The following is a 56,655-nucleotide window of genomic DNA, read 5'->3' as shown; positions in this document are numbered from 1 at the left end:
GCCAGGATGGGTCCAGAGGGATGGACTTTTTGCCGATCACGACCTCGAAACTGGCCGACATAGAATATCCCGTGCAATTGAAGGCGTGGAACAGAGGCCCTTAGCCATTCCTGCGAGGCGGCGGAATAGAGGGCGACACAAAGCATGCCGCAGCACCATCCTGGCGGCGAGCCTGGCGACCGGGAAGTCCCCGGGGGCTGAAAGGCGACACTAAGGCGACACCAAAATCATACAGCGCGCAGGCGGAGGGGATGGCGGGGAGTTCGCTGGGGAAGTGGTGAGATGTTCGGCTTACGGATCCGAAAGCTGAACAGATAGACAAGCTTCACACATAGCGCGCATGGCAATTAAAGTTGCACGCGGTCCGGGTGAGCGGGGGGATTCGGTTTTCAAAGAGCCGGTGGAGGCTAGCAGGCCCACGGCGTGTAGGAAAATGGTGAGATTGTTATCATCTCGCGCGATAGGCCGGTTATGAATTCTATCAAAATTTTAGGGATCGGTTCATCTCTGCGAAATATCCCGCCATTGCGGCCGCAGTACCCTCGGAAAGGTCAATGAATACCCGACGCTTGTCCATCTCGTCCTCGGAGCGCACCAGGATGCCCTGTTTGACCATTTCGGTGATCCATCTCAATGCTGTCGTAGGTGGCACCGCTGCAGCAATGCACAACGAAGTCACCGAAACGCGCACGTGCTCAACACGCGCGGCTGTGAGATCCAGCAGAATGTCCCAGGCAGGATCGGCGAAAAGTTCTTCACTGAAATAGCGGCCCCGCATTCTCCGCAAGTGCAAAATCTGCCTCACTTGCCGAGCTGAGGGCAACGGCGGTCGCCGCGACCTGACGAGCCCGGAAGTGAAATCCAGACTGTCGCCTTCGCGCGGCTCATTATCCGGAAAGCTGAAGGCAGACGCCTCCTCAGTCTCAAGATTTGGTACGCCCCCTTTTATCCGATTGGTCACCTGCTTCAATTCATCAATCAAGCTTTCCAATTGCCGAAGTCGCTCATTCTCCATTCCGATTCGTGCCCCCACCTGGCCCAAAAGCGATAAGCAAAATCCAGTATAGAGCCTGTTTGGACAATTAAAAAATGCACCAATGTCGAATTAACTATATACTGATCGGAGCCGCAGGTTCCGGGGCAGATATGCGCCTCGTCAACTGCGGCACATAATAGAAGGAGGGCATTTTCCCCCATTTCGGATGTATTTTCTGCTGACCCAAGGCAAGCTCTTGATGGTCCCTTGTTCGCATTAACGTTGCCATCAGATCGCGGACGAGCAAGGAGATAGCATCCTGCCTCAAGCGCTAGAACTCGCAAATGCGAAAATTGCCGTCACTACAGCCGAAGAATTGGATTTGCCACCGACCCCGCGCTGTTACCCTCGGGGCATTTCAGTGAAGTGGTGGAGTTCCTCGATTTGGGCTACAAGCATCCTCGTCAGGCTGCGATTTGTGATTTCGCTGAGCTGGAAGAATTGCCCCTTTTGGACCAGCATGTCGCGTGATACCAACAGTGTAAGCCAGCGCTCCGTCAATCCGATGGACAGGTTGATCTGGCCAGCCACTTCTTCCAGACAGCAAGAAACCCCTTTCCGTTTCGCAATGAATGCGCAAAGGAGAATGTCCCAACCGGGCTCTCCCAGAACCGTTGGATCGATCATCAATCCACGCGCTTGACGTTGCGATAAGATTCTCTCGGCCTGGATCCGCAGCAGGTCTCGGCTATTGTCGGCAAGACTAGCGGTCACATCCACTCTTTGAGAGCTCCAGACATTTTAGTTGTCGATGCCTTCGTCGGCGAACTCGCACTGCTCGCGAATAAGCTCGATTGCATGGGAGATGTGAATTCCTGCGACACCGAGGTCGAGACCATCGGCACATTGAAGGCAAATCTCAAGGGTTTCGATGAGCTTTTGCGTGTTAGCTTCAACGCCCCTCTCCTCCCGACCTACCGGTGTTTGTGGATTAAGCATAAAGGTGCTATTTTCCTTGTCCTCACAAGATGACGCTTAGCAAACTTCGCGACTCGCTCGCAATGCTTATGTGTATCCGCCAACCAGTGACGAAAAGTTACGCTGGCTGAAGTCCGGGGACACAAATTCAAAGTCATGAGGCCGACCCCGGCCCCCAAAAAGCCTTGGGCCCGAGCAATCCCGGAGCGACGGTGATACCTGCCACACGACCACCAACCGCGCCGGCCCTCAGCGTCTCTTCTTTCCTCTGCGATCCTTGCGTGAAACCACTTGCGCGGCGCTTGCTGGCGGGTGCCCCTCCACTATGCTGCGCATGGTCCCCTTCCCCGTGCCGACGAGAAATAGCAATGCGATAGGGGTGACGGCATCGAGATTCGCTGGCGCGGCCTGAACCAACCCCTCAAGGCACCACATAATCGAAACTCGGCCGCACCCTCGCGCTCACCTCCACCACGAATCGCCCGTCGCGGAATTCGCCTGTTTCGACATACTCGGCCGATGCCGCGCCGATGCGCCATTCGATCGGGGGGAGTTCGATCAGCCGCCAGCTTGCCGCGGGTTCCAGAGCCACATCTTTGATCCTGGGCCGCCAGTAGCGTTCGAACGCCGTCGTCGTCGCCCGGTCGAGCTGTTCGCCGGCAGAATGCAGGACACGCATCCCGGCATAGGCTCCCGAAGTATCGAACAATGCGCCGACCTGAACCACACCCGCTTCCTCGCTGCGCAAGGCGCGAGCGGGGTAGTTCCTCGACAATGCCGTCGCCATCGCGGCGGGCGGCCCATCGGGCGCGACATCCTGCCAATCGAGCGACGTTAGTTCTGCTTCCGCCGGGACCAGCGCCATGCGGTCGGTCGCAGGAAAGGCCTGCGGATCGCCGGTCGCCAGCACGGCTTCCGCCCGCGCCCGTACCGCCGCATCCTCGCTCGCCAGCCGGTTTTGCGCAATCCGCCGCCAGATATTCGCCGCTTCGGCGTTCGCGGCAGCATCGAGACCGTTCGCGATATAGGGCGAATACCAGTCGAGCAGCTTCGCCGCCGCGTCGTAGTCCGGCGGGCCGTAGCCCGTGTCGGTCACCAACCGCGCGACCGACAGGCGCAGCTCCGGGTCGCGGATCTGCAGGCCGTAAGACAGCGCATCGAGCGGGCTGTAATAGGGTGATGTGCGATCCTTCACCGCCTCCACGATCATCCGGTCGCGCGCCGGGTTCTGGCCGAGCGTCTTGAGCGCCCGATCCCAATTGCCCGGACGGAGGAATTCGGCGCGCGTCTCCGCCTCGCTCCAGCCGTCGGGCAGGCGGTCCTCGTAGCGGCCCGGATTGCACATGAAGCCTTGCTGGAAGGTGTCGTTGACCAACCAGTCGCGGAAGGCGATGGCGCGTTTGCGCTGCGGATCGGCGGTCTGCGCATTCTGCGCTGCCGCATGCAGTTCGCGCAGCCGCCAGCCATCGAGCAGATCGAACAGCGGGCCCGCCGCCGCGTCGTAGAGTTCGAACGCCAGCTCGCGGTTCTGCGGGCAGCGGTTCTTGCCCTGCGCGAAGCTGTAGGCGACCGGGGCGATATCCTCGTAGGCCAGCTCGCGCTCTTGCAGCAGCCAGAGCGTCTGCGCCTTCCTCAAGAGCACCTCTCGACATTCGCTGCGCAGGTCGGTTTCGAACTCGGCCGGTATGCTTATGGTGCAGGCCTGCGCCACCCCCTGCCCCGCCATGACCGTGGCGAGCGATGAAGCGACAAGGATGCGCAGCGACCGCATATGCACGAGGCTACGCCGATTGCGGGAAATTTCCAGCCTTTCGGCTCGCTAGCCGTCTTCCCCCTCGCCCCACACAAACCGCGCCACCCCCACCGCCAACACCGCTCCCACCAATTGCGCAGCTACGAAGCCCGCCACATTGCCCGGCGCGATTCCGGCGAAGGTGTCGGTCAGGCTGCGACCGATGGTGATGGCGGGGTTGGCGAAGCTGGTCGAGGAAGTGAACCAGTAGGCAGCGGTGATGTAGAGTCCGACGCTGGCCGGGACCCACGCCCGGTTCGCGCGGATCGTGCCGAGGATCGTCAGCACCAGCCCGAAAGTCGCGATCCCCTCGCCCAGCCATTGCCCCGCGCCGGTACGCGGCTTGACCGAGAATTGCCACACCGGAAGATCGAACATCAGATGCGCTGCCCACACGCCGACAATGCCCGCCGCGATCTGCACCAGCACAAACAGCACCGCCTCGCCCGCGCCGATCTCCCGCCGGATCAGGAAGGCGAGCGTCACCGCCGGATTGAAATGCGCGCCCGACACCGGGCCGAGCATGGCGATCAGCACCACCAGGATCGCGCCCGTAGCCACCGTATTGCCGAGCAGTGCGATGGCGACGTTCCCGCCCGCCAGGCTCTCTGCCATGATCCCCGAACCGACCACGCAGGCGAACAGGAAGAAGCTGCCGATCGCTTCGGCCGAAAGTCTGCGGATCATGCGTCGCCCCCCTGCTGCAATGCGCGTGAACAATCCGATTTACGGGCCGGACGCAAGAAAGTATTTCGAAGGCCATGGAGCGGGGGCTTCTTGCGGCGGCATTCGGCCTGATTCTGGCGATCCTGCCGCTCGGCCCGGCGGCGGCGGAGGTTCCGCGCCCAATCATGGCCCCGGTCGAACTTGCCGCCCGCGATTTGCCGCCCGATATCCGCCTGCCGTCGACCACCGAACTGGCGCGTATCGCGGAGCTCGAGGCGATGCTGCGGGTCGACCTGCCGTGCAACCGGTCGTGGGATCTCGATCGCGAGCCGGAGCGGCGCGAACTGCTTGCGCTGCACGCGGCGACCTGGGGGCCTGACCATCCGGCCACGGCGCGCGCGCTCACATCGCTCCGCTGCCACCTGACCTATTTCGGCAAGACGGCGGAGTCGGCTGGGGAGCGCGAGGCGATTGCCCGGCGCCTGCTGCGGATCGGGCGCGAACGCGACCAGCCGCTGGTACACCTGTCCGGCTGGTTGGGTTCGTCGCGCCCGTTCGGACGAGATCGCGCCAGCACCGAAGCGCAGCTCCCCGATGCGCGCATGGCCTACGACACGGCGACGCGATTCTTCCCGGCGAACGCGATCGAGATCGCTTTTGCGGCCAACGGTCTGGCGACAATGCTCGAGGCAGTCGAACGCCCCGCCGAGGCCGAACCGCTGCGACTGGAGGTCTACGACATCTTCCGCGCAACCCCGCCGCTCGATCGGCTGATGGTCCATCTCGCCGAACAGAACATCGCGCTCAACCTGCAAAAGCAGATGCGCGGCGACGATGCCCGCCCGTGGTTCGCCCGCGCGCTTGCAGGCTACGAGCGCGCCGCTGCCGAGGATCCGGACAACCGCCTTGCGCTGATCGCGTCCTATGCCCAGAATGCCTACTCGGATGACCTTGACGGAGGTGAACGGGTCTATCGTGCTCTGCTTGCCCGGCAGGAAGCGATTCCGGGCACCTCCGATACACAGATCGTGACGACACTCGTCGCCTTGGCGCGGATCAAAAAGCTGCAATTTTATCGGTCGCAGGATTTCGACACCAAGCGCGAATCCGGGGCGTTCTGGCAGCGCGTTATCCGTGCGACAGGCGTCGATCCTGACAACCCGTATTTCGTCGAAGCGTCCGAGCTGCTGGCGAGCGATCCCGAGACTGCGCCGCTCGCCATCTGGATCCTCCGCCGGGCGGTCGAGCGCAAGCCGCAGGATTGGGTCCTGCTGGAACAGCTCGGATCGACCCTGATGCTGAACGGCGAGATAGAGGAAGCACTGCCGATCCGGGAGCGCGCGATCGCGCTGGTGGAGGAACTGCGCGGACCGGGCGACCGGGAAACCCTGCGACTGTTGCTCAACATGGCGCGGCAGGTGTGGAACAAGGTCTCGATGGCCCGGGCCCGGCCCTACTACGCGCGAACCCTCGCAGGGTATAACGCCGAGCTCGCGGGTCTGCCAGAGAATGCCTCGCTCGTGTATCGCGAGGAACTGCGCAACTGGATCAGCGTGGTCGCCTCGGAGCAGATCAAGCTCTTCTGGTTCGACCGCGCGAATCTGGCGGACGGCGGTCCGCAAACCGCGCTCGCGCAGGCGTTCGCGGTCGCGCAACTAGCCCACCCCTCCTCCTCCGCTTCGGCAATCCGCGAGAATGCGGGTCGCGCAATCGCCGCGCGCGAGGGCAAGGCAGAGCTGTTCGACGCATGGCGGGACGCGCGCGACGCGCTGTTCGGCATAGACCTCGCGATCCGCGCCACCGCTGAGGATACAGTCGACGACGTAACACCGCGCTCCCGGCTGCGGACCGAGCGGCAGGAAGCAGCAGCCCGGCTGGACCGCGCCGCAGGAGCATTGCGGGCCGCCGCACCCCGCGTGTTCTCGGTGCTCCGGCCAGAGCCGGTCCCGATTGAAGCCATTGCCGGGCACGGCGGCAGGCGCGCGCTGCTGCGCGACAACGAGGCGCTGGTGTTGTTGTACCCCGGCATGCCGGCCAATGCCGGCGAAATGAGCCGCGGAGTGGTTTTCGCGGTTACGCGGGAGAAAGCCGCTTGGGCAGAAATCCCGCTCGACGGATTCGATCTGGTGAGCGCGGTGGAGGACCTGCGCTTCCTGCTGTCCCCCCCGCCGGGCGTCGCGCCTGCCGGACAGACCGCAAAAGAGGGGGACCGTAACCCGGCGACCTTCACCCGCTATGACCGGCAAGCCGCGCACGATCTCTACCGCGCGCTTTTCGGCAATCCCGACATTGCCGCCGTGCTCGAAGGCAAACCAAACTGGGTTCTGGTGCCGCAAGGGCCCCTGCTCAGCCTACCCTTCTCCGCGCTGGTCACCCGGCCGCCGACGGGCGGCGCGGCAGGAGATATCGACCCCGACGAACTGCGCCGGACCGGCTGGCTCGGCCTCGAACGGGCGATCTCGGTCCTTCCAAGCGTCGATACACTGGCGAACGGCAGGGCCGCCGGCGGAAGGCGCGGAGGGAGCATTGCTTCGTTTCTTGGTATCGGAGACCCGGCGTTTCGCGGTATTCCGGATGGTGCGGGCGACGGGGCGGCGGCTTCCGCTGCCGCTCCGGCCGAGGTGCGCAGCTTCTACCGCTCGGGTTCGGTCGATCTCGCGGCCATCGGGCAACTCGCCCGGCTGGAGAAGAGCGGGCGCGAGGTGATCGAGATCGCCGACATCCTCGGCTGGTACGATGCCGATGTGCTGCTCCAGATGGAAGCGACGCAATCGAACATCGACCGACGCAATCAGGCCGGTCGGCTGCCGGAGGGCGGGCTGGTGGTCTTTGCAACCCACGCGCTGGTGGCGGGGGATCTCGGCGGCACGCTCGCCGAGCCGGCAATCGTCCTGACGCCCGAGATTGCGCCGGGCACGGCCAGCCCGGCTACAAGCGCCCCCTCTGCGGACAGGGACGGACTTCTGACGGCATCCGAGGTCGCGCAGCTCGACTTCCGTTCGTCGTTGGTGATCCTGTCTGCCTGCAACACCGCGGCCGGCCTGAATGGCGGCGAAGGGTTCAGCGGACTTGCCCGTGCCTTCTTCAACGCCAGCGCGGGTTCGCTGGTCGCAACCCATTTTCCCTTGCTCGATCTCGCCGGATCCCGGCTCACCACCCGGATGGTCGAACTGCTCCCGGACGTGCGCGGCGATGTGCCGGGTGCGATGCGGCAGGCGATGCGGGAGTACGCTGCCGATACGGCAGGAGACGCGACCGGACAATCGAGCGCCCACCCCGCCGCCTGGGCCGCTTTCGTGGTCATGGACCCCCGCTGACGAACCACGCGCGGCTCGACCTGCAAGAGAGGATTTAGCCTATTGACCGGGGCAGACATTCTGGCCGACATATCACTCAATCAACAAAAAGAATCAGGGTCGCCGATTCGTCACAATGCGTGGCTCGCTGCTGCATGGGAAAGCGGCGGGTGCGGTCAACAGGGGGATTACCATGATCAAGAGGCATCTTCACCTAGGCGTGTGCACCACGAGCATCGCGCTCGCGCTGGCATCGTCGCCCGCGATCGCATCCGAATCCGAGGAAGGCGCGCCCGAAGCCATCGCGGCAGAGGCGCAAGGAACCTTCAACGGGTTCCGCATCGAGGCGAGCCGCGAGGCGATCGCCAATGCACGGCTGACCTTCGATTTCGCCCCTGTGCCGGTGTCGCATGACTTCAACGGCCGACTCAACCCGCCCGATCCCGAGCTTATCGTGCGCACCAACATCGGCGTGGCCGGCTCGGTCGATACGGCCAACACGCTGCCCTCGGTGGTGCAGATATTCCTGCGCAACAATGCGACCGGCGGGGTGTTCTTCAACTGCACCGGCACGATGATCAACCCGCGCACCGTGCTAACGGCGGCGCACTGCCTCAACGACAGCTCGTCCGAAGCCTATGGCACCGCGGAAACGGGCGATCTCTCGCTGCTCGTCGCGACCGGCTTCAACACCGCACCGCGGCTGTTCGGAACGATCAATGGCGGCCTGACCTATGCCGAGGGCGGCGCGGCACAAAGCAGCGACGTGATCATCCACCCATCGAGCAATCTCGACAACGGCGGCCTGGGCTTCCCCTATGCCGATGTCGCCTTCATCGCGCTCGACGAGCCGATCACCGATGTTCCCTACATGCCGTTGCTGCTCAGCCCGCTGGACCAGCTGACCCATGTCATTGTGACGGGCTACGGCACGCGCGGCACCGGCGATGGCGGCGGTGCCGGGATCGACTTCCTGCGCCGCGTGGGCGAGAACATGCTCGGCGCGGTCGCCTCGAATGCCGATTTCATCGACAATGTGTTCTTCGGCTTCGCCCCCACCGCGGATACCTTCGGGATCGAAACCCAGGCGATGTATTTCATCGATTTCGACGATCCGATCCGCACCCCGGCCGAGCAGGCGCAGTGCACTTTCACCGGCACCAACATCAGCTGCGCGTCGCTCGAGGCGGTCAAGGCGATCGATTGGTTCGCGGGCGATGCGCTGCCGCGCGAAGCCGGCACTGCGCCGGGCGACAGCGGCTCGCCGCTGATCGTCGACCAGCTCTATGGCATGCCGGTCGTCGCGGGCGTGCTGAGCGGCGGTTACGACTTCTTCAACCTCAACAACCGCTACGGCGATGTCAGCTTCTACAACCCGCTGTATCTGTTCCACGAATTCATTACCGAGAACACGCCGTACAAATATGTCTCGGCGCGCAGCAGCGGCCGGTGGTCCAATCCGAACACGTGGACGCAGGATCTCGACCCCGGCTTCTTCATCGACGACGGCAACGGCAACCTGATCAACGCGCTGCCGACCGGTCCCGAAGAAGGCGTATACGGCACCGGGCCGAAACTCGGTTCGATCCTTGGCAACGACATCACCGGTGAAACGAGCGATCCTTCGTTCCTGCTCCCGCCCGAGGGTACGCCGGACTTTGGCGGCAATCTGCCGGAGTCCTCGCGCCTTCTCGGCCCTGGATCGAACCGCTTCGTTCCCCAAAACACCGACGGCACGGTCGGCACTGCCTTTGCCAATCCTGCACAGTATTTCGACGTGCTGCTGCATCGGCCGGGCACGATCACGGTCGACATGGATGTCGAAATCGACAAGCTGACGCTCGACCACAGCGCCGCCAACTTCAAGCTGCCGGACGGGTGGGAGTTCACCACGATCATCGGGCTCGAGCACTATGCCGGAACCTCGACCATCGACGGGCAGTTCAACGCCCCGCTGATCGCGCATTTCGGCGGACTGATCCAGGGCACCGGCACGATCAAGTCCGATGCCTTCTTCAACGTCACCGGGCAACTCTCGCCCGATACCCTCGCCAAGTTCGGCACGCTGACGGTCGATGGCAATTATATCCAGACCTCGGGCGGGGCCTTGCTGATCAACGTCAGCAAAGTGCGCAACACCTTCAACAGCGACCGACTGGTGGTAACCGGAGGTGCGAGCCTGGCCGGCACATTGGCGCTCAAGCCGACCGGCGCGGTGCGGTACGGCGACAACTGGACCGTGCTTAGCGCTGGCAGCATCACCGGCAATTTCGAGAACGTGTCGCTGGTGACCAACTCGCCCTTGCTCTACGGCATCTCGCGCGTCCGGCCCGACAACACGATCCATGTCGAAATCGGCGCACGTCCGATCGCACCGATCCTCGGCCCGACCAGCGGGCTGACATCGCTCGGCGACCTGCTCGACAGGCTGCGCGGCAACAGGTTCTCGGCGTTCTCGAACCTCTTCGACATCGTCGACACTGCCGGCTTCGACGTGTTCGGGCAGACCCTCGCCAGCCTCACCCCGACCAGCGGGTTCGGCCAGGCGGCAACCGCCAACGGCTTCTCGCAGCGGATTACCGGCCAGCTCGCCCAACGCACGCTGACCCTGCGCGGTGCAAACGATGCGGTGGCGGGCTTCTCTGCCGCAGGCAATGCCGGCTTCGCGCAGGCGGGCGTTTTGCCGGGCGAAGCGGGCAAGCTGGGCTTCTTCGGTTCGGTCAGCGGGTCGTTCCTCCACATGGGGCAGACCGACGATCCGCTGAATTCGAATGTGCTGACCCAGGCAACGCTGACGCAGGCCGGTGAACTGACCCTGGGTACCGACTATGCGGTCAACGACCGGCTCAGCCTCGGCATTGCCGTGAGCAGGATCCGCAGCAGCGCCAATGCGCGGCTCGGGGAAGAGGGCTTGAGGGACGAGAGCTCTGCCGTGGCGGTCTACGGTGCGGCGAAGTTCGGCAAGGGCTTCGTCGATTTCCATGCCGGTCATGCCGAGCAGCGGTTCGGGCTCGAACGCGCCTCGACAGGCGATTTCGTGTCGGCCTTCGATAGCGCGCGCGGCGTGGCGCAAGGCTCGCAGGCCTTTGCCGCGATGCGGGTGGGTTACGCGCTCGAGCCCGCCAAGGGGCTGACGGTGGGACCGGTAGCAAGCGTCGATTATGTCCGTTCGGACCTCGGCGGCTATACCGAGTTCGGTGCGGGTTCGCTCGGCCTGAACGTGCGGGATCGCAGCCTGACCTCGCTTGGTGCTAAACTGGGCGGCATGGCGGCGGTCGACCTGCCCGTCGGCCGCAAAGGCAAGCTCACCGCGTTCGGTTCGGTCGCCTATGCGCGCGAACTGGCCGACCGCGAGGACGTGGTGACCGCGTCCTTCTTCGGCGCGCCGGACGACACCTTCACGATCAGCAACCGGCTCGATCCCGAATGGGTGTCGGTCAACGCCGGGGCGGAACTGGCGCTGTCGGACCGCCTCAGCGCAAGCGCAAGCGTGACCTCCGACATCGGGCGCGGCGTGCTGAGCAACGACCAGGCGAACCTGACTCTCAACTGGCGGTTCTGACCGCCAGCACGGGTTGTTGCGAATGAATGGCGCCTCCGGAGAAATCCGGGGGCGCCTTGTTTTTGGCGATGATTTACAAAGCCAAGACCCAACCAGGATCCACAAACCCAACGTCTGTCATCCCCGCGAAGGCGGGGATCCACGGCGGACCCTGCCCATGGATTCCCGCCTTCGCGGGAATGACAAGCGAGAGGGGGTAGAAGAGTACCTAATCAAACCAGCGGCGCGCATTGCCGGGAACGCGCAGGCCGAGCCATACCGCCGATGCCACCAGCGCCGCCGCCAGCCCGCAAGCCGCCGCGACCGCGCTCGATTCCTTGCCGCCCTGCATAAAGATGCCGAGCAGCGCCCAGCCGAAGGTCAGGGCATACCACGGGTTGCCCATGCTGCGCGCCACCGCGACCGCGACGATGGCCCCTCCGACCAGCACCAGCAACGCGCCGACCAGCGGGTACTCGTAACCCCCCGCCACGCCGTAATAGACCAGGCTGGCTGTGATATTGACGATGGTTGCTGCGGTCAGCCACCCCGCCAGCGCGCTGAACACGATGGTGACGAACAGCCGTTCCTGCTTCGTGAACTGGCGCGGGAAAAAGACCATGGTCCGCAGGATCGCGAGCAGCGAAACCAACGCGCCGGTGATGATCAGCGCCGAGATCGCGGTCAAAGTGCTGAACTGGGTATAGGCTGCCCAGACCCCTTGCAGGCCGAGCGCCGGGACTGCCCACCAGCCGATCCGGTCGAGCAGGGCATTGTTGCGCTGGTTCGGCAGGGCCTGCCAGACTGCGAAGATCACGCTTCCGGCAAACAGCGGCCCCCACACGGCGAAGGCCCAGCCGACCGGGGTGATCACGGTGCGCAGGCCATCCGACCGGTTGCCGATCGGTTCCCCATAGCCCAGCTCGGGCAGATAGGACGCCCCGACCTGGACGATCACGGCAAGGATAATGGCGATGCGCTGGGCTATGCTGCGCTGAACTGGATCGGTCATACCCGTAAAACCCGGGCCTGCGCCTGCCGTTCCCTATTCCTCGAGATTGCGAAGATCGGTGAAGGCCGCACGTGCACCGCAGCTGATGAAGTTCTGCGCCTCGTCCGGGGTATCGCCCATATTGCCCGAATAGCGCAGCGTTATCCGGCCGTTGCGGACGCGGAACAGCGGCACCTTGGTGCCGTCGTCGGCAACCCCGGCATACCAACCGGTCGCCCGGTCATACACCGCGCCATCAACCCCGAAGGTGCAGGTGTGGGCATTGCCGCCGAGTGCCTCGCCCTCGCCCGCCAACGTTCCGTCCTCCCGGCCGGTCAGCGTGATCGACTGGTAGGAGGCGGCGCGCAAGGTCGGCACGATCCGGCGATAAAGCTCGGTTGCCCTGAAGTCTGCCGGCAGGGGCAGCAGGTCTTCCTCGAAGGTCACGCTGGCATCGGGTGCCAGCACGAACCGCGTGCCGAGCGCGCCGTAGAGCTGTTCGAGCCGCGTCTCATAGGCCTGCTCGATGCAATCGCGATCGGTGCAGGCGTTGCGGCTACGCAGCCACGCGCGCTGGCTTTCGAGCGTGACCTTGCCGCTTTCGCGCAGCGAGGTGAAAGCTTCCGACAGCTCTCGGTCGAGCGCGCGCAATTGGCTCTCATACTCACCGCAGATCACGCGTTCGGCGGTGTTGCCCGCCTTGGCGCATTCGAACGACGGGCGGTCATCCTCCACCGTCAGCGCCGCGTCGCGCAGGCGGAGGAACTCCTCGCGCGTTAATCGCACGGTATTGTCGGGCCAGCCATCTTCCTCGAACCAGCCGCTCGCCAGCACCACATCGCCATCGATCACCCCCTCGCCAAGATGGCGCACCGCGCGCGGGCCGATCCGCGTGTCGGCAAAGCGCGCGCCGGCGAAGCTGTCGTAGCCCCAAACCGGAAAACTCGCGAGATCGGCGCGGGTGAGGTCGGCACCTCCGAAATCCGCCCCGCCGCTGCCGCCGCAGCTTTCGTCCATGGTGATCCCGCAGCGGAACCGGAAGCCTTCCATCACGGCATCGCGGAACACGGTGCCTTCGAGATTGCTCGTCCAGTTCGCGCCCTGCCACAAGGCCCCTGTCAGGGACGCCTCGCTAAGGTCCGCCCCGCTCAGATCCACGCCTTCGAACACGGTTGCATCGAGGCCGGACTGCGCCATTTGCGCGCCGGTCAGCTTCGCCGCGATGAACCGGGTCCCGGTGGCTTCACCGCCGCGCCAGTCGGTGCGCGACAGATCGCTCTCGATATAGCAGGCGACCTGCCCGGGGTTGGCGAGCGGGCGCATGTCTTCATCGCTGAAATCGCCGCCGATCACGGCCACCCGTCCCTCGCGCCGGTTAGCGATCACGGTGACCAGTTCGGCGGCGGAGGTAAAGCTGCGGGCGTCGATCACCGCATCGGGCGATGCGAGCCCGGGGCAGGCCTCCATCGCGTATTCGATCTTGCTGTCGCTCTCGGGTGCGGCAGGTGTCGATGCCGCAAGGACCAGAGCCAGAACCGTTGCTGCTGCCATATCACCGTGCCTCCCCGTCTCGCGCCATAGCGCAATAGCGCCCCTACCTGCCACGCCATGGGCACGCGATGAACGAAAACAGGTAAAATGCCAGGAGGCCTGTAAGCCGGGTTCTGTCCCGCAGCCGGTATCTTGCGACCAGCGCTGCGGGGGCAGCCATTCGTCTAGGCGGCGGATTGCTCCGCGCGCTCAGGCAGCCAACCCGGGTCTCTCGCGGCGAAACGCCACTGCCCTTGCACCGAAATGCTTGGGCGCGAGACCCCTATTTGGCCTTGCTCCGGGTGGGGTTTGCCATGCGGGCGCCGTTACCGAAGCCCCGGTGCGCTCTTACCGCACCCTTTCACCCTTGCCTGAGACCTTTAGGGTCCATCGGCGGTATACTCTCTGTGGCACTTTCCCTGAATGTCCGCCCGAAGGCGCACACCCGGCGGGCGTTACCCGCCACCCTTGTTTCGTGGAGCCCGGACTTTCCTCTCCTCCTTGCGAAGCAGCGGCTGCCCGGCCCCCTGGCGCAACGGATATAGGCGCACGCGCGGGGATTGGAAAGCCGGGTGCCTATCGCTCACGGCTCGACGATCTCGAACAGCGGATCGGGCTGGTCGAGCGCGCTGAACATCGTGAGCAAGGCGAGCGGATTGCCGTCCAGCTTCGCCGCGCCCGACTGAACCAGCGCCGGCAGATCCACCTGCTGCGCCAGCACGCGGTTGAAATCCGCCCGCGCGATGGTGAGCGTGACTGCCGCACCCTCCGCCGTCCCCGCGCGCGGGAACAGCACGCTCTTGCGCAGGTCGACCGTCACCGCTTCGCCGGTGTCGGTGAAGTGGAACTGCAGCACCGCTTCGCCCCCCTGCATCTTCGCCGGGTTGAACCTGGTGCCGAGCGAATTGAACAGGTCGAGCGTGGGGATGGCGGCGATGACTTCGCTTGTCGCGGTGGTCAGCGCGCTGCTGTCGGGCGGGCTGCGCAGGTCTTCCGTCGCGGAGAGATAGAGATTGCGCCAGGTGCCGCCTTCGGCCTGAAACCCCAACTGTTCGTAGGTCGAGGCAAGCCAAGCGCGGGCATCGGGATTGTCGGGCTCGGCGAAGACCAGATGTTGCAGCAGCGTCGCAGCCCAGCGATAGTCGCCTGCCTCGAACGCCGCCTGCCCTTGCGCCAACGCCTTTTCCGCCCCGCCCAGCGCTGCAATCCAGCGCTTGGCTTCCTCGTCCTTGGGCAGTGGGTCGTAATCCGCCGGGACCGCATTCCACCAGCCGAAATAGCGCTGGTACACCGCCTTCGAATTGTGTTCGAACGTCCCGTAGTAACCGCGCGTGCCGAAATCGCTGGCGGCGAAATCGGGCTCGCCGATCATCTCGGCGATCTCGTCCATCGTGTGGCCCCAGTTCGCCAACCGCAGCGTCTGGTCGTGGGTGTAGCGATAGGTATCGCGCTGATTGCGCAGCTTCTGCCGCACCTCGTCCGCCCCCCAGCTCGGCCAGTGATGCGAGGCGAGCATGACATCGCTCCGCTCGCCGAAGCGGGTCAGCATGGTGTCGATCTTGCGGCTCCATTGCAGGCTGTCGCGCACGAGCGCGCCGCGCGGGGTGAGCACGTTGTGGAAATTGCGGGTCACCACCTCGGCGGTGTGCAGCGCGCGGAACTGCGGCAGGTAGAAGACGAACTCCGACGGCGCTTCGGTCTGCCCGGTGTCGAGGAACTCGAAGGCGATGCCGTCGATCTCCAGCGTCTCGCCTTCGGTCGACAGCTCGCGCGTCGGCGGCAGCAGGCCGATCGGGCCAACCGAAAGCTTCGGTCCCAATCCCACCCCGATCACGCCTTTTGCTCCGGTCGGCACCTTGCTGCCGAACTGGTACTGCGCCCGGCGGCCCATCGCCGTTCCCGCGAGCACGCTCTCACCGACCGTTTCGGCCATGAAACCGTGGGGCGCGTAGATCTTGACCTTGCCGCTGGCGAGATCGTCGCGGCTGGTCACGCCGAGTACGCCGCCGAAATGGTCGCCGTGGCTGTGGGTGTAGATCACCGCCACCACCGGGCGCTTGCCCAGCGTGCGGTCGGCAAGGTCCAGTCCGGCTTTTGCGGTGGCGGGGGTCAGCAGCGGATCGACCACGATCCAGCCGCTCTTGCCCGCGATCAGCGTCATCACCGAAATATCGTAGCCGCGCAGCTGGTAGATGCCGGGGACCACTTCGAACAGGCCGTGGATCGCGGTCAGCTGGCTCTGCCGCCAGAGCGAGGGATTGGCGGTTTCGGGCGCTTCGGCATCGAGGAAATCGAACGCATCGATGCTCCAAGCGACCGTGCCATCCTCGTTGAGGATGTCGCGATCGAGCTGCGCGAGCATCCCGCGCGAGGCATCCTCGAAATCCGCCTGGTCGGCCAGCGGCAGGCGCTCTGCAACGGCGGCATTCGCTGCTGCGGTCTGCGGTGTAGCTGTGCCCACCGGCGGCGCATTGGCCACCAGCATGGCTGACAGCGCAACCAGTGCCAAAGCCGAATATCGTTTCATGCAGTTCTCTCCCAACCCATGACTATCCGATCGCGCCGAACCGCGCCAACGGGTGTTCTCGATCCGTCGGGCCGTGGGAGAGTACGGCCCTTGCAGCGGAATAGCGCGCTTCGCAGGCCTTGCCCAGCTTCAGGATTTCAGCGCGTCGCGCCCCGGTCCCGCTCGAGCAGCAGCTGGAACAGGATCGCGCGGATCTGCCCGTCGATCTGGCCGTCGATCTTTTCCGGTCGCCAGCGGCGCTGGAAGGCCTCGACCGCCTTGTGCCCGTCGGTGATGTCGTAGCCGAAGCGCTCGAGTGCGAGGTAGAACGCGCCGTCGTTGTCGAACGGATCGCCCAGCTCGATCTTGGGGCGCGGCAGGCACAGCCCGTATTCGGCCAATCGGCTCCAGGGGAAGAGTTCGCCCGGATCGACCTTGCGCGCCGGCGCGACGTCCGAATGCGCGACGACATTGGCGCGCGGGATGTCGTATTGCCGGACGATGCGATGCAGCAGCGGAATCAGCGCATCGATCTGCGCCTCGGCAAACTCGCGATAGCCGAGCAGGTGGCCGGGGTGGTCGAGCTCGATCCCGATGCTGGCCGAATTCACGTCCTTGTGCCCACGCCAGTAGGAGGCACCCGCGTGCCATGCGCGGTGCTCCTCTGGCACCAGCCGCACGACTTCGCCTTCCTCGGTGATCAGGTAATGCGCGCTGACCGACGCTTCGGGATCGCACAGCCGATCGATCGCGGTCTCGACCGGCTTCATTTCGGTATAGTGCAGCACGACCATCGAGATTGGCAAGCTGCGCTCGTTGAAATTGGGCGACAGCTGCTCGCGATGGACCAGCTCGTCCTTCATGACGATATCCGGCTGCGCGAGGCTTGCCGGAAGGGCATCAGCCGATCAGCCCTTCGGGTTCGGGCAGGACAGCCCCCAGAACGAGCATACCGTCGCCCAGCTGGTACTGCAGCCCGCCCCCTGCCCTGTCGGCCAGCAGGTGGAGCATATGCGCCGGGGCGGTGCGACCGGTGAGCTGATCGGGATCGAGTTCACCTTGCAATGCGTGACCGATGTCCTCGTCGAAGGCGAGCCGTGGGCCGGATGCGCGAACGACGATTTCGGTCGCACCGTCGCGCCGCTCGGCCCCGATGTCGAGCGTCCCACCGCGGATCAGCGCATCGATCGCGATATGCGCAAGGTTGAGCAGGACCTTGATCGCATCCTTCGGCAGCTTGCTGTCGGCGAGCGCCCAGTTGGCCGTGATCCGCTTGTTCTCGCCAATCAGCGAGTCGATCGCCGCCCGAGATTCCGCGACTTCCACCATTTCGCCGTATCCACCGGCGGCGCCGAATGCGAGGCGAAAGAACTTGAGCTTGTCCGCGCTCGCCCGGGCGCTCTGTTCCAGCAGGTCCATGCACTTGGCGCGCATTTCGGGATCGCGCTCGTCCGCCAGCAGCTCGAGGCCGTTGTTGAGCGCGCCGATGGGCGAGAGCATATCGTGGCACAGGCGTGAACAGAGCAGGGCGGCAAGATCGACGGATGAGGGCATGGAAGAGGAGCGGGGCTTTCGTAAGCTGGAATTGACGATGCGCCGTCTTAGGCAGGTCTTACGCGAAGGGAAAGCCGCTCGAAGCCGCTCGGCGCATCTTTCCAGCCGTTGATCGATCCGCCGGCGACGATCAGCCACATCCGCCCGTCGCCTGCCGCCATTGCGCCGTCGGTGGCGGAAGGCTCGGCGCGCCCGTTGGGGTGCGAGTGGTAGTAGCCGAGCACCTGCGGACCGCCCTGTCGCGCGGCGCGATGCGCATCGATGAGCGCCTGCGGATCGATTTCGAAATGGGTTTCTGGCGAGGGATGCACATTGGTGGCGGGGCGCATGGCGGTGATGCACTCCCCCTCCCCCAGCAGGATGCCGCAGCATTCGCGCGGGTGGGCGGCACGCGCTTCGGCCAGCAGGCATTCGACCACTTCGCTTGTCACTTCCCGTTCCATCGCGCATGGCTCTAGCATGAGCGAAGGCGATGTCATCACGGGGCGGCTGGAAAGCGCAGGCCGGATCGACAAGCTGCTCGCCGAGGCCACCGGGCTTTCGCGCGAGCGGGTCAAGGCGCTGATGGGCGAAGGCGCGGTCACGGTGGGCAAGACCGTGGCAACTAACCCCTCGCAAAAGATGCAGCCGGGGGCGAATTTTTCCATCGCCCTGCCGCCGCCAGAGGAGCCCGAGGCACAGCCGCAGGACATCCCGCTGGCCATCGTGTTCGAGGACGAGCACCTGATCGTGGTCGACAAGCCGGCCGGCATGGTGGTCCACCCTGCAGCGGGAAATCGAGACGGGACGCTGGTCAACGCGCTGCTGCACCATTGTGCCAGAAGCGGCAAAGGCCAACTGAGCGGCATCGGCGGGGTCGCGCGGCCCGGGATCGTCCACCGGATCGACAAGGACACTTCTGGTTTGCTGGTTGTTGCGAAAACTACTGCCGCGCATGAGGGGCTCGCCGCGCAATTCGCCGACCATTCGATCCACCGGCGCTACATCGCCGTATGCGGCGGGCATCCCGAACCGGCGGAAGGCACGATCGCGTCCCGGCTCGGCCGGTCCGACGCTAACCGCAAGAAGATGGCGGTGCTGCCCGATACGTCGACCCGCGGGAAGCACGCCGTCACCCATTACCGTGTGACGGAAAAACTCAAGGATTGCAGCCTGTTGGAGTGCCGTCTCGAAACCGGTAGAACCCACCAGGTGCGCGTTCACTGCGCGTCAATCGGCCATGCGCTAGTGGGGGATCCCGTGTACGGAAGCACCCCGAAATCATTAAGGCCGCTCCTCGCAAGGCTGGGATTTGCCCGTCAGGCATTGCACGCTGCGGAGCTCGGTTTCGTCCATCCCGCGACGGGCGACACGGTCGAATTCCGGGCCGACCTGCCTCGCGACATGCGGGAACTTATCGACGAAACCACTCGTTGAAATCGACGAAAATCAGTGAAAATTTCCGCCGATTGGTCTATATGTAACAACGTGGCCCGACAGAGCGGATGCCCATCAGGGGTCCGCCGCGCGAGGTCGACGCAGAAAGGTTAGGGACGAAGTGAGCAATACAAGAGCTTTGAGCGTACCGGCGCTCGGTGGTGAGCAGGGGCTCAACCGCTATCTCTCGGAAATCAAGAAATATCCCGTGCTGACGCCCGAGCAGGAATACATGCTCGCCAAGCGTTACGAAGAGCACGAAGATCCCGAAGCTGCGGCGCAGCTCGTGACCTCGCACCTGCGCCTCGTGGCAAAGATCGCGATGGGTTATCGCGGCTACGGCCTGCCGGTGTCCGACCTCATTTCCGAAGGCAATGTCGGCCTGATGCAGGGCGTGAAGAAGTTCGAACCCGAACGCGGTTTCCGCCTCGCGACCTACGCGATGTGGTGGATCAAGGCGTCGATCCAGGAATATATCCTGCGTTCGTGGAGCCTCGTGAAGATGGGCACCACCGCCGCGCAGAAGAAGCTGTTCTTCAATCTGCGCCGAATGAAGAAGAACCTCGACGCCTACGAAGACACCGACCTGCACCCCGACGATGTGAAGAAGATCGCGACCGATCTCGGCGTGGCCGAGCAGGAAGTGGTCAACATGAACCGGCGGATGATGATGGGCGGCGACGGCTCGCTCAACGTCTCGATGCGCAATGGCGAGGAGGGCAGCGGCGAGTGGCAGGACTGGCTGACCGACGACCGCCCGCTGCAGGACGAGACCGTGGCCGAGGCCGAAGAATCGACCGTGCGGCACGAAATGCTGCTCGAGGCGATGGGCTCGCTTAACGACCGCGAGAAGCACATCCTCACCGAACGGCGGCTGACGGACAACCCGCAGACGCTGGAGGAACTGAGCCAGGTCTACGACGTCAGCCGCGAACGCATCCGCCAGATCGAGGTGCGCGCGTTTGAAAAGCTTCAGAAGGCGATGCAGCGCATCGCCGGCGAAAGGCTGCTGCCGGGCATCGCGTGACGCTCGGACTGAAGTCCGCAATTCGGGGCCCCGCACGATTTCGGTCGCGCGGGGCCTTGTTGTATCGCTCCGGGCAAGGCCTTAAACGGGCCGGATGATGTACCGTATTGCCCGCTTTTTCGCGAAGCTCGTCCTCTGGTTCGTCGGGCTCAGCGTTCTGCTGGTGCTGGTCTACAAATGGGTGCCGGTGCCGATCACCGCGACGATGGCGCTCGACGAGAACGGGATCACCAAGGACTGGGAGCCGCTGTCGAACATCGACCGCAATCTGGTGACCGCGGTCATCGCTGCGGAAGACGGCAAGTTCTGCACCCACAACGGGTTCGACACCGAAGCGATCGAGCAGGCGATCGAGAACAACGCCAGGGGCGGCCGAATAAAGGGTGCCTCGACGATCAGCCAGCAGACCGCAAAGAACGTCTTCCTGTGGCAAGGCGGGGGCTATGTCCGCAAGGGGTTCGAGGCGTGGTTCACCTTTCTGATCGAGAACGTGTGGGGCAAGCGGCGGATCATGGAGGTCTATCTCAACGTCGCCGAGACCGGGATCGGTACTTACGGCGCCGAAGCCGGGGCGCAGCGGTACTTCAACCGCTCTGCCACGCGGCTGACCACCAACGAAGCCGCGCGCATGGCCGCCGCGCTGCCGCTGCCCAAGGAACGCTCGGTCACCAACCCGACCGGCTTCACCCGCCGCTATGGCAACACCATCGCCGCGCGCATGGGCGTGGTACGCCGCGACGGGCTGGACGCCTGCGTTTATCAGTGACCTTGCGATAGCAGCGGGCTTGGCGCGTGGCCGCATTTCGCGCACCGATTCAGCCGCTTGCGCATCCCCGAAATTCAGTTATGTTGTATCATTACGAAATAGGATATTTTATATCATACTGATTTGATTGCATTTTTATTGCCTATCGCACTGCCTTTCGGTAGCGCGAGCGTCAGAAACGGGTCCGGTAAGGGGAGCGCGCGGATTGGGGCACGCACATGCACATGGCGACCATTCGCATGGCGACGCTCACGGCGGCGGGCATGCGCATGCGCATTCCCACGGCTCCGGCCACAGCCACGCCCCGAAGGATTTCGGTACCGCGTTCCTCGTCGGCATCGTGCTCAATTCAGCTTTCGTGGTGGTCGAAGCGGTCTATGGCTATATCTCCGGCTCGATGGCGCTGGTCGCCGATGCGGGGCACAACCTGTCCGATGTGCTCAGCCTGGTGCTGGCATGGGGGGCGAGCGTCGCCGCGAAGCGTCCGCCGAGCGCGCGCTTCACCTATGGCTACAAGAGTTCGACCATCCTCGCCGCGGTCGCCAACGCCGCGCTGCTGATGGTGGCGGTGGGAGCGATTCTGGTCGAGACGCTGCAGCGCTTGTGGAACCCCGCCCCGATCGAGGGAATGACCATGGTGGTGGTCGCCGGCATCGGGATCGCGATCAACACCGGCACCGCGCTCCTCTTCCTGCGCGGGCGGCATGACGATCTCAACATTCGCGGCGCCTTCCTGCACATGGCAGCCGATGCGCTGGTCTCGGTCGGGGTGGTGATCGCGGGCGTGCTGATCCTCACAACGGGCCAGCTATGGATCGATCCCGTCACCAGCCTGCTGATCGTCGCGGTGATCGCCTGGGGCACGCTGGGCCTGGCCAAGGATAGCATGAAGCTCGCGCTGCTCGGCGTGCCGCAAACCGTGTGCGAGGCGGGCGTGCGCAGCTATCTCGCGGGTCTCCCCGGGGTAACGGCGGTGCATCATCTGCACATCTGGCCGATGTCCACCACCGAGACCGCGTTGACGGTCCATCTGGAGATGCCCGGCGGCCATCCGGGCGATGCATTCCTGCGCGAGCTTGCCCACACGCTGGAGCACGATCACCGGATTTGCCATGCGACGATCCAGATCGGTACCACCGGCGGCGCAGGCTGCCGTTTCGATCCGACGCACGCGGCATCGTGACGCGCTTTCCCCGCTTATTCGGCCTGTTGGCCGCCGCTGCGGCCACTTCCACCGCCGCGCAACCGGCCGATCCCCCCGAGCAGTTCTACTGCTCTGCCGAAGCCAGCGGTGAGGACGGCGCGCTGGTTTATGTCGCGCTTTACGTCGAACCGGACGGGCGGATTGTCGGCACCTTTGCGGACTGGACCCCGCCGCATGACGGGCCGCGCCCGGACGACGCCGACGGACAGCCCGAGTTCGATCTTCGCGTAGCCTACCATGAGGCGAGCGCGGATGGTGTCGGCGTTCCCGCGACACCCACCGTCCAAATGCAACTGTTGGATACGGCGGCGACGGTCGACGAGCTATCCGGGCGATGGGCGGGCCTGACCGTCGAGGCCCGAAGCGCAGACAATGTCGCGAGCTACCCGCTGGTGCGCCCGACTTATGCCCTCGATCTCATTGGATGGCTCGTGCTGGAGGCTCCGCTGGAGATGCTCGGCTCCGAGTATGCCGGAAAGGTGCGGATCGCCGTTACCGACGCCGCAGGCCATCCGGTCGCAGCATTCGAATCCGACCTGTCGAAAACTGCCCAGCGCAACCAGCTTTTCCGGAAGGCTTATCACGAAGCAGCGCGCAAGGCTCGCGCACCCGAAGCTTGCGACCCCACGTCCAGCGAGGTCGATGCATAGCGGTTGAGATTGCGCCGCAGCCGTGCAACAGGTTCAGCCGATGTGGCGCAGGTGGGTCTTTCGTATCGGTATGATCGCGCTTGCGCTTGGTGCCGCGCTCTATGGCCTCAACGCGTTTTCCAAGGCGAAATGTACCCAGTTGACTGGCGAACTGACCTGCCGGGTCGAAACGCGCGAGAAGCTGGTCCCGCTCAGCTTCGATGACGGCCCGACGCCCGAAGGGGTCGCAGCCGTCCTGCCCATTCTTGCCGAATACGACGCGAAGGCGACGTTCTTTCTGATCGGCAAAGATATGGAGCGCCACCCACAGGAAGCGGGCAGGATCCTCGAAGCCGGGCACGAGCTAGGAAACCACAGCTTCAGCCATCAGCGCAACATCGGATACAGCCGCGCGTTCTACCGCAGCGAGCTCGAACAGACGGAGGCCTTGCTCGCGGCAGCGGGTTCGGATTCGGGACTGTTTCGCCCGCCGTTCGGGCGGAAGCTGCTCGGGCTGCCGCTCGAAGCGCGGGATGCGGGCCTGCACACCATCATGTGGGACGTCGAGGACCAGCCGGAGCGCTTCACCGATCCCGCCGCCTATGCAGAGGACATACTCGACCGGGTCCGGCCCGGCTCGATCATCCTGATCCATCCGATGTATCGCCACAACCAGGCGGCGCGCGAAGCCCTGCCCGCGATACTTTCCGGGTTGCGGACACGCGGCTACGAGATCGTCACCGTCGGCGAACTGCTTGAGCGAACCGGCTCTCGCGGGGGCCCGGCGCAATGAGCAACGCAGCGCGCGCCCGCCTGACCGGTGCCATGCAGCGACTCGCCACCGGCGACAAGCGGGCGCTGGAGGAAGTCTACCGCCTCACCAATGTGAAGCTTTTCGGCATCTGCCTGCGTATCTTGGGGGACCGAAAGGAGGCCGAAGACGCGTTGCAGGACGTCTATCTCAATCTGTGGCGGCGGGCCGACCGCTTCGATCCCGAACGGGCGAGCCCGATCAGCTGGCTGGCGACCTTCGCGCGCAACCGCGCGGTGGATCGGCTGCGCACGGGCAAGGTCCGCGCCGGGTCGGTCCCGGTCGAGGCCGCCGCCGAACTGCCCGATGCCGCCCCGCTCGCGGACGACTTGCTGATCGATGCCGAGCGTGCAGAGCGGGTTCATGGCTGCCTCGATACGCTCGACGAAAATACCAGCGATGCGATCCGCGCGGCGTTCTTCGGCGGGCACACCTATGCCGAGCTGGCCGAGGCGCAGGAGGTCCCGCTGGGGACGATGAAGAGCTGGATCCGCCGCGGGCTGGCAAAGCTCAAGACGTGCCTGGAGAAGGGCGAATGACCGAACGCGACCAGTTTGCCGCCGAATATGCGCTCGGCCTGCTCGAGGGCGAGGAATTGCTGGTGGCCCGCGCCCGCGCGGCGCGTGAGCCGGACTTCGCCGATGCGGTTGCTTTCTGGGAAGCCAAGCTCGCGCCGCTGCTGGACGACATTGGCGGGGCCGCGCCCTCACCCGCGCTGTGGCAGCGGATCGAGGCGGCAATCGAGGATGCGCCGGCCAGCGGCGAGATCGTCGACCTGCGCCAGCGGCTGCGCTTCTGGCGCTTCGCCAGTTTCGGTGCGGCGGCAGCGGCAGTCGCGGCTTTCGCCCTCGTGCTGATCCAGCCCTTGCCGAGCGCGCCCGGTCCGCAGACTGCCGAAGCGCCGATGGTCGCCAACATCCCAATCGGCGATACCGACCTGCGGCTGGCGGTGACCTACCTGCCCGACCGCAGGGAAATGCTCGTCTCCGCCAGCGGGCTGACGGCGGACGGCGTGCACGATCACGAGCTGTGGCTGGTGCCGGACGAAGGCGAACTGCGCTCGCTCGGCGTGGTCAGGCCGGGCGAGGAGGTGCGCATGCCGCTCGACCCTGGCCTTGCTGCGCTGATCCACAACGGCTCGCAGATGGTCCTCACCCGCGAACCGATCGGGGGCAAGCCGCCCGCTGCGGCCGCCGGCCCGGTGGTTGCCGAAGGCACCTTCGCAACCATCTGACAAACGGCGCGAAAGTTTTTTTGCATCCGCGCCAGAACACGCTGCGTAACTCCTCCCGACAAGCAGGACGGGGCTTGATCGCCAAGAGGAGAATGCAATGCCGATGTCATCCAAATTGAAAGCCGCCGCTCTCGCCGCCGTAGCCGCGACGGGCACCTTCGCCATCGCCACCACCGCGCCGGTCGCCGCGCATGACCATGGCAAGGCTGCGAGCATGCAGCCGACCATCGTTTCCGCCGCGCAGGGCACCGGAGTGCACAACACGCTGGTCACCGCCGTAACCGCCGCCGGCCTCGTCGATACGTTGTCCGGCCCCGGCCCCTTCACCGTATTCGCACCGACCGACACCGCTTTCGCCAAGCTGCCCGACGGGACTGTCGGCACCCTGGTCAAGCCCGAGAACAAGGGCATGCTGACCAATGTCCTGACCTATCATGTGGTGAAGGGCAGCGTCTCGGCAGCCGACCTGACCGCGCTGATCAAGCGTCATGGCGGCACCGCCACCATTGACACGCTGTCGGGCGGCAAGCTGACCGCGCGCCTTTCCGGCAACACCATCGTGATCACCGACGCCGCAGGCCGCGCGACCGCCGTCACCCAGGCCGACGTCAAGGTTTCAAACGGCGTGATCCACGTGACCGACGGGGTGTTCCTCCCCGCCTGACCCTCTTCCCCGCGGCGCTGCCCGCTTCCAATCCCGCACGGCAGCGCCCACTGAGCCCCGCTCGGCCAAATTCCTCCGGCCGGGCGGGGTTTTTCACAAGTTGTTTGCTACCAAGTACCTCCCCGTTCCGCTAGGAAATGGGGAGGTGGCAGCGGCGTCAGCAACTGACAGAGGACTCCGGTGCGATGCGGACCTGCCTAGCTGCCGGGATCACCACCGTCGCTTACATCGATGGCTGCATCTTCACCATCCAATCTCGCGCGATGAACAGCTGCGAGATTGTCGACCGTGACCAATGTATTGGGGTGCGAGGGACCGAGAACTCGCTGCTTCGCCTTGAGAACATCGACGAAAACACGTTCGGCATCGTCCAGCCGACCGAGAACCAGATAGCTGCCGCCGAGATTGTTCTTCGCGGTCAGCGTCTCGGGGTGATCGTCTCCCAGGATCCGGCGAAATTGATCGATAAGTTCGGTTTGTAGCTCGAACGCTTGGTCGACCTTCCCCATATCCAAGTAGAGTGATGCGAGGTTGGCGGTCGAAGTCAGCGTCTCCTGCTCCTCCGGCCCAAGCCACTCCGTAAATCCAGCGATACATTCGAGGTAGAGCGCTTCGGCCTCGGCGTATTTACCAGTCTCGTGATGGATGCCGGCCAAGTTGTTCATCTAAATAAGCGTGTCGGGGTGCCCGGCGCCCAGCACCTCCCGACAAAGCTCAATCGTGCTCGCGAACAGCTCCGCAGCCTCGTCAAAGCGCTCCTGCGCCTGGAATATCGTCGCGAGATTATTCTTATAATGCAGGGTTTCGACGCTCGCTTCTCCAGACCCGTCGATCGACAACGCCAGACCTGACCGGGTCATGGATTCAGCTTCGGCCAGATCACCCAAACGAAAGTATACATTAGCCCTGAAGCGCTGGAGGTAGAGGGTGAGTTCGTCTGCTGGTCCAAATGCGGCGGTCGATGCTGCGATAAGCTCGTCATACACCGTCCCAGCCTCGTCATAGTGCCCTGCCAACATGGCATGCCTTGCCTTGTCCGCACGCTGCTTGAGGTACTTTCGCGATTCGGCATCTGCATCGGCTTCGGTCGAGGCAATTGCGGCCGGTACGTTGAGGATTGTGCTGGTCGCTAGCAGCACGCCAATGATAAGCCAGCGCGTCGGCGCATGAATCAAGCCGCCTCTTCCTTCGCTTCGTCCTTGGAGCCGTCCATCACGCGGACCGGGTCCTTGCGGCCTTCGACCACATCCTTGTCGACCACGATCTCGCTCACGCCTTCCATGTCGGGCAGGTCGAACATCGTGTCGAGCAGGATCGCCTCGACGATCGAGCGCAGGCCGCGTGCGCCGGTCTTCCGCTTGATCGCCTTCTCCGCGATCACCCGCAGTGCATCGTCGGTGAAGGTCAGCTCGACATCCTCAAGCTCGAACAGCTTGCGGTACTGCTTGACCAGCGCGTTCTTCGGTTCGCTGAGGATGGTGACCAACGCATCGATATCGAGGTCGTTGAGCGTCGCGATCACCGGCAGGCGGCCAACGAATTCGGGGATCAGGCCGAACTTGAGCAGGTCTTCCGGCTCGCTCTTCTCGAGCAGTTCGCCGACCTTGCGCTTGTCCGGATCGGCGACATGCGCGCCGAAGCCGATGCTGCGCTTCTGCAGGCGGTCGGCAATGATCTTGTCCAGCCCGGCAAACGCACCGCCGCAGATGAACAGGATGTTGGTCGTATCGACCTGGAGGAATTCCTGCTGCGGATGCTTGCGGCCGCCCTGCGGCGGGACGCTTGCGGTGGTGCCTTCCATCAGCTTGAGCAGCGCCTGCTGCACCCCTTCACCCGAAACGTCGCGGGTGATCGAGGGGTTTTCCGCCTTGCGGGTGATCTTGTCGATCTCGTCGATATAAACGATGCCGTGCTGCGCCTTGTCGACGTTGTAGTCAGACGACTGGAGCAGCTTGAGAATGATGTTCTCGACATCCTCGCCGACATAGCCCGCTTCGGTCAGAGTGGTCGCATCGGCCATGGTAAAGGGAACGTCGAAGGTGCGGGCCAGCGTCTGCGCCAGCAGTGTCTTGCCCGAGCCGGTCGGGCCGACCAGCAGGATGTTCGACTTGGCCAGCTCCACATCGCCCGATTTCGAGGCGTGGTTGAGCCGCTTGTAGTGGTTGTGCACCGCGACCGATAGCACGCGCTTGGCGCGTTCCTGCCCGATCACATAGTCGTTGAGCGTCGCGCAAATCTCGCTCGGCGTCGGGACTTCGCCTTCCTTGCGGCCGCTGAGACCGGCCTTGGTTTCTTCACGAATGATGTCGTTGCACAGCTCGACGCATTCGTCGCAGATGAACACCGTCGGCCCCGCGATGAGCTTCCTCACCTCGTGCTGCGACTTACCGCAGAAACTGCAGTACAGGGTGCTCTTGCTATCGGTTCCGCTCAACTTGGTCATATTCCTGTAGTCCCGAATCCGCGCATGCACATGCTTAGCACGGCAGATTCGACCAACCTTAAGGCCGGATGGTCATTAATCAACACATCGGATGTAGCATTTGGCCCTTGCCACAAGCTGAAGCGGCACGGTTGCCGAAATGCTACAGTTAACGTCCCGATGTGGGTCGGTCCTTCGAGACGCTCGGACGTATGTCCTCGCTCCTCAGGATGAGCGGCGTATTTCATATCCGCTCATCCTGAGGAGCCGAAGCCGCAGGCAGAGGCGTCTCGAAGGATTACTCGGGCGCGCCGCCCGAGCCTGCATCGGCCTGTTCCTCGTTCTCGGGACGGGTTTCGAACACCTTGTCGACGAGGCCGAATTTCATCGCCTCGTCGGCTTCGAGGAAGGTGTCGCGGTCCATCGCCTTCTCGATCTCTTCCAGGCTGCGGCCGGTGAACTTGACGTAGAGGTCGTTCATCCGCGCGCGGATGCGGAGAATTTCGCGGGCCTGGATCTCGATGTCCGACGCCATTCCGCGCGCCCCGCCCGAAGGCTGGTGGATCATGATCCGCGAATTGGGCAGCGCGATCCGCATGCCCGGCTCGCCCGCCGCAAGCAGGAAGCTGCCCATGCTTGCCGCCTGCCCGATGCACACGGTCGAGACGCGCGGCTTGATGTACTGCATGGTGTCGAAGATCGACAGCCCCGCAGTAACCACCCCGCCGGGCGAGTTGATATACATGCTGATCGGCTTGGACGGGTTCTCGCTTTCGAGGAACAGCAGCTGGGCCACGATCAGCGAGGCCATGCCGTCTTCCACCTGACCGGTGACGAACACGATGCGTTCGCGCAGCAGGCGGCTGAAGATGTCGAAGCTGCGTTCGCCGCGGCTGGTCTGCTCGACCACCACCGGCACCAGCGCTCCGGTCACCGGATCGCGGGTGAATTGCCCCTGCGTGCCGTAAGTCTCGCCAAGCTGGTCGCGAACGTCGATCATGAAAGCCTCTCGTCTCGAATGGACCGCCTATGTCGGACGGGCGCGCGCGATGTTCAAGGGGCTTAACCTTCTTCTCGTCCGTGCGGCCCGGATTAACCCCCGATGAGTTGCCCGTTGCGACGCGTCTCTGCATTCGTCGCCGCAATCGTGCCGCCCGTCGACTGGCGATTACGCTTGTCGTCGCAATCGACAAGGGGGGCTGCGGGAGGAACGAACCATCACCTGCATTTACGCCCCTTGTCCCCCGATCTCGTTCGCCGCTGCGCTGCTGGCGGGGGTTTCCCTTTTCGCGTCCCCGGCCGCTGCGCAGGACGCACCAGCCGATTCTCCGCAAGAGAGCGCGGCGGTCCCGTCGGCGGCCGAGACACAGGGCCGTGTCTTCACGCCGGAATACTTCGCCCAGTTCGCCCCGCGCAATGCGCTCGACATGGTCGCCCGCATCCCTGGTTTCACCATCGACGACGGCAACAACGGCCAGCGCGGTCTGGGGCAGGCGAACCAGAACGTGATCGTCAACGGCGCGCGCTTCTCGAGCAAGTCGGACAGCATCCGCGACCAGCTCTCGCGTATCTCCGCGAGCGATGTGGTACGGATCGAGATTCTCGACGGAACTGCGCTCGACATTCCGGGGCTTTCCGGACAGGTCGCCAATGTGGTCTACACATCGAACGGCACATCAGGGCAGTTCGTCTGGCGCACGGGCTTCCGCCCGCACAACACCGAGGCCCAGCTTTATGGCGGAGAGGTTTCGGTGACCGGCAAGACCGGTGCGCTCGGCTATACCTTCTCGCTGTCCAACCCCAACGACCGCTTCGGCGCGGACGGCCCGACGCTGATCACCGATGCCGACAGCACTGTGATCGAGGAACAGTTCAGCAAGTTCTCGGGCAAATACGACAATCCGAAATTCTCCGCCAACCTGAGCTACGATTTCGGCGGCGAAACCGTCGCCAACCTCAACGCCAGCTATGGCGCGGATTTTCTCGACCAGCGCATCCCGGAAATCGCGACAAGGCCCGACGGCCTCGTCCGCACCCGCGACTTCTTCTACACCGAAGATGGACCCGAATACGAAATCGGCGGCGACATCGAGTTCCCGCTCGGCCCGGGCAAGCTTAAGCTGATCGGGCTCGAGCGGTTCGAGCGCGACAACGGGGTGAGCCAGCTGGTCGACAGCTTCAGCGGCGGGCGCGACACCACCGGCTTCCGCTTCGCCGACACCAACGCAATCGGCGAGCGGATCGGGCGCTTCGAGTACGGCTGGAACATGTGGCAGGCGGAATGGCAGGTTTCGGGCGAAGCCGCGTTCAACCGCCTCAATCGCACATCGGAGTTGTTCGAGCTCGATGATAACGGCGAGTTCGTCGAGCTCGACTTTACGGCGGGCAATGGCGGGGTGACCGAAAACCGCTACGAAGCGCTGCTGTCGGTCAGCAAACAGCTGACGCCGAAGCTGTCGCTCCAGTTCACCGGCGGGGGCGAATATTCGAAGATCGAGCAGACCGGTTCGGCGGCCAATTCACGCAGTTTCCAGCGCCCCAAGGGTTCGCTCTCGCTGGCATGGAAACCGCGCGACGATTTCGACCTCTCGCTCGAATTCCGCCGCCGGGTCGGACAGCTGTCGTTCGGCGACTTCCTCGCCAGCGTGAACCTGCAGAACGAGAACCAGAACGGCGGCAACAACGGCCTGCAGCCCGACCAGAGCTGGAACATCGAACTCGAAGTCAACAAGCGGCTCGGCGAATGGGGTTCGGCCAAGCTCCAGCTGCGCCAGGCATGGTTCGAGGATTTCGTCGATTTCTTTCCGCTCGAAAACGGCGGCGAGGCGCGCGGCAATATCGGCGACGCCACCCGCTTCCACCTCGAACTCAACACCACGCTGAGGGGTGACCCGATCGGCTGGCAGGGCGCGCGGCTGGATGTGAAGGCGCTCAACCGATGGATGAACCTGACCGATCCCTTCACCGGGCTCGACCGTCCGTTCTCCTACGATCTCAAGCGCCTGATCGATGTCGACTTCCGCTACGATGTGCCTGGCAGCGACTGGGCCTTCGGTTCGGGCGTCTCCTCCCAGACCAATGTCGCCTATTCCAGGCGGCAGGAGGTCGGGCGGGATTACGAAGGCCCGACATTCATGAACCTGTTCGTCGAGCACAAGGACGTGTTCGGGCTCAAGGTTTCCGCGACCTATGGCAACATCCTCAATGCGCGCAACAAGTTCGACCGCACAGTGTTCGATGGCGACCGGCCCGATGCGCCGGTGCTGTTCGTGGAGACCCTCAACCGACGGATCGGCCCGATCTTCCGCTTCAGCGTCAGCGGGAACCTGTAGCCGCTTGCGCGCCGTCCCCATGCCGCGCATTGTGACGCGATGGGCAACAGATCTCGTGTCATCGAAGTGGTCGGCGCTGTAGCGCTGGGCGCCTTTGCAACCCCGCTCGCCGCGCAGGATTGCGCGCTTCCGGCACGGATAACCCCGGCCGAAAGCGCCGCCCGTCAGGCACTCGACCGGATCGAGCAACTCGACGACGCCGGGCCGCAGCTCAACGCGGTCATCGCGGTCAATCCCGATGCCCCGTGCGATGCCTATGCCGGCGAGAAATCGGGTGGACCGCTCAACGGGCGCACCGTGCTGATCAAGGACAATATCGAAACCCGCGAGTTGCCCACCACCGCAGGTTCGCTCGCCCTCGCCAACAACAACACCGGCCGCGACGCGCCTCTCGTCGCTTACCTGCGCAAGGCCGGCGGCGTTGTGCTGGGCAAGACCAACCTCAGCGAATGGGCCAATATCCGCAGCGATAATTCGACCAGCGGGTGGAGCGCAGTCGGCGGGCTGGTGCGCAACCCCCATGCCACTGACCGCAACAGCTGCGGTTCATCCTCCGGCAGCGGCGCGGCGGTGGCCGCAGGCTTCGCCTGGGCGGCGATCGGGACCGAGACCAACGGCTCGATTTCCTGCCCCGCCTCGATCAACGGCATCGTCGGCTTCAAGCCGAGCGTCGGCCTCGTCAGCCGGACCCATGTGGTGCCGATTTCGAGCACACAGGACACGCCCGGTCCGATGACGAAGACGGTTTACGACGCCGCACTGCTGCTCGGCGCGATCGCGGGCGAGGATCCCGCCGATCCGGTGACCATGGCGGTGCCCGGCCGCCGGAGCGACTATACCGCAGGTCTCTCCGAATATTCGCTCCAGGGCGTGCGAATCGGCGTGATGCGCAAGCAGATCGGCAACCGGGCCGATGTGAAGGCGGTGTTCGAAACCGCGCTGGCAGACATGGAACGGCAGGGGGCGGTGCTGGTCGACATCGAATTCGAACCGGACACGAAGATGTACGAGGACAGCTTCATCGTGCTGCTGTTCGAGCTGCGCGAGGAAATGGGCAAATACCTCCGCTCGCTTCCCCACGTCGCAGGGCGCGACAATATGCCGCGCAGCCTCGCCGACCTGATCACATTCAACACAGCGCACGCCGAGGAGGAAATGCGCTGGTTCGGGCAGGAGCTGTTCGAACTGGCGGAGAAAACCACCGACCGCGAAGCCTATGAGACAGCGCGCGAGAATGCGGTGCGGATCGCAGGTCAGGAGACGCTCGACAAGCTGCTGGCGGAGCACGACGTACAGTTCCTCGTGGCCCCGACGCGCGGGCCGGCATGGACCAGCGACCTCGTCAATGGCGACAATTACAACGGCAGCATCGGCTTCGGCAGCCCGGCGGCGATTGCGGGCTATCCGCACCTCACCGTGCCGATGGGCGCGGTCGAGGGGCTACCGGTCGGGATCAGCTTCTTCGGCGCGAAATGGGCCGATCACGAGGTGCTGAAAGTCGGTGCGGCCTACGAGCGCGCCCGCAGCGCCCAGATACCCGAGCCTTCCTTCGGGCCCTGGAAGCCCGCCGCGCGTTGAGCCCGGGCATGGACCCGCGCATCTTCCTCTTTGTCCTGTTCGGGATCGGGCTTGTGCTCGCGGTTCCGCTGGAGCGGAGGTTGCCTCGCTACGGACTGAGCCTGCCGATGGTCTATGTCGGTGTAGGCTATGCGATTTTCTCGCTCCCGCTCGGCCTGCCGCATTTCAATCCGGCGAGCGACGGTTTCGACGCGGTCACGCTCGAATATGTCACCGAGTTCATCGTCATCGTCTCGCTGATGGCGGCGGGGATCGCGATCGATCGGCCGGTGAGCTGGACGCATTGGAAGCAGGTCTGGCCGCTGCTGCTGGTGGCGATGCCGATCACCGTCGCCGCTGTCGCGCTGCTCGGCTGGTGGGCACTCGGACTCGCGCCAGCGAGCGCCGTGCTGCTCGGCGCGGCGCTCGCGCCGACCGACCCGGTGCTCGCCCGCAGCGTGCAGGTCGGGCCGCCGGGCGAGGACGAGCGGCACGACGTGCGCTTCGGCCTGACCGCCGAGGCCGGGCTCAACGACGGGCTCGCCTTTCCCTTCACCTATCTCGCGATTGCCGCCGTCGGGATGGCGACTCTGGGCGGGTGGACTGTGCAATGGTTTGCTTTCGACTTCGTCTTCCGCATCGCGGTCGGCTGCGCGGTCGGCTGGGGTGTCGGGCGCCTTGGCGCTTGGTTCGTGTTCGAACGCGAGGCCGATGCACCGATGCAGGATGTCGATAGCGAAGCGCCGCGCTATTCCACCAGCGAAGGGCTGATTGTGCTCGGAACGTTGCTGCTTGCCTATGGCCTGGCCGAACTGGTCGAAGGCTACGGCTTTCTCGCCGTCTTCATCGGCGCGGTGACAGCACGCCAGCACGAGAACAAAAGCCGGTATCACAAGATCAGCCACCATTTCATCGACCAGATCGAGCAGATTGTGCTCGTCGCCGTGCTGTTCGGGTTCGGCGCGATGCTGGCGAGCGGGGTGCTGGAGGGGCTGACCTGGCAGGCGGCGCTGGTCGGGCTGGCGCTGCTGTTCGTGATCCGACCGCTGGCGGGGCTGCTCGCCGAATCGCGCAGCCGGTTACCGCTGCCGGGCAAGTTGGCGATCGCCTTCCTCGGCGTACGCGGGATGGGCTCGATCTACTACATGGCCTATGGGCAGACCCATGCCGAATTCGCCCAGCTCGACTTGCTGTGGGCAACTATCAGCTTCACCATCCTCGCCTCGATCGTGATTCACGGGACGCTGTCGGGCCCGATGATCGAGTGGGTGGAGCGGCGCGAAGGCCACATCCACACGGGGGCGGACAGCGCGATGCTGCGCCTCCACCCCTACCGCATTGGCGAGAAGGTCAAGGTCGAACGGCCCGCGAAGCCGGAGTAGCGCAAAAGAAAGGGCGGCAAGCCGCGAAGCCTGCCGCCCATTCCTGCGCGAGCGCGATGCGCCCGGCGGTTATTTCTTGGCCGGTGCCTTCTTGGCCGCTGGCTTCTTGGCCGGAGCCTTTTCGGCAGAAGCCTTCTTGGCCGGAGCCTTCTTCTCGGCCGCTGCCTTTTCCGCAGGCGCCTTCTTGGCAGGTGCCTTCTTGGCGGCGGGCTTGTCTCCAGCGGCGTCGGCCTTCTTGGCCGGAGCCTTCTTTGCCGCAGGCTTGGCATCTTCGGCCTTCTTCGCCGGAGCCTTCTTCTTGGCAGGAGCCTTCTTCGCGGGTGCAGCCTGTTCCGATTCGTCGGCTTCGATCGCCGCCTCGAGTTCCTCGCGGGTCACTTCGCGGTCGGTGATTTCGGCCTTGGAGAACAGGAAGTCGACCACCTTGTCTTCATACAGCGGGGCGCGCAGCTGGGCGGCGGCCATCGGTTCGGACTGGACGTACTGGATGAACCGCTCGCGGTCTTCCTGACGATACTGCTGGGCGGCCTGCTGGACGAGCATGCTCATTTCCTGCTGGCTGACCTCGACCCCGTTCTTCTGGCCGATTTCCGAAAGCAGCAGGCCGAGCCGCACGCGGCGCTCGGCGATCTTGCGGTAATCGTCCTTCTCGGCCTCGATGTCCTTCATCGCCTGTTCGGGATTTTCGTCCTGCGCGGCTTCCTGCTGGAGCTGGGCCCAGATCTGGTCGAACTCGGCATCGACCATCTTCTGCGGCACGTCGAAATCGTGCCCGGCGGCGAGCTGGTCGAGCAGTTGGCGCTTCATCTGGGTACGGGTGAGCCCGTTGGTCTCCTGTTCCAGCTGGCCGCGCAGCAGACCCTTGAGCTGGTCTATCCCTTCGAGCCCGAGCGATTTGGCAAAGTCGTCATCGACCTTGGTCTCGCTCTCGACCTTCACCTGCTTCACAACGATCGCGAACTGCGCGTCCTTGCCGGCGAGGTTCTCTGCCGGATAATCTTCCGGGAAGGTGACGGTGATGGTCTTCTCGTCGCCGGTCTTAGAGCCGGTAAGCTGCTCTTCGAAGCCTGGGATGAACTGGCCCGAACCGATCACCAGCGGGGCGTCTTCGGCCTTGCCGCCGTCGAATTCGACCCCGTCGATCGAACCGGTGAAGTCGATGATCAACTGGTCGCCGTCGGCTGCCTTTTTCGACTTCGGCGCGTCCTTGTAGCTCTTCTGCTGGCCGGCGATATTGGCCAGCGCTTCGTCCACAGCCTCGTCGGCGACCGGCACGGTCAGCCGTTCGAGCTTGAGCCCGTCGAGATCGGGTGCCTCGACCGCCGGTAGGATCTCGAGATCGATCGTCAGGACCGCGTCCTTGCCTTCCTCATAACCTTCGGCGAGGTCGATCTGCGGCTGCATCGCGGGGCGCAGCTGCTTGTCCTGCATCACCTTGTCGACCGATTCGCGGATCACGTCGTTGACCGCCTGCGCATGCAGCTGTTCGCCGTGCATCTTCTTGACGAGATTCGCCGGAACCTTGCCCGGGCGGAACCCCGGCATGCGGACCTGCGGGGCGATCTTCTTGACTTCGGCTTCCACGCGCGCAGCGATATCGCCAGCGGGAATCGTCACTTCGTAAGCGCGCGCAAGGCCCTTGTTGGTCGTCTCTTTGATCTGCATGATGCGAATATCTTCTCGTCTAATCAATAACTTCAAATGTCGTGAGGCATGCGAGCGGCGTCTGGTGCGGGCGAAGGGACTCGAACCCCCACATCTTTCGATACTGGTACCTAAAACCAGCGCGTCTACCAATTCCGCCACGCCCGCAACCCGAACGAAGCCGCGCGCGGGTGGAAAGCCCACACGGACAGGGGAGCGCCCTTAGATTGGCAAGGCAGAAAGGGCAAGCGGGGATGGCACTGGAACAGGCGGCATGTGCCGCACGTTGCGTGGGGGAAAGGAATTTGCACCATGGCCACCAATCCCGCAACCGACCCTGCCGTTACCCCCGATATCATCGAACCGCAGTCCCCTCCCGAGACCCCGCCGCCTGCCCAGCCGGACGAAGCGCCGCGAACCGAGCCGCCGGAAATCGTCCCGCCGCAGCCCGATGTCGATACCCCCGGCCAGTTTCCGCCAGAGACACCGCCGCAAGTTTCCTGATCGGTTGACGCTTGCCGCGCGGATGATCGCACAGTATCGGCGCGACCCATGAGCGACGATACTGCAAACGACACCCCGCCCGACCGCCTGTCGGTCAATCCGCGTAGCGAGTTTTTCGATGGCGACAGGCTGCAACGCGGCATCGGCATCCGGTTCAAGGACCGCGTACGCACCGATATCGAGGAATACTCGATCTCCGAAGGCTGGGTGCGGGTGCAGGCCGGCAAGACGATGGACCGCAAGGGCCAGCCGCTGACCATCAAGCTCAATGGCCCGGTCGAAGCCTGGTACGAAGATCTGGGCGACGAGCCGCCGGTGGCGAAAAAAGCCTAGCCCCTAGTTGTCGTAACGGCGCACGACCGCGTCGAGCGGATCGGTGCTGCGAGCAGCGGTGCGGACCACCGGACGTTGCGCCACGCGAGCCGGCTGGGCCTGTGTCCGCTGCACTGCCGCTGTCGCGGGACGGGCCTTCGGTGCGCTGTCGAGCGAAGCGAAGGCCTGGCTGAACTCGCGAGATGCTTGGACGCGCGCAGGAGCAGGGTCAGGCGCAACTGGGCGCGGTGCCGGGGCTGCGGCGATCTGGGGGCGGCGCGGAGCCGCGCCCTTGCCGTAAATGAACCCTTCGACCGGCCACGCGGTGGTGCCGAGATTGCCGAGCGGGGCGTACCACACCCGCACTTGGCTCCAGTCGTTGTTCGGCGAAACGTCGACCGCTTTGACGCCGCGCTCGATCTGGCCGCGCCGGCCGTCGATCGGTGACCAGTTGGCGTGGTCGAGCAATACGGTGCGCTTGTCGATCACCTTGCTTACAGCAGCGACATGGCCGAGCACCATGTTGCCCGTCGGTCGGAACGCCATCACCGCGCCGACTTTCGGCTCGCGGCCGCGTTCGTAGCGCCCTTCGGCTTGGCCCCACCAGGTGTGCGCATCGCCGTAGATCTGGATGCCCGAGACATCCCGCGCGTACGGGACGCACTGGAGGTAAGGCGGCAATTCGCTGCCGGAACCGGCACCCGAACCCTGGACCGAGGATATGCGGGATTCCGCCAGCGCGGGCGAAAATCCCAGCGCGGCAACGATAAGCAGGCTTGCGGAGAGGCACTTGAGCATGCGGCAGCTTTTTGCCGCTCGGGGTTAGAATCACGCTTCCACTCACGGTTAACCGGAATTCACCATGTTCCTCCGGACATGCCACCATGCTTGCCAAGCGCGGCAAGACACGCCACCTGCGCCCCTATGCTTCCGCAAGTCATCATTATCGGCCGGCCCAACGTCGGCAAGTCGACGCTGTTCAACCGGCTGGTAGGAAAGAAGATCGCGCTCGTCGACGACCAGCCGGGGGTGACGCGCGACCGCCGCTTCGGCGATGCCGAGCTGGCCGGAATGCGCTTTACTGTGGTCGACACCGCCGGGTGGGAGGACCAGGACGCCGAGACCCTGCCCGGCCGGATGCGCAAGCAGACCGAAGTCAGCTTGCAGGGTGCAGACGCGGCGCTGTTCGTGATCGATTCGCGCGCCGGGCTGACCCCGCTCGACGAGGAAATCGGCCGCTGGCTGCGCGAGCAGGAAGTCCCGGTGGTGCTGGTCGCCAACAAGGCCGAAGGCCGCGCGAGCGAATCGGGCATCCTCGAAAGCTATTCGCTCGGCCTGGGCGAACCGATCGGGGTTTCCGCCGAACACGGTGAGGGGATCGCAGACCTGTTCGGCGCGCTGTGGCCGATCATCGGCGACAAGGTCGAGGCCGCAGAGGCAGCGGAAGAAGCCGCCGCCGCCGAAACCGCGCTCGATGAAGACGCTCCGCTCGGCCCGCTCAAGCTTGCCATCGTCGGGCGGCCCAATGCCGGCAAATCGACGCTGATCAACCGCCTGCTGGGCGAAGACCGGCTGCTGACCGGCCCCGAAGCCGGGATCACCCGCGATTCGATCGCCATCGACTGGCAATGGACCGATCCCAAGAGCGGTGAGGTGCGCGACATCCACCTGATCGACACTGCCGGCATGCGCAAGCGCGCCAAGGTGGTCGAGAAGCTGGAGAAGCTGTCGGTCGCCGACGGGCTGCGCGCGGTCGATTTCGCCGAGGTCGTGGTGCTGCTGCTCGACGCGACGCTCGGGCTCGAGCACCAGGACCTCAAGATCGCCGACCGCGTGCTGCAGGAAGGCCGCGCGCTGATCATCGCGATCAACAAATGGGACGTCGCCGGGCAGGACCCGTCGGGGCGCCAGGGCGGCGAGGATGCGAGCAAGCTGTTCAACGGGATCAAGTTCGCCCTCGACGAAGGGCTGGCGCAGGTCCGCGGCGTACCGCTGCTCGCGGTCAGCGCGAAGACCGGCAAGGGACTCGATACCCTCTTAGGTGCCGCGTTCGAGATCCGCGAGGCGTGGTCGAAGCGCGTGCCGACTGCCGCGCTCAACCGCTGGTTCGACGATGCGCTCGCAGCCAATCCGCCGCCCGCGCCCAAGGGCCGCCGGATCAAGCTGCGCTACATCACCCAGTCGAGCACCCGCCCGCCGCGCTTCGTGGTATTCGGCACCCGGCTGGAAATGCTGCCCAAGAGCTACGAGCGATATCTGGTCAACGGAATCCGCCGCGAACTCGGCTTCGATGCTGTGCCGATCCGCGTGGTGCTCAAGAGCCCGAAGAACCCCTTCGACAAGGGCAAAGGCTAAGGTCAGGCGCAGCATGTTCGACACGCTTTCGCTGGCGGTGGACCTGATCGAGCGGACCTCGAGCACCGCGCGCGTCCAGCAGATCGTCCAGCTGAGCCTGGCGCCGGTGTTCCTGCTCGCAGCGATCGGCGCAATGCTCAATGTAATGAACGCAAGGCTGACCTGGCTGATCGATCGCATCGAGTTCGTCGAACGGCGCGCCGAGAAGGGCCTTGCCGGTCGCGAGGGGGAGGAACTGCCCGCGCTGCGCCAGCGGCAGCACTATGCGCAGCTTGCCGTGACCCTAGGCACGGCGGCGGCGCTGACCATCTGCACCATCGTCGCGCTGCTGTTCGTCAGCGCCTTCATTCGCCCGCAGATCGGCACGGTGGTTGCGATCGCATGGATTGCGACCATGGCGCTGCTATTTGCCGCGCTGTCGCTGTTCCTGCTCGAAACGCGGCAGGCAACCGCCAGCGCACGCGAACGGCGCAAGCGCAGCCGCGAGATTATCGAGCGCAAGAAGGCTGAGGCGCCGCCGCCGGACGATACGGAAATCTAGTCTTCTGCCGGCTTGCTCTGCAGTTGGACGTAATTCTGCAGCCCCATCCGTTCGATCATGTCGAACTGGGTTTCGAGGAAATCGACGTGTTCTTCCTCGCTTTCGAGGATGGCCGCGAAGAGATCGCGGCTGACGTAGTCGCGCACGCTCTCGCTGTGCTCAATCGCATCGCGCAGCAGCGGGATAGCCTCTTCCTCCATCGCGAGGTCGGCACGGAGGATTTCCTCCACCGTCTCGCCCACCTTGAGCTTGTGGATCGCCTGAAAGTTGGGGAGACCGCCGAGGAACAGGATGCGTTCGGCCAGCTGGTCGGCGTGTTTCATCTCGTCGATCGATTCGTGGCGCTCGTACTCGGCCAGTCGCGCCACCCCCCAGTCGGCGAGCACGCGATAATGCAGCCAATACTGGTTGATCGCAGTCAACTCGTTGGTGAGCGCCCGGTTGAGGAATTCGATGACCTTCACGTCGCCCTTCATGGCAGCTCTCCTTCGATGACCGGATCGGGTGCTTATGCGCCGAAACGAGCCTGTCTGGCAAGGAATGGAAGCTGAAAAACGGCGGAATTCCGCTATTTGCGAGCGATTTGCGTTAGCGTTTGAAATCAGGCTGCGACGGCACGAACCGGCGTAGCCTCCCGTTCCACGACGACGATCGCCTCAGCCTCGTCGAGGCAAGTGCGGCAATCCGGCTTCTTGCCCAGCGCCGCGTAAACCGCTTCCGCATCGCCCGGCACCAGCCGCGCGGCACGGCGCAGCTCGCATTCGCGGATCGCATTGCAGACGCAGACGTACATAGGGCGAGTCGCTCCGTGTTCTGCACCATTGTTAATGCGACTTACTCGCAATAGCAACCACATTTGATGCGGCTCGCGCTTTCTTGATTCACCCCCACTTTGACATTCCAGCGAGAAAGGGAATCCATAGTTTGGACCCGCCCATTGATCCCTTCCTTCACGGGGATGACGTGTTCTCGGGACGTCGGAGTGTGCCGAGGAACTGGCTGCGCGCTAGGAAAAAGGCCCTCCCGCATCGCTGCGGGAGGGCCCACTCGCTGTCTCTAGGGTCGGGTTTTGCTAGTCGCGACGGGCGAGACGAACACCGTTGTCCACCGCGCCGGGCAGCGGCTTGCTCGCCGCCCAGGCGATGCAGCCCTCGCCCTGCGATTTCACGCTGCTGCACACCGATGCTGCGCTGGCGCGCTGGAAGCCGCCGGCCGATACGCGGAAATAGGTCTTGCCGCGCACCACGGCCTTGGTGATCACCATGTCCGCGTCTTTGAGCTGCGGGTAGCGCTTGGAGTAGATGCCCCACGCGCGCTTCGCACCGGCTTCGCTCGAGAAGGAGCCGAGCTGGACGAGGTGCTCGCCGTCGAGGGCGGCACGCGCAGAGGTCGAACCTGGGGCCGAAGCTGGAGCCGCCGCAGCCCGCTGCGGCGCGCTGGCGGAGCGGGTTACCGGGACTGGCTGGACGACCGGGTTTGCGACGAATTTGACGGTATCCTGCGTGAAGCGTTCCATCGCCTGCGCATTCGGGGCCGGGGCCTCGAACGCCTGCGCGAAATTCACCGGTGCGGATGCCGGGACTTCCACCGGTTCGGCGTAGGCGTAGTCGTCGGTCACCGGTGCCGAAGCCACTGCGGGAAGTTCGCCGCCGATCGGCGGGAGTTCGGGAATGGTATAGCCCTGCACCGGCGCGAACCGGCTTTCGGGCTCGACAGTCGAGGCAGCGAGTTCGACCGCGCTCGGCGCATTCGACAGCGCGAGCTCGACCGGCTGGCCGGTATCGCCGACCACCAGTACGCCGAGCAACGCGGCAACACGGTGCTGGCCCATACCGGGCTGCATCGTTTGCGCCCATTCGGCCATCCGATCGCCGACCTTGTCGGCCGGCACATCTTCCGCCGCCATCAGGCGGGCGGCGCGCCAGTTGCCCTGTATAGCATAGGCGTAGGCGAGGTTCTGCCGCACCTTGGGCGTGTTCTGCCCGTTGCGCAGCGCATTGCCCAGGACATGGACACCCTGGTCGGCATCACCCGCCAGCGCCATTGCGAGGCCGAGGTCCGCAGCATCGATCTCACCGCGCCACTGGTCCAGCGTTTGCAGCGCGATGGCGTTGTTGCCCGAGGCGGCCTGCGCGAGCGCATAGCTGAGGGCGGTGCGTGGCGAAGTGTCGCCGAGGTCCATCGCATCCTTGAAACTGGTCGCGGCCGAGAGGAAACGGCCCGCTTCCATGTAGCTGGCACCCAGCACGGCGCGGTAGGCCGCGTTGCGCGGTTCGGCGCGCACTGCCTCTTCGGCATGCGCGACGGCGGAACCCATGTTGCCCTTGGCCAACTCGGAAGCAGCCTTGCTGGCCGAAACGTTGGCCGGAGCCGCCGCCTTGGTGGCGCATCCCGCGAGAGCCGTGGTGGCCAGAGCGGTGGTGACCGCCAGCAGGATGGTGCGATTGCGTTTGGCGTCCGTCAGCATGGTACGTTCCCCTGTAATCCTATTTCCGCGCCATCTGCGCAGCGAGCGAATCGAGTTCGGGCATGTCGCCCAGCAGACTGTCGAGCGCCTCGGTCACAAGTTGCTGCGCGCTGCGGCTCCGCATGGTGCACGCAAGCCGGAGCTTGAGGTGGCGTTCGGCATCGAGCCGCAGCGTGAAAGCTGCGCGTTTGCCGCGATCAATGGCTTGGCGGCGCGGGCGCGGAGCTCGCTCAACCAGCGGCGAAGCCTCGAGTCGGGTGGCAATTTCTTCCTGCTGCCGACGCACTTTGGGCATGCCGTTCTTCGCGGCCTCGAGCTTGGCCTGTTCGATCAGATCCTGCTCGTGCGCTTCGGCATCCGCTTCCGGATTGGCCGGCTCGGGCGTCAGGTTGACAACATTGGTCGGGCGCTCGTCCTCCTCGCCCATGTCGTTCCAGCCGAGGTCTTCCAGATTGGCGGCCTGACCGGTCGGGATCGGACCGAGCTGCGGGCGCATGGCGGGCTTGGCCCCGCCCTTGCGCGCTAGCAAGGTCGGCCCGAGCGAGGCAAAGATCGGTTCGCTCATAACCGTGTCCCCTTCCCCCGCGCTTACTGCGCAACCCGGCGGCCGAAGCCACCGGCAGGGCGATGAGCGGGCGCGATCTGCGACACCGAATTGGGTGCGGCAAACACGGTGCGGCGGAAATTCTTCTCCAGCCGGTCGGCGATATAGCCCCACAGCGCGGTCACTTCGGCGGCGCTGCGGCTTTCCGGGTCGACTTCCATCACCGTGCGGCCGTCGATCATCGAGGCGGCGAAATCGGTCCGGTGGTGAAGCGTGATCGGGGCGACCGTGCCGTGCTGCGACAGCGCGACGGCGGCTTCGGAGGTGATCTTGGCCTTGGGCGTGGCGGCATTTACCACGAACACCAGCGGCTTGCCGGCGCGTTCGCACAGGTCGACGGTGGCACCGACGGCACGCAGGTCATGCGGGCTCGGGCGGGTCGGGACGACGATGAGTTCGGCCACACCGATCACCGACTGGATCGCCATGGTAATCGCAGGCGGAGTATCGATCACCGCCAGCTTGAAGCCTTGCTGGCGCAAGACCTGCAAATCGTTGGCGAGCCGCGCGACCGTGGTCTGCGCGAAGGCGGGATATTCCGCCTCACGCTCGTTCCACCAGTCCGCAAGCGAGCCCTGCGGGTCGATATCGATCAGCACGACGGGACCTGCCCCGGCGCGCTGGGCCTGAACGGCGAGATGCCCGGACAAAGTGGTCTTGCCCGAACCACCCTTCTGCGATGCCAATGCCAGTACACGCAAGGCGCGTTCCCCCTGTCAAAAATCCATTGCGAGCCGCCTGAAACGCGGGTCGGGGAATGAATTCGCAGGATACCCCTAATTTTGGGTTAACGGAGCAAGCGACGATCCCGGTCACGGCAACCGGGGCTATGCCCGCGAGCGACCCACCGGCAGAATTTCTTTGCTAACGGCCTGTTTACTATGTCAGGCTATTCGGCGTCGCTCGAAAGGGTTGCGGAAAATCGATGAACGTCTCGAATGATCTTCGCTGGATTATCGCCGGCCTCGCGCTGGTTTCAGCCGCACCGGCCTTGGCCGACGTCAAGGCCGGGGTCGATGCCTGGGCCCGGGGCGACTATGCTGCCGCGGTGCGCGAATGGCGTGGCCCGGCCACCGCGGGCGACGCCGATGCCCAGTTCAACATGGCGCAGGCCTATCGCCTCGGGCGCGGGGTCGAGGAAAACGCCAAGCAGGCCGAGATTCTCTATGCCAAGGCTGCCGCGCAGGGCCACATCAAGGCGTCCGACAATTACGGCCTGTTGCTGTTCCAGGCCGGCCGGCGCGAGGAAGCGATGCCCTATGTCAAAGGGGCGGCGGACCGGGGCGATCCACGCGCGCAGTATCTGCTTGGCATCGCGCATTTCAATGGCGAGCTGGTCGAGAAAGACTGGGTGCGCGCTTACGCCCTTCTGACGCTCGCCAATGCCAGCGGCCTCGAGCAGGCGCCCGCTGCACTGGCGCAGATGGACGATTTCATTCCGCTCGAACAACGCCAGCAGGCGCAGCTGCTGGCACAGGGAATGAGGCGGGACGCCGATACGCGCCGTGCGCAGCAGATGGCGGCAGTCGATCTTGCGATCGGGGAGCCTTTGGCGCAGCGACCCTCGCCCTCCCCCACTACCAGTGCAATTCCCCCGCGCGCCCTGCCCGAACCGATCCCTTCGGCAGTGGTTCCACCCTCCGTCGCCGCCGCGCGCGCCGCGATCGAGGAAGCGATGCGTGTGACCGGGACCGAAGATCCCGCCGCTGCCGGAGCGGACTTCGCCCAATCGGCAGCGCCTGCACCGGTGCGTACCGCGCAGGCCGACGCGGCGGACCCGCCCAGGACCCGTCCGGGTCCGATGCCCCGCCCACCCGCACCACAGGTGACAGCACAATCGGCTGCACAACCTGTCGTTCAACAAGCCGCACAAACCTCCGGCGATGGCCCTTGGCGCGTGCAGCTCGGAGCGTTCTCGGTGCGGGCGAATGCAGACAAGCTGTGGACACGGGTCGCGGGCAATCCGGCCCTCGCCGGGAAGAGCAAATTCGTCGTTCCGGCGGGCAATGTCGTGCGGCTTCAGGCGGGCGGATTTGCCTCGCAGGGCGCGGCGCAAAGTGCCTGCAACAGCCTCAAGAGCAGCGGACAGGCCTGTCTCGTGACACGTTGAGCGGCGGCGCAAACCGTTCGTAGAAAATCCGCTGCGGCGAGCCAACGCGGCTGGTCATTCCCCTGCCTCGCTGCGATAAGCGCGGCGTCATTCGAGGGGGGATGCAGTGAGCGACGAACAGACAAGCACCGTTGAAGCATCCGGCGGCATCGATGCGCCGGTCGACAAGGCCAACCGCATCGACAGCCTCGATTTCATCCGCGGCATCGCGGTGATGGGCATCCTGTGGGCCAACATCGTCGCCTTCGGTCAGCCGATGCAGGCCTATATGTACCCCGACGCCTTTCTTGTCCCCGCCAACGACCAGGGCAACTGGATGTGGATCGTCCAGTTCGTGCTGATCGACGGCAAGATGCGCGGGCTGTTCACGCTGCTGTTCGGCGCGGGGATGTATCTCTTCCTCGCCAAGGCGTGGGAACGCGGTTCGGGCATCGGACTGCAGGCGCGGCGGCTGTTCTGGCTGCTGTTGTTCGGGCTGGTGCACTTCTTTTTCATCTGGCGCGGCGATATCCTGGTGAACTATGCGCTGTGCGGCTTTGTCGCACTGCTGTTTGTCAGGATGGCCGCCAAGAACCAGCTGATCCTCGGCATCGTCGGCTATGTCGCGGGCTGTTTCCTCTACGCGCTGCTGATGGCGACGCCCTATCTGTTCGCCGAGAGCAGCCTGAGCGAAAACCCGATGTTCGCCGACAGCGTGACAGAACTGGAAGCCGGCAAGGCGGACGATATTGCCGACGGTGTGGCCGAAGCCGCGATCATCGGCGAAGGTCGTTACGGCGACTTCGTGGCGCACAATTTTACCGAGCATGGCACCGAGCCCTTCGTGTTCGTGATGCTGTGGATGTTCGAGACGATCCCGCTGATCCTGATCGGCATGGCGCTCTACCGCATGGGGCTGTTCAACGGCGGGTTCGATCGCGCGAAACAGATGCGATGGGGCTGGATCGGGATCGTCGCAGGCGTTGTGCTAACCGTGCCGATTGCCTTGTGGGGCGCGTCGACCGGGCCGAGCTACTACGGCAGCCTCGCGGCCTTCATGGGGCTTTCCCCGCTGCCGCGCCTGCCGATGATCCTCGGCCTCGCCGCGTTGCTGGCGCTGCTGGGCGCCTCGGCGAATGGGTGGTTGGGCCAGCGCATCAAGGCGGCCGGGCGCGCTGCGTTCTCGAACTATCTCGGGACGTCGATCGTGATGCTGCTGGTGTTCCACGGCTTTGCCGGTGGGCTCTTCGGCGAACTCGACAGGCCGCAGCTCTACATTGTCGTCGTTGCCACCTGGGTGCTGATGCTGCTGTGGTCGAAGCCCTGGCTCGAACGCTTCCGCTTCGGGCCACTCGAATGGCTGTGGCGCTGTCTGACCTACGGCAAGCTTTTCCCGCTCAAGCGCTAGGGTCAGGACCTATTAGTCGCGCAGGCGTGGCGTGAAAATGACGATGATATCGGGCGGAGCTGCCCGCCGGGAAGGCTGGTTGCCTTTCCAAGGGCAGTTGTGATCGAGATCGAAGTCATTTTGACGTCCCTGCGGGATTTGACCAATTGGCCACGTTGCAGCGTCGCAGAAGCTTGAAAATGCGCCGCATTTCCTGCGCTCCCGCCCCTCGCTACGGGGCCAATTGCTTCAAACCACGCTCTGCGCGACTAATAGGTCCTGACCCTAGAGAACCACACCGCCCTTGATGACGCGGGTTGCACGGCCCTGCGTCGGCTGGCGGTCGAACGGGGTGTTGCCCGCAGTTGCCGCCATCTGCGCCGAGTCGACGATCCACGGTTTGTCGGGATCGACCAGGCACAGGTCCGCTTCGTAGCCTTCGATCAGCGCACCCGCTTCGACGCCAAGCAACCGCGCCGGATTGCCCGCCAGAAGATCGAAGGCGCGCGCCGTGTCGATAACGCCGTCGCGCACCAGGCCGAGCGTCATTGCGAGCAGCGTCTCCGCCCCGGCCATCCCCGGTTCGGCATCGGCGAAAGGCAGGCGCTTGTCCTCCGGCCCGCGCGGATCGTGGCCGCTGGCGATGACGTCGATGGTGCCGTCGCCGATCGCCTCGATCACCGCCTGCCGGTCATCCTCGCTGCGCAACGGCGGCGAGAGGCGGGCAAAGGTCCGGAATTCGGCTGTAGCGAGGTCGGACAGCATGAAGTGCGCCGGGGTTACTCCCGCCGTGATTGCTGCCCCCCTGCCCTTCGCCGCGCGTACCAGATCGAGCGCCGCACGGGTCGTCACCTGCCGAAAATGCACCCGGGCACCCGACAATTCGGCGAGCGCGATATCGCGCGCGATTGCCAGCGCCTCGGCCTCGGCCGGCGCACTCGGCAGGCCCAGCCGGGTTGCCATTTCGCCTGCCGTCGCACTCGCCTCGCCCACCAGCGCGGCATCTTCGGCATGAGTGACCACCACGAGATCAAGCATGGCGGCGTAGTGCAGCAGCCGGAGCATGACGCCCGAATCGGCAATCCACTTGCGACCGGTCGCAACCCCCCGCGCCCCGGCTTCCTTCATCAACCCGATCTCGGCCAGCTCGCAGCCCGCCAGCCCGCGCGTCGCGGCGGCAAGCGGGTGAACCCACAGGTCCGGTTTGCCGCTCTTGGCGATGTAGTTGACCCGGCTCGGCAAATCGAGCGGCGGCGACTGGTCGGGCATCAGCGCAGCGCGAGTGATCCCGCCAAAGTGGAACGCGGGCTTGTCGATCGCGAAGACGCCCAAATCGACCAGGCCGGGGGCGACGAGTTGCCCCTTGGCGTCGAGCACATCGTCGCCATCTTGCGGCTCGGACTGCACTGCGGCGATCCGGCCATCGACGATGCGGACCGCACCCTCGACCAGTCCAGCGGGTGACACCAGCATGCCGCCGGAGATCGTAAGCGGGCGGGCCTGCTTCACAGCCACTCTCCGTCGTTCCATCCCGCGACGCCGCGAGCGCGGCGGGTCAGCACGTCGAGCGCAGCCATGCGGATCGCTACGCCCATCTCCACCTGCTGGGTGATGATCGAACGGTCGAGCATGTCGGCCACATCGCTGTCGATTTCTACCCCGCGATTCATCGGCCCCGGATGCATCACCAGCGCCTGCGGTGCGCAGCGGTCGAGTCGGTGTTTCGTCAGGCCGTAAAGGTGATGGTATTCGCGCGCCGAGGGAATGAACTGGCCATTCATCCGCTCGGTCTGGAGACGCAGCATCATCGCCACATCCGTACCGTCGAGCGCGGCGTCGAAATTGTCGAACACCGCCGCACCCATCGCTTCGACCCCCGCTGGCATCAGCGCGGGCGGCGCGCACAGCCGCACCGTCGCGCCCAGCGCGGTGAGGCACAGGATGTTGGAGCGCGCGACTCGGCTGTGCAGGATGTCGCCGCAGATCGTCACCACCAGCCCGGTGAAGTCTTCGCTCGCCTCGCCCCGCTCTGCCAGCGCATGGCGCAAGGCGAGCGCATCGAGCAAACCTTGTGTCGGGTGCTCGTGCTGCCCGTCGCCCGCATTGAGCACCGGGCAATCGACCTTGCTCGCGATCAGTTCGACCGCCCCGCTCGAACCGTGGCGGATTACGATCGCATCGGCGCGCATGGCGTTCAATGTTATCGCGGTGTCGATCAGCGTCTCGCCCTTCTTCACGCTGGACTGCGCGGCATGCATATTGACCACGTCAGCGCCAAGACGCTTGCCCGCGATCTCGAAGCTCAGCAGCGTGCGGGTCGAATTCTCGAAGAAGGCGTTGATGATCGTCAGGCCGCGCAGAGCCTTCGAGCGCTTCTTGGAACGATGGTTGAATTCCACCCATTGCTCGGCTTCGGCGAGCAGATAGAGGATTTCGTGGCGCTCAAGGCGGGAAATGCCGAGCAGATCGCGGTGCGGAAAGGCCCTGCGGCCCGCAGGGAAACGGTCGGGCGGCATAGGGATCGGCGTCGATGTCATTAAAGGGGGGCTGTTAGTCGAGTGAAGTCAGTCGCTCAAGCGGTTTCGACTGGTATCGCCGCGCCAAGCACCCTAACTGGGGGCCGCGGGATTGAACGAACGACGGGATCATCGATGGCATTTGCTGGTAAGGTTTGGCGGCTTCTGGTCGGGATCAAGGACGGGCTGAGCCTGATCTTCCTGCTGCTGTTCTTCTCGCTGCTGTTTGCAATCCTGACCGCACGCCCCAGCCCTGCGCAAGTGCGCGATGGGGCGCTGCTGATCGAACTCGACGGGATCGTGGTCGAGGAGAAATCGCAGGTCGATCCGTTCGCCGCACTGCTATCCGGTAAGCAACCGCTGGGCGAATATCAGGTGCGCGACCTCGTCCATGCGATCGATGCCGCCGTTGAGGACGACCGGGTCAAGGCCATCGTGCTCGACCTGTCGACCTTCATGGGCGGCGGGCAGGTCCATCTGCAGGAAATCGGCGAAGCGCTCGACCGGGCGCGGGCGGCCAAGAAGCCGGTGCTCACCCACGCGATTGCCTATGGCGACGATGCGATGCAGCTTGCCGCACATGCCAGCGAAGTGTGGGTCGATCCGCTGGGCGGGGCGATGATCGCTGGCCCCGGCGGCTCGCGGCTTTATTACGCCGCGCTGCTCGACAATCTCAACGTCAATGCCCGGGTCTACAAGGTCGGCACCTACAAGTCGGCGGTCGAACCCTATTCGCGCGACTCGATGTCGCCCGAGGCGCGCGAGAATTACGAACAGCTCTACGGCGCGCTGTGGGAAGAATGGCAGGCCAACGTAAAGAAGGCGCGCCCCAAGCTCGATCTTGACCGGGTGACCAAGAACCCCGTCGAATGGGTCGAGGGCGCGCGCGGCGACCTGTCGAAGGCCGCGATCGACGCCGGGTTGGTCGACAAGCTGGGTGACAAGGTCGCCTTCGGTAAGCGGGTCGCGGAAATCGCGGGCGAAGACGACTGGGATCCCAAGCCCGGTTCCTTCGCGCACACGGAACTTGATCCGTGGTTGGCCGATAATCCGCCCGAAACGCCGGGTTCGACCATCGGCGTGGTGACCATTGCGGGCGAGATCGTCGATGGCGATGCCGGACCCGGCACCGCGGGCGGCGAGAGAATTGCCGAACTGCTAGACGATGCGTTGGAGCGCGATTTCAAGGCGCTGGTCGTCCGCGTCGATTCCCCGGGCGGCTCGGTCATGGCCTCCGAACAGATCCGCCAGGCGATCCTGCGGCACAAGGCGAACAAGATCCCGGTCGCGGTGTCGATGGCCAATGTCGCGGCGAGCGGCGGCTACTGGGTCGCGACCCCGGCCGACCGGATCTTTGCCGAACCGGAGACAATCACCGGATCGATCGGTATCTTCGCTGTCATCCCGACCTTCGAGCGCGCCGCCGCCGAATGGGGGGTGACCGGTGACGGGGTGCGGACCACGCCGCTCTCCGGCCAGCCCGACCTGATCTCAGGCTTCACGCCGGAAGTGGATGCAATCCTCCAGGCTTCGATCGAGGATGGCTATCGCGACTTCATCACCCGCGTCGCCCAATCGCGCAAGCTGACGCCCGAACGGGTCGACGAAATCGGCCAGGGCCGGGTGTGGGACGGCGGCACTGCCCGCCAAATCGGTCTGGTCGACCAGTATGGCGGGCTCGACGATGCACTTGAATGGGCAGCCGGTAAGGCCGGCCTCGAGGAAGGCGATTGGCACGCCGAATACCTTGGCGAGGAGGCCGATGGCTACAATACGCTGCTCGCCGGCATGCTGACCGATGACGACGGCCAGGCACGCAGGGGCAGCGCCTCGGGCGGCGATCTGTTCGCGATGGTTGCGCAGCAGCAGCAGGCGATGCTCGGCCAGGTCGAGCATGACCTTGCCATGCTGATGGAAGTGAAGGGTATGCAGGCCTATTGCCTCGAATGCCCCACCCTGCCGCGCGTCAAGGCGAAAGCCGCAACATCGCAGGGTTGGCTGGCAACGGTGGCCCGCTTCTTCACCGGCTGATTCGCAGGCTTGTCATCCGCGCAGGGGCATGGCAAAGGCGCGCCCCTGCCCGGCGGACACCCGACGTACCGCCGAACCGAGGGCGGGCGCGTAGCTCAGTGGTAGAGCACACCCTTCACACGGGTGGGGTCGCAAGTTCAATCCTTGCCGCGCCCACCATGGCTCTGGACAATGCGTGAGGGTTCGCGCGGGCCCCTCAATCCCGCCGCAGCGACGCCCCAGCATAGGGATCGCCCGCAGGCGGCACATCGCCGCGCGGATCGTCGTTCTGTTGGCTAGCCGGGGGCGCTGGCGGCACCGAACTCTGTTGCCACAAGCCGCTGATCGACGCTGCCACCACCGGCGCGCCGAGCAGCAGGAAGCATCCCACGATCACCCGCAGCCCGCGCATGATCGGCAGCCGGCCGCTGAGCATCTGGAAGCCCACGAAGGCGATCGCAATCACGCACAGGCTGATCGCGACCGTGCCGAGCAGCGTGCCGGTGAGCCACTGAACCGAACCGAGCACCGCATTGCCCGGTCTGGGCGCGAAGAGCGAGGAAGAGGCGAGCAGGCCGGTCACGCCTCAGGCCTTGACCAGGACTTGCGACACGCGCCGCGCGCCGTCGCGCCGTTCGAGCTGGACGAACACGTCCACGCTCTCGCGCACATAGTGCCGCACATCGACCCGCGAGAGGCGCGAGCCGGCTTGCAGCACCAGCAGCGCGAGCTGCTCGATCGCGCGCTGCGGGGTGTCGGCGTGGATCGTGGTCATCGAACCGGGGTGGCCGGTGTTAACCGCGCGCAGGAAGGTGAAGGCCTCCCCTCCGCGCAGTTCCCCCAGGATGATCCGGTCGGGCCGCATCCGCAGCGCGGCGATCAGCAGATCCTCCGCGCTGACCTCCGCCTCGGCCATCTGCCCGCGCGCGGCGATCAAACCGACGGCATTGGCGTGGCGCAGGCGCAGTTCCTCGGTGTCCTCTATAAGCAGCAGCCGCTCGTCGGGCGGGATTTCAGCGAGCAGCGCGTTGAGGAAAGTCGTCTTGCCGCTCGAAGTACCGCCCGATACGAGGATGTTGCGCCGCTCGCGCACCGCCTCGCGCAGGAAGCCGGGCGCTTCGGAGCCGTGCAAGGTGAAATAACGGTGCTCGGGCTCGAGCTGGGCCTCGCCGCCCTGCAGCCGGTCGAAGGCGGCGGCATCGGCCCAGTCCTGCAACGACAGTTCGGCGGAGACGTGCCGCCGGATGGCGAAGGCATGGCCCGAGCGGGTTGCCGGCGGCGCCACGATCTGCACCCGTGACCCATCGGGCAGGTTGGCGGCGAGCAGCGGATGCTCGCGGCTGATCCCTTGCGCGGAATGTGCGGCAATCTGCCGCGCGAGCCGTTCGAGCAGCCGCGCATCGAGCGTCGGCTCCTCCACCCGCTCGATCCGGGAACCGAGGCGTTCGACCCAAACCTCGCCGGGGCGGTTGATCCAGATGTCGGTGACATCGTCCTGCTCCAGCCACGGGGCGAGCGGGGCGAGAAAGCTGTCGAGATAGTAACCCGCCTCCATCAGCCGTCGACGCTGGAGAAATCGAGATCGCGCGCGACGAACACCGAGACACTGGTGCCGTGGCGTACCTTGAGCGTCGGCTGGATCTGGTTGCCGTCCTGGATCTGCACGTTCTGCGTGCTGCCCGGCAGCGCGACCAGCACCCCGTCGCTCGCCCGGCTGGTCGCCACGCCGACCCCGATGTCGAGCACCGATTGCAGCAGCGCGCCGCCAAAACGCTGGAAGAACTTGCTGTCGACCTCGCCCTTCACCCCGGCGCGCCCTAGCGGGTCGGAGGCGGGGGAATCGAGCGCGATGGTCACCCCGTCGGGCCGGATCAGCCGGGTCCAGCGGATCTCGGCGCGCTTCTGGCCGGCCTGTAGATCGGCCTGGTATTCGCCATAGAGCCGCGAGCCGCGCTGGATCAGCACCCGGCTGCCGTCGAACCCGCGCACATCACGCTGGACCAGTGCGCGGACCCCGCCGGGGCGGGTCGAATCGAGCGCGGTTTCGAGCACGGCGGGGATCACCGTGCCCTGCGGGATGGTGAGCGAGGGGTTGTCGAACCGCTCCGCCCGGACGCGGTTGTTGAGCCCTGTGGGGAGCGCGTCGGCTGCCGCCACTCCGCTGGCGAAGGCGGCATCGAACACCACGGCGGGCGGCTGCGCGAAGGTCGGGGCGATCTGTTGCGGAGGGGGATTGTAGGCGGGCGGTACGTCGCCGCGCGGCACCTCGCTGCGCGTCGTCGGGACCCGCGCCAGCCGCACCGGCTCTTCGCGCAGCGGGAATGCCTCTTGCGGCGGCAAGGCAGCCAGCGGCAGATCGCGGCCCGTCTGCCCTTGCGGCAGCGCCAGCGGCGGCGGCGAGGATATGCGCGCGCCCGGCTCCGCCTCGACCAGCACGCTGTCTGCCGCGGCCCGCTCGGCGCGGCCCGCATCCATCAGCGAGAACACCAGCCACCCGCCGAGCAGCAGCGCCGCGCCGAATGCCACCCCGCCCAGCCGGACGGGTTTGCGCGACGCGACCACCGGCAGGCCGTCGTCGGGGTAGGCCTGTACCGCCTCAGCCATCGCCGGCCTCCGGCTGCGCATTGCGCCGCGCGGTCGCCTTCTCCTTGTCGATCCGGAACACGAGCTCTTCCCACACCCGGTCGATCACGAAGATTCCGTCGCGCATGTAGCCGTCGACCACCTGTTCCTCGCCGGTCGGTCCGATGGCGAAGATTGCCGGCAGGTCCTGCTCGGGAGCGAACACGATCCGGGTACGCAACCCGTCGTCGCTGAGCGCCTGCGGCTGGACCGTGCGGTCCCCTCTCAGGCGATAGGTCCACGTTTGGGCCGGGGCTGTCTCGACCGCGAAGCCCGGCGAAGTAACGCTTTCCCGCTGGCCGCCGGTCGGGTCCGGTGCGGCATAGTCGAGCCGCACCAGCAGCGCAGCCATCAGCCCGGTGCCCGTGCGCAGGTCGAAGGTGTAATTGCGCCGGTCGGTGTTCACCGACAGCACCGATTCCGCGCCCTCGACCAGCGGCACGACGAGGAAGCTGTCGCGCTCGGACGAGACGCGGATATCGAACACGCGGGCTGCGCCGACGGTGACCCGCGCGATCTGCTCGCCCGGCTCGAGCATCACGGTCAGCCCGCTCTGCGGCAGGGCGGTGAGCATGACCGTCTCTCCCGCCTGCCACGCCACGCGCTGGACGCGCGGGTTGTCCGCTTCCGGCTGCGGCACCAGTTGCGCGGCTACCGGGCTGGCGAATGCGAACGCGAGAAGGGCGGGCAAGCGGATCATTGCGCCGCCGGTAGGGCCGCAGGTGCCGCCACCTGCCGCACTTCGGGCAGGGTCTCGGCATCGCGGCGATAGCGCGTGACCTGAAAGCCAAGCGGATTGAGCAAGCGGTCGTCCTCGCTCATCGCTGCGCCGGAGAATTCGTAGTCGATCACCGCCGCCCAGTATTGCCGCTCCTGCTCGGCGGCGCCGGGGTCCGAGCGCACGGTCGAGAACCGGACCAGCGATCGGCCGGGCGCAAGCGAGGAGACGCTGGTAATGTCGGTCTCGATCCGCCCGCCTGGCGGCAGGAAGGCAAGCGGGCTGGAAGGGTTGGACGCCTGCATCAGGTTTGCATAACGCTGGCGCGCATCGCCCGCGCTCCACAGCCCGACCTTGCGATAATCCTCCTGCACGTCGGCCGCGTCGAAGCTCTCGCGCGCGACGACATATTGCGCCAGCATCGACTTGGTCAGCGCGGCATCGGGGGTGACGAGCTGCTCGTCCATCGGCGCGAGCCGCTCGACATTGCCGGTCTGCCGGTCGACCATGATGGTGTAGGGTTCGATCTCCTTGAGCGGCAGCATCACCACAATCGCGATCGCCAGCAGCAGCGCGATGGCACTGGCGACCCCGGCAACGATCCAAGCTGTCCGGCGCGAGCGCTCGAGCTCCCAGGTCACGCTCTGCGACCAGCTGTCGGGCAGTTCGCCGCTGTCGCGGAACTCATATTCGCCGGGCATCAGCGGGTCGCTATCGAGCTTTGCGGGCTCCTGATCGAATATGTCGCGGCTCATGACGCCCTGCTCCCCGTGCCGCCCAGCCGGTCGCCCATCCGGCTTGCCCGCCGCCATGTCGAACCGAGACGCGGCCGTGCGACTTCGGCCCTCGCCCCGACGCTCTGCGCGCCCGGCTCGGCAGTGCCTGCCGCCGGGCGGTCACCCAGCCGATCGCCGAAACGCCGCGCAATAGTGCCCTGTTCGCCCGCGACGAGCCGCTCGACGCTGTCGGCGGTCCGCTCGATGCGAGAGCGGGCGAATGCCGGGGCGCTTGCCGCCGCGTGAACCGTCGTGCTGCTGGCGCGCGTGGGCGCGGACAGCGCAGGAAACGGCGGCAACGACAGCCAGCCGCGGTTGAACGCGACCTTTGCCAGCAGCCAGATAATCCCAAATTTCGCCAGCAGGAAGGCGATCGCGATGGCGAGGATTTCGAGCGGGGCGGCAGGCGTTGCATAGCCCAGAGCCCGCACGCGCAGGGCATCGCGCAGCCATGGCTCCATGATCGCCAGTTCGACCACCAGCACCATCGTCAGCCCGATCGATCCGGCCATCGCCAGCACCAGCCCGCGCAGCCAGCCGGCGAAGATGCCGCGGCTGGCATCGAACAGCAGCAGGCCGGCGACGATCGGAGTTAGCGCCAGCAGCACGCCTGCGAGCAGGCGCAGCAAGGCGAGCGAGCCGAGCGTGCTGCTGAGGAACACCAGCCGCGCATAGCCGGTCGCGGCATCGTCCTGCAGGGCCGAACCGGCGAATACCGGACCCGCGCCCTGCGGGCCGAGCGCCACGCCCGAGGTGCGACCGGTGCCGATCTCGATCAGGCGGACCAGCGTGTCGTCCGCCGCCTGCAAACGCGCGATGAGCCCGCTGCCCGCCTCGAGCGAAGAGGCGTTGCCGAGCAGCGCAGCGATCTGCGCCGGCCCGTGCAGAACGAGGTCGTACACCACGGTGCGGAAGGCAGGCCAGGAGAAGGCGAGCGTCAGCACGATCCCGATCTTGAGCGCATCCTGCACCGTGTCGCGCCCGCTCGGGCCGGGGCCGAACAGGAAGCGGAAGGCATAGAAGGCGACGAATAGCGTCAGCAGCCCGGTAACCAGCAGCGAGGCCAGCGAACCCGGCTGGCCCAGCGCGCTGTAGCCATAGCTGCCGATCACCTGTGCCTGGCAATCGAGGTGATCGAGCGCGCGGGTGAGGAAGCGGTCGCCGGTGATGACGCTGGGGCAGGCCACCGCTCAGGCCGCCCGTTCGAACAGCGCGTCGAGCCAGGCGGCGGGTTCCGGCCCGGTCTCGCGCACGATCTCGTCGAACAGGCGAACGGTGCTTTCACGGCCCGACAGGATCGTCAGCAGCTTGTGTTCGCCGGTCAGGTCGAGCCGCGCGACGACGCTTTCCTTGCCGTGCTTGATGAGGAAGCAGTGCGACGAATCGGGCAGCGTGCGGACAAGGTCGAACTCGTGCCGCGAAAGGCCGAAGCCGTTGATATAGTCCTCCGCGCGCGCCTTGGGGTTGATGGTGAAGATCTGCGTCGCCGCCTGCTCGATGATCGCGGCGGCGATCCGGCTTTCGAGCGCATCCTGCGCGCTCTGGGTCGCGAAGCCGACGATCCCGTTGCGTTTGCGGATGGTCTTCTCCCAGTCCTTGATCCGCTGGACGAAGACATCGTCGTCGAGCGCCTTCCAGCCCTCGTCGATCACGATCACTGCCGGATTGCCGTCGAGCCGTTCGTCCACCCGGCGGAAGAAATAGAGCATCGCGGGGGTGCGCATCGCCGGATCGTCGAGAATCTCGGTCATGTCGAACCCGATGGTGCGCTCGCTGAGGTCGGTCAGGTCGCGCGGATTGTCGAACAGCCACGCGCGCTCGCCATTGCCCCACCAG

Annotated in this window: 53 protein-coding genes, 2 tRNA genes and 1 other RNA gene (2 of these 56 running past the window's edge); 22 read left to right on the top strand and 34 right to left on the bottom strand. The window is 65.2% G+C overall.

Annotated features, from left to right (window positions below):
- The 6 genes from NSO95_RS12715 to NSO95_RS12690 form a co-directional block, all read right to left on the bottom strand.
- A protein-coding gene (locus NSO95_RS12715; protein ID WP_257596648.1) for a class I SAM-dependent methyltransferase crosses the window boundary here: on the bottom strand, nt 1–61 show its start. Its footprint begins 596 nt before the window's first position; only the first 61 of its 657 coding nucleotides appear in the window; it begins with the start codon at nt 59–61; its stop codon lies beyond the left edge, outside the window.
- A gap of 420 nt (nt 62–481) precedes the next feature.
- Entirely contained in the window at nt 482–1,015 is a 534-nt protein-coding gene (locus tag NSO95_RS12710) for a hypothetical protein (protein WP_366519010.1), read from the bottom strand.
- Between the two features lie 363 nt (nt 1,016–1,378).
- Nucleotides 1,379–1,750, bottom strand: coding sequence for a hypothetical protein (locus NSO95_RS12705; RefSeq protein ID WP_257596647.1), 372 nt, complete (start codon nt 1,748–1,750; stop codon nt 1,379–1,381).
- A 27-nt stretch (nt 1,751–1,777) separates the two neighbouring features.
- Nucleotides 1,778–1,975 (bottom strand): hypothetical protein, encoded by a 198-nt coding sequence (locus NSO95_RS12700; RefSeq protein ID WP_257596646.1) that lies wholly within the window; start codon nt 1,973–1,975, stop codon nt 1,778–1,780.
- Nucleotides 1,976–2,375: 400 nt separating this feature from the next.
- On the bottom strand, nt 2,376–3,725 hold the full coding sequence (locus NSO95_RS12695) for an energy transducer TonB (RefSeq protein WP_257596645.1): 1,350 nt from the start codon (nt 3,723–3,725) through the stop codon (nt 2,376–2,378).
- A 48-nt stretch (nt 3,726–3,773) separates the two neighbouring features.
- Complete coding sequence (locus NSO95_RS12690) at nt 3,774–4,433, bottom strand: aquaporin (RefSeq protein ID WP_257596644.1); 660 nt, start codon at nt 4,431–4,433, stop codon at nt 3,774–3,776.
- A gap of 74 nt (nt 4,434–4,507) precedes the next feature.
- Here NSO95_RS12690 and NSO95_RS12685 point away from each other — a divergent pair, with 74 nt between their 5' ends.
- Nucleotides 4,508–7,729 (top strand): CHAT domain-containing tetratricopeptide repeat protein, encoded by a 3,222-nt coding sequence (locus NSO95_RS12685; protein ID WP_257596642.1) that lies wholly within the window; start codon nt 4,508–4,510, stop codon nt 7,727–7,729.
- A gap of 172 nt (nt 7,730–7,901) precedes the next feature.
- On the top strand, nt 7,902–11,270 hold the full coding sequence (locus NSO95_RS12680; protein ID WP_257596641.1) for an autotransporter domain-containing protein: 3,369 nt from the start codon (nt 7,902–7,904) through the stop codon (nt 11,268–11,270).
- Between the two features lie 208 nt (nt 11,271–11,478).
- On the opposite strand, the gene NSO95_RS12675 is transcribed toward NSO95_RS12680, so the two are convergent.
- The 7 genes from NSO95_RS12675 to NSO95_RS12645 all read right to left on the bottom strand — a co-directional run bounded on the left by NSO95_RS12675 (nt 11,479) and on the right by NSO95_RS12645 (nt 18,309).
- Nucleotides 11,479–12,261 (bottom strand): TspO-related membrane protein, encoded by a 783-nt coding sequence (locus NSO95_RS12675; RefSeq protein ID WP_257596640.1) that lies wholly within the window; start codon nt 12,259–12,261, stop codon nt 11,479–11,481.
- A 33-nt stretch (nt 12,262–12,294) separates the two neighbouring features.
- Nucleotides 12,295–13,791 (bottom strand): pentapeptide repeat-containing protein, encoded by a 1,497-nt coding sequence (locus tag NSO95_RS12670; protein ID WP_257596639.1) that lies wholly within the window; start codon nt 13,789–13,791, stop codon nt 12,295–12,297.
- An 86-nt stretch (nt 13,792–13,877) separates the two neighbouring features.
- Nucleotides 13,878–14,301, bottom strand: an RNA gene (rnpB, locus tag NSO95_RS12665) — RNase P RNA component class A.
- A gap of 52 nt (nt 14,302–14,353) precedes the next feature.
- Nucleotides 14,354–16,297: an alkyl/aryl-sulfatase gene (locus NSO95_RS12660; protein WP_257596638.1), complete on the bottom strand. Its 1,944-nt coding sequence runs from the start codon at nt 16,295–16,297 to the stop codon at nt 14,354–14,356.
- 137 nt (nt 16,298–16,434) lie between these two features.
- Nucleotides 16,435–17,139: an N-acetylmuramoyl-L-alanine amidase gene (locus NSO95_RS12655; RefSeq protein ID WP_257596637.1), complete on the bottom strand. Its 705-nt coding sequence runs from the start codon at nt 17,137–17,139 to the stop codon at nt 16,435–16,437.
- A gap of 37 nt (nt 17,140–17,176) precedes the next feature.
- Nucleotides 17,177–17,830, bottom strand: coding sequence for a histidine phosphotransferase family protein (locus NSO95_RS12650; RefSeq protein ID WP_257596636.1), 654 nt, complete (start codon nt 17,828–17,830; stop codon nt 17,177–17,179).
- 47 nt (nt 17,831–17,877) lie between these two features.
- A complete protein-coding gene (locus tag NSO95_RS12645; RefSeq protein ID WP_257596635.1) occupies nt 17,878–18,309 on the bottom strand; it encodes a M67 family metallopeptidase in 432 nt (143 codons plus the stop codon).
- Between NSO95_RS12645 and NSO95_RS12640 the strand changes: the two genes are divergently transcribed.
- From NSO95_RS12640 to NSO95_RS12600, 9 genes are all read left to right on the top strand, one after another.
- Nucleotides 18,290–19,246, top strand: a complete 957-nt coding sequence (locus NSO95_RS12640) for an RluA family pseudouridine synthase (protein WP_257596634.1) — start codon at nt 18,290–18,292, stop codon at nt 19,244–19,246. The genes NSO95_RS12645 and NSO95_RS12640 overlap by 20 nt on opposite strands.
- A 121-nt stretch (nt 19,247–19,367) precedes the next feature.
- Nucleotides 19,368–20,273, top strand: a complete 906-nt coding sequence (gene rpoH / locus NSO95_RS12635; protein ID WP_257596633.1) for an RNA polymerase sigma factor RpoH — start codon at nt 19,368–19,370, stop codon at nt 20,271–20,273.
- 97 nt (nt 20,274–20,370) lie between these two features.
- The gene (gene mtgA / locus NSO95_RS12630; RefSeq protein WP_257597046.1) at nt 20,371–21,039 is read left to right on the top strand and encodes a monofunctional biosynthetic peptidoglycan transglycosylase; all 669 of its coding nucleotides are present in this window, start codon (nt 20,371–20,373) and stop codon (nt 21,037–21,039) included.
- Between the two features lie 205 nt (nt 21,040–21,244).
- Entirely contained in the window at nt 21,245–22,222 is a 978-nt protein-coding gene (locus tag NSO95_RS12625) for a cation diffusion facilitator family transporter (protein ID WP_257596632.1), read from the top strand.
- 26 nt (nt 22,223–22,248) lie between these two features.
- Complete coding sequence (locus tag NSO95_RS12620; protein WP_257596631.1) at nt 22,249–22,893, top strand: hypothetical protein; 645 nt, start codon at nt 22,249–22,251, stop codon at nt 22,891–22,893.
- Nucleotides 22,894–22,933: 40 nt separating this feature from the next.
- Nucleotides 22,934–23,665 (top strand): polysaccharide deacetylase family protein, encoded by a 732-nt coding sequence (locus NSO95_RS12615; protein ID WP_257596630.1) that lies wholly within the window; start codon nt 22,934–22,936, stop codon nt 23,663–23,665.
- Nucleotides 23,662–24,222, top strand: a complete 561-nt coding sequence (locus tag NSO95_RS12610) for a sigma-70 family RNA polymerase sigma factor (protein ID WP_257596629.1) — start codon at nt 23,662–23,664, stop codon at nt 24,220–24,222. Before NSO95_RS12615 ends, NSO95_RS12610 begins: the two co-directional genes overlap by 4 nt.
- Entirely contained in the window at nt 24,219–24,917 is a 699-nt protein-coding gene (locus NSO95_RS12605; RefSeq protein ID WP_257596628.1) for an anti-sigma factor, read from the top strand. The genes NSO95_RS12610 and NSO95_RS12605 overlap by 4 nt, the downstream gene beginning before the upstream one ends.
- Nucleotides 24,918–25,014: 97 nt before the next feature.
- On the top strand, nt 25,015–25,581 hold the full coding sequence (locus NSO95_RS12600) for a fasciclin domain-containing protein (protein WP_257596627.1): 567 nt from the start codon (nt 25,015–25,017) through the stop codon (nt 25,579–25,581).
- Between the two features lie 197 nt (nt 25,582–25,778).
- Here NSO95_RS12600 and NSO95_RS12595 read toward each other — a convergent pair whose 3' ends face one another.
- The 4 genes from NSO95_RS12595 to clpP form a co-directional block, all read right to left on the bottom strand.
- Nucleotides 25,779–26,246 (bottom strand): tetratricopeptide repeat protein, encoded by a 468-nt coding sequence (locus tag NSO95_RS12595; RefSeq protein ID WP_257596626.1) that lies wholly within the window; start codon nt 26,244–26,246, stop codon nt 25,779–25,781.
- The gene (locus NSO95_RS12590) at nt 26,247–26,756 is read right to left on the bottom strand and encodes a tetratricopeptide repeat protein (protein WP_257596625.1); all 510 of its coding nucleotides are present in this window, start codon (nt 26,754–26,756) and stop codon (nt 26,247–26,249) included. It abuts the gene before it with no gap.
- Nucleotides 26,753–28,024, bottom strand: coding sequence for an ATP-dependent Clp protease ATP-binding subunit ClpX (gene clpX / locus NSO95_RS12585; protein ID WP_257596623.1), 1,272 nt, complete (start codon nt 28,022–28,024; stop codon nt 26,753–26,755). Before clpX ends, NSO95_RS12590 begins: the two co-directional genes overlap by 4 nt.
- A gap of 277 nt (nt 28,025–28,301) precedes the next feature.
- Entirely contained in the window at nt 28,302–29,003 is a 702-nt protein-coding gene (gene clpP, locus NSO95_RS12580) for an ATP-dependent Clp endopeptidase proteolytic subunit ClpP (protein WP_257596622.1), read from the bottom strand.
- Between the two features lie 199 nt (nt 29,004–29,202).
- Here clpP and NSO95_RS12575 point away from each other — a divergent pair, with 199 nt between their 5' ends.
- The 3 genes from NSO95_RS12575 to NSO95_RS12565 are packed head-to-tail and all read left to right on the top strand — an operon-like array spanning nt 29,203 to nt 34,274.
- Complete coding sequence (locus NSO95_RS12575) at nt 29,203–31,335, top strand: TonB-dependent receptor plug domain-containing protein (RefSeq protein ID WP_301332647.1); 2,133 nt, start codon at nt 29,203–29,205, stop codon at nt 31,333–31,335.
- A gap of 39 nt (nt 31,336–31,374) precedes the next feature.
- Nucleotides 31,375–32,913, top strand: a complete 1,539-nt coding sequence (locus tag NSO95_RS12570) for an amidase (protein WP_257596621.1) — start codon at nt 31,375–31,377, stop codon at nt 32,911–32,913.
- An 8-nt stretch (nt 32,914–32,921) separates the two neighbouring features.
- Complete coding sequence (locus tag NSO95_RS12565; protein ID WP_257596620.1) at nt 32,922–34,274, top strand: cation:proton antiporter; 1,353 nt, start codon at nt 32,922–32,924, stop codon at nt 34,272–34,274.
- 69 nt (nt 34,275–34,343) lie between these two features.
- On the opposite strand, the gene tig is transcribed toward NSO95_RS12565, so the two are convergent.
- Both tig and NSO95_RS12555 read right to left on the bottom strand, forming a co-directional pair.
- Complete coding sequence (tig, locus tag NSO95_RS12560) at nt 34,344–35,939, bottom strand: trigger factor (protein ID WP_257596619.1); 1,596 nt, start codon at nt 35,937–35,939, stop codon at nt 34,344–34,346.
- A gap of 62 nt (nt 35,940–36,001) precedes the next feature.
- Nucleotides 36,002–36,086: transfer RNA gene (locus NSO95_RS12555), tRNA-Leu, on the bottom strand.
- Between the two features lie 144 nt (nt 36,087–36,230).
- Between NSO95_RS12555 and NSO95_RS12550 the strand changes: the two genes are divergently transcribed.
- Together NSO95_RS12550 and NSO95_RS12545 are read left to right on the top strand one after the other, a co-directional pair.
- Nucleotides 36,231–36,422 carry a hypothetical protein gene (locus NSO95_RS12550; protein WP_257596618.1) on the top strand — a complete coding sequence of 64 codons (192 nt, stop codon included), beginning with the start codon at nt 36,231–36,233 and terminating at the stop codon, nt 36,420–36,422.
- Between the two features lie 48 nt (nt 36,423–36,470).
- Nucleotides 36,471–36,755 carry a DUF3297 family protein gene (locus NSO95_RS12545; protein ID WP_257596617.1) on the top strand — a complete coding sequence of 95 codons (285 nt, stop codon included), beginning with the start codon at nt 36,471–36,473 and terminating at the stop codon, nt 36,753–36,755.
- 3 nt (nt 36,756–36,758) lie between these two features.
- Here the strand turns inward: NSO95_RS12545 and NSO95_RS12540 are convergent, their stop codons facing one another.
- A complete protein-coding gene (locus NSO95_RS12540; protein ID WP_257596616.1) occupies nt 36,759–37,532 on the bottom strand; it encodes a CHAP domain-containing protein in 774 nt (257 codons plus the stop codon).
- A 126-nt stretch (nt 37,533–37,658) separates the two neighbouring features.
- Between NSO95_RS12540 and der the strand changes: the two genes are divergently transcribed.
- Nucleotides 37,659–39,089 (top strand): ribosome biogenesis GTPase Der, encoded by a 1,431-nt coding sequence (gene der, locus NSO95_RS12535; RefSeq protein ID WP_257596615.1) that lies wholly within the window; start codon nt 37,659–37,661, stop codon nt 39,087–39,089.
- A 13-nt stretch (nt 39,090–39,102) separates the two neighbouring features.
- Nucleotides 39,103–39,630, top strand: coding sequence for a DUF2721 domain-containing protein (locus NSO95_RS12530; protein ID WP_257596614.1), 528 nt, complete (start codon nt 39,103–39,105; stop codon nt 39,628–39,630).
- Here the strand turns inward: NSO95_RS12530 and bfr are convergent.
- The 5 genes from bfr to NSO95_RS12505 all read right to left on the bottom strand — a co-directional run bounded on the left by bfr (nt 39,627) and on the right by NSO95_RS12505 (nt 43,402).
- Nucleotides 39,627–40,106, bottom strand: coding sequence for a bacterioferritin (gene bfr / locus NSO95_RS12525; RefSeq protein ID WP_257596613.1), 480 nt, complete (start codon nt 40,104–40,106; stop codon nt 39,627–39,629). The genes NSO95_RS12530 and bfr overlap by 4 nt on opposite strands.
- A 125-nt stretch (nt 40,107–40,231) precedes the next feature.
- Nucleotides 40,232–40,423 carry a (2Fe-2S)-binding protein gene (locus NSO95_RS12520; protein ID WP_257596612.1) on the bottom strand — a complete coding sequence of 64 codons (192 nt, stop codon included), beginning with the start codon at nt 40,421–40,423 and terminating at the stop codon, nt 40,232–40,234.
- 279 nt (nt 40,424–40,702) lie between these two features.
- Complete coding sequence (locus NSO95_RS12515) at nt 40,703–42,097, bottom strand: SPOR domain-containing protein (protein ID WP_257596610.1); 1,395 nt, start codon at nt 42,095–42,097, stop codon at nt 40,703–40,705.
- A gap of 19 nt (nt 42,098–42,116) precedes the next feature.
- A complete protein-coding gene (locus NSO95_RS12510) occupies nt 42,117–42,662 on the bottom strand; it encodes a hypothetical protein (RefSeq protein WP_257596609.1) in 546 nt (181 codons plus the stop codon).
- Nucleotides 42,663–42,685: 23 nt separating this feature from the next.
- Nucleotides 42,686–43,402 (bottom strand): AAA family ATPase, encoded by a 717-nt coding sequence (locus NSO95_RS12505; RefSeq protein WP_257596608.1) that lies wholly within the window; start codon nt 43,400–43,402, stop codon nt 42,686–42,688.
- Nucleotides 43,403–43,626: 224 nt separating this feature from the next.
- Between NSO95_RS12505 and NSO95_RS12500 the strand changes: the two genes are divergently transcribed.
- Nucleotides 43,627–44,811: an SPOR domain-containing protein gene (locus tag NSO95_RS12500; protein ID WP_257596606.1), complete on the top strand. Its 1,185-nt coding sequence runs from the start codon at nt 43,627–43,629 to the stop codon at nt 44,809–44,811.
- Between the two features lie 106 nt (nt 44,812–44,917).
- Complete coding sequence (locus NSO95_RS12495; protein ID WP_257596605.1) at nt 44,918–46,198, top strand: DUF418 domain-containing protein; 1,281 nt, start codon at nt 44,918–44,920, stop codon at nt 46,196–46,198.
- A 264-nt stretch (nt 46,199–46,462) separates the two neighbouring features.
- Here the strand turns inward: NSO95_RS12495 and NSO95_RS12490 are convergent, their stop codons facing one another.
- Together NSO95_RS12490 and NSO95_RS12485 are read right to left on the bottom strand one after the other, a co-directional pair.
- On the bottom strand, nt 46,463–47,707 hold the full coding sequence (locus NSO95_RS12490) for a dihydroorotase (protein ID WP_257596604.1): 1,245 nt from the start codon (nt 47,705–47,707) through the stop codon (nt 46,463–46,465).
- Nucleotides 47,683–48,714, bottom strand: a complete 1,032-nt coding sequence (locus NSO95_RS12485; RefSeq protein ID WP_257596603.1) for an aspartate carbamoyltransferase catalytic subunit — start codon at nt 48,712–48,714, stop codon at nt 47,683–47,685. Before NSO95_RS12485 ends, NSO95_RS12490 begins: the two co-directional genes overlap by 25 nt.
- A 114-nt stretch (nt 48,715–48,828) precedes the next feature.
- On the opposite strand from NSO95_RS12485, the gene sppA reads away from it, so the two are divergent.
- Nucleotides 48,829–50,724 carry a signal peptide peptidase SppA gene (gene sppA, locus NSO95_RS12480; protein ID WP_257596602.1) on the top strand — a complete coding sequence of 632 codons (1,896 nt, stop codon included), beginning with the start codon at nt 48,829–48,831 and terminating at the stop codon, nt 50,722–50,724.
- Nucleotides 50,725–50,808: 84 nt separating this feature from the next.
- Nucleotides 50,809–50,883, top strand: a tRNA-Val gene (locus NSO95_RS12475).
- A gap of 37 nt (nt 50,884–50,920) precedes the next feature.
- Here the strand turns inward: NSO95_RS12475 and NSO95_RS12470 are convergent.
- The 7 genes in view from NSO95_RS12470 to NSO95_RS12440 are tightly spaced (at most 3 nt apart) and all read right to left on the bottom strand, a layout consistent with a single transcriptional unit that may run on beyond the window.
- Nucleotides 50,921–51,286, bottom strand: a complete 366-nt coding sequence (locus tag NSO95_RS12470; protein ID WP_257596601.1) for a TrbC/VirB2 family protein — start codon at nt 51,284–51,286, stop codon at nt 50,921–50,923.
- Between the two features lie 3 nt (nt 51,287–51,289).
- Nucleotides 51,290–52,258, bottom strand: a complete 969-nt coding sequence (gene virB11 / locus NSO95_RS12465) for a P-type DNA transfer ATPase VirB11 (protein WP_257596600.1) — start codon at nt 52,256–52,258, stop codon at nt 51,290–51,292.
- The gene (locus NSO95_RS12460; RefSeq protein WP_257596599.1) at nt 52,258–53,307 is read right to left on the bottom strand and encodes a TrbI/VirB10 family protein; all 1,050 of its coding nucleotides are present in this window, start codon (nt 53,305–53,307) and stop codon (nt 52,258–52,260) included. The genes virB11 and NSO95_RS12460 overlap by 1 nt, the downstream gene beginning before the upstream one ends.
- Nucleotides 53,300–54,025, bottom strand: a complete 726-nt coding sequence (locus tag NSO95_RS12455) for a TrbG/VirB9 family P-type conjugative transfer protein (protein WP_257596598.1) — start codon at nt 54,023–54,025, stop codon at nt 53,300–53,302. The genes NSO95_RS12460 and NSO95_RS12455 overlap by 8 nt, the downstream gene beginning before the upstream one ends.
- Nucleotides 54,022–54,798, bottom strand: coding sequence for a VirB8 family type IV secretion system protein (locus NSO95_RS12450; RefSeq protein ID WP_257596596.1), 777 nt, complete (start codon nt 54,796–54,798; stop codon nt 54,022–54,024). Before NSO95_RS12450 ends, NSO95_RS12455 begins: the two co-directional genes overlap by 4 nt.
- The gene (locus tag NSO95_RS12445; protein ID WP_257596595.1) at nt 54,795–56,006 is read right to left on the bottom strand and encodes a type IV secretion system protein; all 1,212 of its coding nucleotides are present in this window, start codon (nt 56,004–56,006) and stop codon (nt 54,795–54,797) included. Before NSO95_RS12445 ends, NSO95_RS12450 begins: the two co-directional genes overlap by 4 nt.
- A gap of 3 nt (nt 56,007–56,009) precedes the next feature.
- A protein-coding gene (locus NSO95_RS12440) for a VirB4 family type IV secretion/conjugal transfer ATPase (protein ID WP_257597044.1) crosses the window boundary here: on the bottom strand, nt 56,010–56,655 show its end. Its footprint extends 1,730 nt past the window's final position; only the last 646 of its 2,376 coding nucleotides appear in the window; the start codon falls outside the window, past its right edge; it ends in the stop codon at nt 56,010–56,012.

Source organism: Parerythrobacter lacustris (genome assembly GCF_024626475.1).
Lineage (GTDB): Bacteria > Pseudomonadota > Alphaproteobacteria > Sphingomonadales > Sphingomonadaceae > Parerythrobacter_A > Parerythrobacter_A lacustris.
The sequence above is the reverse complement of the archived record's forward strand: the minus strand, read 5'-3'. Positions and strand labels throughout refer to the sequence as shown.

Bases quoted from the DNA above. Each gene is read 5' to 3' on its own strand.
- NSO95_RS12710 (WP_366519010.1), bottom strand. From the start codon at position 1,015: ATGGAGAATGAGCGACTTCGGCAATTGGAAAGCTTGATTGATGAATTG.
- NSO95_RS12700 (WP_257596646.1), bottom strand. From the start codon at position 1,975: ATGCTTAATCCACAAACACCGGTAGGTCGGGAGGAGAGGGGCGTTGAA.
- NSO95_RS12695 (WP_257596645.1), bottom strand. From the start codon at position 3,725: ATGCGGTCGCTGCGCATCCTTGTCGCTTCATCGCTCGCCACGGTCATG.
- NSO95_RS12690 (WP_257596644.1), bottom strand. From the start codon at position 4,433: ATGATCCGCAGACTTTCGGCCGAAGCGATCGGCAGCTTCTTCCTGTTC.
- NSO95_RS12685 (WP_257596642.1), top strand. From the start codon at position 4,508: ATGGAGCGGGGGCTTCTTGCGGCGGCATTCGGCCTGATTCTGGCGATC.
- NSO95_RS12680 (WP_257596641.1), top strand. From the start codon at position 7,902: ATGATCAAGAGGCATCTTCACCTAGGCGTGTGCACCACGAGCATCGCG.
- NSO95_RS12675 (WP_257596640.1), bottom strand. From the start codon at position 12,261: ATGACCGATCCAGTTCAGCGCAGCATAGCCCAGCGCATCGCCATTATC.
- NSO95_RS12670 (WP_257596639.1), bottom strand. From the start codon at position 13,791: ATGGCAGCAGCAACGGTTCTGGCTCTGGTCCTTGCGGCATCGACACCT.
- NSO95_RS12660 (WP_257596638.1), bottom strand. From the start codon at position 16,297: ATGAAACGATATTCGGCTTTGGCACTGGTTGCGCTGTCAGCCATGCTG.
- NSO95_RS12655 (WP_257596637.1), bottom strand. From the start codon at position 17,139: ATGAAGGACGAGCTGGTCCATCGCGAGCAGCTGTCGCCCAATTTCAAC.
- NSO95_RS12650 (WP_257596636.1), bottom strand. From the start codon at position 17,830: ATGCCCTCATCCGTCGATCTTGCCGCCCTGCTCTGTTCACGCCTGTGC.
- NSO95_RS12640 (WP_257596634.1), top strand. From the start codon at position 18,290: ATGAGCGAAGGCGATGTCATCACGGGGCGGCTGGAAAGCGCAGGCCGG.
- NSO95_RS12645 (WP_257596635.1), bottom strand. From the start codon at position 18,309: ATGACATCGCCTTCGCTCATGCTAGAGCCATGCGCGATGGAACGGGAA.
- mtgA (WP_257597046.1), top strand. From the start codon at position 20,371: ATGTACCGTATTGCCCGCTTTTTCGCGAAGCTCGTCCTCTGGTTCGTC.
- NSO95_RS12615 (WP_257596630.1), top strand. From the start codon at position 22,934: ATGTGGCGCAGGTGGGTCTTTCGTATCGGTATGATCGCGCTTGCGCTT.
- NSO95_RS12610 (WP_257596629.1), top strand. From the start codon at position 23,662: ATGAGCAACGCAGCGCGCGCCCGCCTGACCGGTGCCATGCAGCGACTC.
- NSO95_RS12605 (WP_257596628.1), top strand. From the start codon at position 24,219: ATGACCGAACGCGACCAGTTTGCCGCCGAATATGCGCTCGGCCTGCTC.
- NSO95_RS12600 (WP_257596627.1), top strand. From the start codon at position 25,015: ATGCCGATGTCATCCAAATTGAAAGCCGCCGCTCTCGCCGCCGTAGCC.
- NSO95_RS12595 (WP_257596626.1), bottom strand. From the start codon at position 26,246: ATGAACAACTTGGCCGGCATCCATCACGAGACTGGTAAATACGCCGAG.
- clpX (WP_257596623.1), bottom strand. From the start codon at position 28,024: ATGACCAAGTTGAGCGGAACCGATAGCAAGAGCACCCTGTACTGCAGT.
- clpP (WP_257596622.1), bottom strand. From the start codon at position 29,003: ATGATCGACGTTCGCGACCAGCTTGGCGAGACTTACGGCACGCAGGGG.
- NSO95_RS12570 (WP_257596621.1), top strand. From the start codon at position 31,375: ATGGGCAACAGATCTCGTGTCATCGAAGTGGTCGGCGCTGTAGCGCTG.
- NSO95_RS12565 (WP_257596620.1), top strand. From the start codon at position 32,922: ATGGACCCGCGCATCTTCCTCTTTGTCCTGTTCGGGATCGGGCTTGTG.
- tig (WP_257596619.1), bottom strand. From the start codon at position 35,939: ATGCAGATCAAAGAGACGACCAACAAGGGCCTTGCGCGCGCTTACGAA.
- NSO95_RS12550 (WP_257596618.1), top strand. From the start codon at position 36,231: ATGGCCACCAATCCCGCAACCGACCCTGCCGTTACCCCCGATATCATC.
- NSO95_RS12545 (WP_257596617.1), top strand. From the start codon at position 36,471: ATGAGCGACGATACTGCAAACGACACCCCGCCCGACCGCCTGTCGGTC.
- NSO95_RS12540 (WP_257596616.1), bottom strand. From the start codon at position 37,532: ATGCTCAAGTGCCTCTCCGCAAGCCTGCTTATCGTTGCCGCGCTGGGA.
- der (WP_257596615.1), top strand. From the start codon at position 37,659: ATGCTTCCGCAAGTCATCATTATCGGCCGGCCCAACGTCGGCAAGTCG.
- NSO95_RS12530 (WP_257596614.1), top strand. From the start codon at position 39,103: ATGTTCGACACGCTTTCGCTGGCGGTGGACCTGATCGAGCGGACCTCG.
- bfr (WP_257596613.1), bottom strand. From the start codon at position 40,106: ATGAAGGGCGACGTGAAGGTCATCGAATTCCTCAACCGGGCGCTCACC.
- NSO95_RS12520 (WP_257596612.1), bottom strand. From the start codon at position 40,423: ATGTACGTCTGCGTCTGCAATGCGATCCGCGAATGCGAGCTGCGCCGT.
- NSO95_RS12515 (WP_257596610.1), bottom strand. From the start codon at position 42,097: ATGCTGACGGACGCCAAACGCAATCGCACCATCCTGCTGGCGGTCACC.
- NSO95_RS12510 (WP_257596609.1), bottom strand. From the start codon at position 42,662: ATGAGCGAACCGATCTTTGCCTCGCTCGGGCCGACCTTGCTAGCGCGC.
- NSO95_RS12500 (WP_257596606.1), top strand. From the start codon at position 43,627: ATGAACGTCTCGAATGATCTTCGCTGGATTATCGCCGGCCTCGCGCTG.
- NSO95_RS12490 (WP_257596604.1), bottom strand. From the start codon at position 47,707: ATGGAACGACGGAGAGTGGCTGTGAAGCAGGCCCGCCCGCTTACGATC.
- NSO95_RS12485 (WP_257596603.1), bottom strand. From the start codon at position 48,714: ATGACATCGACGCCGATCCCTATGCCGCCCGACCGTTTCCCTGCGGGC.
- sppA (WP_257596602.1), top strand. From the start codon at position 48,829: ATGGCATTTGCTGGTAAGGTTTGGCGGCTTCTGGTCGGGATCAAGGAC.
- virB11 (WP_257596600.1), bottom strand. From the start codon at position 52,258: ATGGAGGCGGGTTACTATCTCGACAGCTTTCTCGCCCCGCTCGCCCCG.
- NSO95_RS12460 (WP_257596599.1), bottom strand. From the start codon at position 53,307: ATGGCTGAGGCGGTACAGGCCTACCCCGACGACGGCCTGCCGGTGGTC.
- NSO95_RS12455 (WP_257596598.1), bottom strand. From the start codon at position 54,025: ATGATCCGCTTGCCCGCCCTTCTCGCGTTCGCATTCGCCAGCCCGGTA.
- NSO95_RS12450 (WP_257596596.1), bottom strand. From the start codon at position 54,798: ATGAGCCGCGACATATTCGATCAGGAGCCCGCAAAGCTCGATAGCGAC.